The sequence below is a fragment of the Mesorhizobium sp. WSM4828 genome (assembly GCF_055811175.1).
In genome coordinates this window covers 57672-115342 of the sequence record NZ_JBVVQK010000010.1, presented here as the reverse complement: position 1 = coordinate 115342, position 57671 = coordinate 57672, and the positions used below count along the sequence as shown (strand labels likewise).

Here is a 57671-nt window from a genome sequence, read left to right as displayed (position 1 = left end):
GGCTATCACGGCTCCGGCATCATGACCGGATCGCTGACCGGCCTCGACCTGTTCCACAATGCCTTCGACCTGCCGCGTGCGCCGGTGCTGCACACCGAGGCACCCTACTATTTCCGCCGAGCCGACCGCTCGCTGAGCGAGGGGCAATTTTCGCAATACTGTGCCGACAAGCTCGAGGAGATGATCCTGGCCGAAGGGCCGGAAACCGTCGCCGCCTTCATCGGCGAGCCGATCCTCGGCACCGGCGGCATCGTGCCGCCGCCAGCCGGCTACTGGGAAAAGATCCAGGCGGTGCTGAAGAAGTACGGCGTGCTGCTGGTCGCCGACGAGGTCGTCACCGGCTTCGGCCGATTGGGTACCATGTTCGGCTCCGACCATTACGACATCAAGCCCGACCTGATCACGATCGCCAAGGGCCTGACCTCGGCCTATGCGCCGCTCTCCGGCGTCATCGTCTCCGACAAGGTGTGGCAGGTGCTCGTCCAAGGCTCCGACAAGCTCGGCTCGCTCGGCCATGGCTGGACCTATTCGGCGCATCCGATCTGCGTTGCCGCCGGCGTCGCCAATTTGGAACTGATCGACGAGATGGACCTGGTCAGGAACGCCGGCGAGACCGGCGCCTATTTCCGCGCCGAGCTGACGAAAGCCGTCGGTGGCCACAAAAACGTCGGCGAGGTCCGCGGCGACGGCATGCTCGCGGCAATCGAGTTCGTCGCCGACCGGGACGACCGTGTCTTCTTCGACGCCTCGCAAAAGATCGGACCGCAGGTCGCGACCGCCCTTGCGGCAAGCGGCGTCATCGGCCGCGCCATGCCGCAGGGCGACATTCTCGGTTTTGCGCCGCCGCTCTGCCTGACGCGGCAAGAGGCCGACGTCGTTGTCTCCAAGACGGCCGATGCGGTGAAGAGCGTGTTTGCCAATATCTGAAGAACCGACATGAATGCCATGACGAAGACCATCCCCGCCACCATGGCCGCCGTGCAATTGATCGGGCACGGTGGGCCGGAAAAGCTCGTCTACCGCACCGACGTCAAAGTACCCTCGCCCGCCCCTGGTGAGGTGCTGGTCAAGGTCAGCGCTTGCGGTATGAACAACACCGATGTCTGGGTGCGCCAGGGCGCCTACGGCACTGAGGAGGATGCAGCCGCCGTGTCGACATGGCGGCGGCAAGGCAACACACTGACCTTCCCGCGTATCCAGGGCACCGACACGGTCGGCAACATCGTCGCCGTTGGCGACGGCGTGTCGCCGGCCCGCATCGGCGAACGGGTGATGGTCGATTTCTCCATCTACAATCGTGACGACGATTCATTGGCCGACATCGACTATATGGGCCACGGCCGCGACGGCGGCTATGCCGAATACCAGGCCGTGCCGGCCGAGAATGCCCATGTCGTCAGCACCGACCTGACCGACGTCGAACTTGCCACATTCTGCTGCGCCTATCTCACCGGCGAGCAGATGCTGGAACGCGCCGCATTGAAAGCCGGCGAGCGTGTGCTGGTCACCGGCGCCTCGGGCGGCGTCGGCTCAGGCATCGTGCAGCTGGCGCGGGCACGCGGCGCCATTCCCTATGCCATTGCCGGCAAGGGCAAGGAACAGGCGGTGCGGGATATCGGCGCCGAGGCGGTGATCACCCGTGGCGTTGCCGATCTGCCGGCCGCCGTCAGCGCTGCGACCGAGGGCCAGCCGATCGACGTGGTGGCCGATCTGGTCGGCGGCGCGATCTTCAACGACCTCCTGCGCATCTTGAGGCCGGAAGGCCGCTACACCACGGCTGGTGCAATTGCCGGCCCGGTCGTGCAGCTGGATCTGCGCACCATGTACCTGAAACAGCTGCAACTGCATGGCTCGAGCCAGGGCACGCGGGCGGACTTCCGCCGCATCGTGCGCTACATCGAGGAGAAGAAGATCCGGCCGCTGGTCGGCGGCGTCTACAAGCTGTCCGATTTCCATCGCGCCCAGGCCGATTTCGTGGCCAAGGACTTCGTCGGCAAGCTGGTCGTCGTGCCGGATGCGGTCGGCGTCGCTAAATAGCGCGATCAGCTCTGTGATCCAACCTGTTTGGCGGCGGCTTCCAGCGACCGTTCAAACGCGTCGATCACCTGGTCGACCTGCGGCTCGGTGATGATCAGCGGCGGGCAGAAAGCCAGCGCATCGCCCATATTGCGGGAAATGACGCCGTTCTGCTGCATGAACCCGTTGACGAGCCCGCCCAAGGCACCGACCGTGTTCCACGGCGCCTTGTTCGCCTTGTCGCCGACCAGTTCGACCGCCGCAATCAGGCCGATGCCGCGCACCTCGCCGACAAGCGGGTGCGAAGCGAGATCGCGCAGCCGCTTCTGCATGTGCGCACCGACGGTGCGCGCATTGCCGACGAGATCGCGCTCCTCGATCAGCTTCAGGTTCTCGAGCGCGACCGCAGCCGCGACGGGATGGCCGCCGCCGGTGAAACCGTGGCCGAAGGTGCCGATACGATTGCTTTCATCGGCGATCGGCTCGAATACCTTTTCGTTGATCAGCAGGGCTGAGATCGGCAAATAGGAGGAAGAGATCTGCTTTGACAGCACCATGATGTCGGGCCTGATACCGAAGGCCTGCGAGCCGAACATCTCACCTGTTCGGCCAAAGCCGCAGATCACCTCGTCAGCGACAAGCAGGATATCGTATCTCGACAGCACCGCCTGTATCTTCTCCCAGTAGCCGGAAGGCGGAACGATAACGCCGCCGGCGCCCATGATCGGTTCGCCGAAAAAGGCGGCGATGGTTTCCGGTCCTTCGGCGAGGATCAGTCTTTCCAGCTCGTCGGCAAGCCGTGTCGAAAAAAGCTCTTCGCTTTCACCCGGCAGCGCCTCGCGCCAATGGTGCGGCGTCGAGGTATGCAGCACATTGGCAATCGGCAGATCGAACGAAATGTGGTTGTTGGGCAGTCCGGTCAGGCTTGCCGAGGCGATGGTGACGCCGTGATAACCCTTCTTGCGGCTGATGATCTTCTTGCGCGCCGGCTGGCCGAGCGCATTCGACCGGTACCAGATCATCTTCATGGCCGTATCGTTGGCCTCTGAGCCGGAATTGGTGAAATACGCCTTGCTCATCGGCACCGGCGCCATCTGCACCAGTCTCTCGGCGAGATCGATCAGCGGCGAATGCGATTTGGAGCCGAAATCGTGATAGTAAGGCAGCTTCGACATTTGCCGTACCGCCGCATCGACCAGCCGCTTCTCCGAAAAACCGACCGCGACGCTCCAAAGCCCGGCCATCGCCTCGATATAGCGGTTGCCGGCAAGGTCCTCGACATAGATGCCGTCGCCCTTCTCGATGACGAGCGGCCCCGACTCCTGATGTTTGCGGGCATTCGTATAGCCATGCATGTGAAAGCTTATGTCGCGGGCTTCGGGAGAATTCGGTCGTGCGTCCATTGGGGGCTCCTGTGCTGCACGCGGGTCCGCATCGGAAGGTTCGCGTGCATTATGCGTTTGATGCATCTTTCCCGAACGATATAGTGTCAAGGGCTTTCGACAGGGCCAGCGGATGGATGGACACATGCAGAACTTCGGCTTGACCTGACCGTGGACCATGTCGACTGCATTGTCGCCGGCGCCGGCGTTGTGGGCTTGGCGATTGCGCGAGAGATGGCGCAGCGCGGTATCGACACGCTGGTCCTGGAAGCCGAGAGCGCTATCGGCACCGGAATAAGTTCGCGCAACTCCGAGGTCATCCATGCCGGCCTCCACTATCCGGTTGGATCGCTGAAGGCCCAGCTCTGCGTGGCGGGCCGGGAAAGACTCTATCGCTATTGCGAGGAGCGGGCGATCCCACACGCGCGCTGCGGCAAGCTCATCGTCGCGACGAATGCCGAACAGGAGCCGGTGCTCGCCTCCATCCGGGCCAATGCACGCGCTTGCGGCGCCGGCGAGCTGGTGCCGTTGCGCGAAGCCGAGGCGCGTGCGCTGGAGCCCAGCCTTAAGTGCACGGCGGCGCTGCTGTCGCCGGCCACCGGGATCATTGACAGCCACGCCCTTATGCTTGCGCTGTTGGGCGACGCAGAGGAGCACGGGGCGGCACTCAGCATCAACACCCGCGTCGCCTCCGGCCGCATCGAAGCGGGCCGCGTCGTGCTCGAGACGGTGGACGCTGCCGGCGGCGAACGCTTCGAGATCGCCGCCACGCGCTTCGTCAACGCTGCCGGGCTTGGCGCCGCAGCACTTGCCGGTTCGCTCGACGGGCTCGATCAGCAATTTGTGCCAAAGCTCCATTATGCCAAGGGCAATTATTTTTCGGTGGTCGGCCGGGCGCCCTTCTCGCGATTGGTCTATCCGGTGCCCGAACCCGGCGGGCTCGGTGTTCATCTGACGCTCGATCTCGACGGCGTCACCCGCTTCGGGCCGGACGTCGAATGGATTGATCAACTCGAATATCGCGTCGATCCAGCTCGTGGCGCGCGTTTCTACAGCGAGATCCGCAAATACTGGCCGGATCTGGCCGATGGCAGCCTGCAGCCCGCTTACAGCGGCATCCGGCCAAAACTGTCTGGTCCCGGTGAGGCCAATGCCGACTTCGTCATCCAGGACGTGGCGGTGCACGGCGTGGATAGCCTGGTCAACCTGTTCGGCATCGAAAGCCCCGGCCTGACCTCCTGCCTGGCCATTGCCGACCATGTCGCGCAGTGTCTCGCGCCGAAGTTGTAGCGTGCGGCGCCCGCGCCACGATCTGCACTGTATCAAAGCGCATTGCGTGAACTTTCAGTGGCAAGTCGCCTATGAGGCACATCGCGCACTTGCAGCCCGCTTCGCGCTCTGATTCCCTGCACTCTGGGCTGTCCTGATTCGCACTGCCCGGTTCAAAGTTTTCGCAGTGCGCCCGGGACAAGCTTCCAGCGACCACTCGGCGTATCCAGGGAGAACGGCAATGAACACCGCGGCGAGGCCGGTAATCTCGGAGATGAGGCCCAAGATCACGGTTGTCGGGGTCGGCGGCGGCGGCGGCAACGCCGTCAACAACATGATCGCCGAAGGCCTGCAGGGCGCGGAATTCATCGTCGCCAACACCGACGCCCAGGCCCTTGCCATGTCGAAGGCAACGAGGCTGATCCAGTTGGGCGCTCATATCACCGAAGGTCTGGGCGCCGGGTCCCTGCCCGAGGTCGGCCGTGCCGCGGCCGTGGAATCCATCGACGAGATCATGGATCACCTTGCTGGAACGCATATGTGCTTCGTGACCGCCGGCATGGGAGGCGGAACCGGCACCGGTGCCGCGCCTGTTATAGCGCAGGCAGCACGGGCAGCCGGAATACTGACCGTCGCCGTCGTTACCAAGCCATTTGTCTTCGAAGGCAGGCGCCGCATGTACGCTGCCGATGAGGGCATCGAGCGCCTGCGCGAAAGCGCTGATACCGTCATCGTCATCCCCAACCAGAACCTGTTCAGGATCGCCGACGCCAGAACCACGTTCGCCGACGCCTTCGCCATGGCCGATCGGGTTCTCTATGCGGGCGTCGGCTGCATTACCGATCTGATCGTCAAGGAAGGCTTGATCAATCTCGACTTCGCCGATGTAAAGTCGGTGATGCGCGACATGGGCCGCGCCATGATGGGAACCGGCGAGGCCGCCGGAGAAGGCCGCGCCAAGAAGGCGGCGGAAGCGGCAATCGCCAACCCGCTGCTCGACGAAGCTTCGATGATGGGCGCCAAGGGCGTCCTTGTCTCGATATCGGGCGGCATGGACATGACGCTGTTCGAGGTCGACGAAGCTGCTACCCGCATCCGCGAGGAGGTCGACAACGATGCCGACATCATCGTCGGCGCCATCTTCGACAAGGCACTCGCCGGAAAATTCAGGGTGTCGGTCGTGGCGACCGGCCTGCGGCGTGGCCTGGAGATTCCGCTGCTGGCGGAACCGGAAGTTCGCATGAACTGAACGCGTATCGCGTGCGGCTCGCTCAGCTGATTGCCAGCCTTTCCTCACCAGGGCCGCGCGCGGTCGATGACCTCCATGGCGCGTACAGCAAAACGGCCGGCCAGTGGTGCCACATCCGCCGCATCGGCCGCAACCGCGCTGCCGGCCAGCACGCGGTCGGCGATGCCGACGAAGATCACCGCAAAGCGGAACATGGCAAACACCAGATGGAACTGCTGCAGCGGCGCCGTCGGCACGGCGTGAGCGAAGTAATGATCGAGGAATTCGCGCTGTGTGGGAATGCCGAGTGCTGCCTGATCGAGGCCGAGGATGCCGCCATATTCGTCAGGCGAGGAATGCCAGGGCATCGAGGAGAAGCCGAGATCGGCAAGCGGATGGCCGAGCGTCGATAACTCCCAGTCGAGTATGCCGATCACCTCGGGCCGCGCAGGATGGAAGATAAGATTGCCGAGACGGAAATCGCCATGCGCGATCGAGACTCGGCCGTCATCTGGCGGAAGATGTCGCGGCAGCCATTCGGCGACGGCTTCGAGCGCGGCAATGCGTTCGCTCGGCGATTCCCGCAACTGTCTGGTCCAGCGCGCGATCTGTCGTTCAAAATAGTTCCCGGGACGGCCATAGTCGCCGAGCCCGACCTCTTCCGGCCGGACTGCGTGCAGCTTTGCCAGCGCCTCGGCCATGCCGAAATAGATGCCGCGCCGCTCGTTCGGCGCCAGTCCGGGCAACGCGCCATCGTGGAACACCCGGCCGTAGAGCCGCTGCATCAGATAGAACGGTGTGCCGAGCGGCTCGTCGCCGTCGTGAAAGAGCACCGGCCGCGGCACCGGCACGTCTGTTGCCGCTAGCGCCTCGATCACCCTGTATTCGCGATCGACGGCATGAGCGCCGCGCAGGATCGGTCCCGGGGGTTTCTTGCGCAGCACCATGCGGCGGCCGCCATAGTCGAGGAAATAGGTCGGGTTGGATTGGCCGCCGACGATCCGCTCAAGCGACATCTGGCCATCGCCAAAATGCGCTCTCAGAAAATCCTCCAGGCGTACTGGATCGAAATCCATCCTCATTGCCGGCTCAGCGGTTCCCGCCGCGACCTGTTTCGTCTTGCGTGCCGGCTTCGACATGCCAGCGCCAGAAGCCTGTACCTTCCTCGTTGAGGACACGGTTGAGCACCATCTTGTGGACCTCGTCGGCGCCGTCGACCAGGCGAGCCTGGCGGGCGTAGCGGTAGATCCATTCGAGTACAGTGTCTTTCGAATAGCCGCGGGCGCCGTTGATCTGGATCGCCACGTCGGCGGCGTCGTGCAGCACGTTGGCGACCTGGATCTTGGCCATGGAGACCTCCTTGCGGGCAAAGCCGCCGCGGTCGAGCTCCCAGGCCGCCTTCATCACCAGCAGCCGCCCGATCTCGATGCGCATGGCAAGGTCGCCGAGCATCAGCTGGATACTCTCGCGGTCGGCCAAAAGCTGCCCGAAGCCGCTACGCTCGGCGGCATAGGCGCGCGCGATCTCGATGCAGTGCTTGGCAAGGCCGAGCCAGCGCATGCAATGGGTGAGCCGCGCCGGACCGAGCCGGACCTGGGTAACCCTGAGGCCGCTGCCTTCGCCGGCAAGCACGTCCTCGACCGGGACTTCCAGGCCGTCGAACTCCAGCTCGCAATGGCCGCCATGTTCTTCCGGCCCCATGATCTCGATGCGCCGCACGATCCGCCAGCCCGGCTGGTCCTTATGGAACAGCAAGGCCGAAAGGCCGTGACGCGGATCGTCCGAAGTGCGCGCTATGAGAATGAAATGGCTCGCCTCTTGCGCGCCGGTGATGAACCATTTGCGGCCTTTGACGACATACCTGTCGCCGCGCCGTTCGGCTCTGGTCAGGATCATCGACGGGTCGGAGCCGCCCCCCGGATGCGGTTCCGTCATTGCGAAAGCCGAGCGCACCTTGCCCTCGACGATCGGCTTCAGCCATCTTTGCTTCTGCTCCGGCGTCCCCAGCCGTTCCAGCACCATCATGTTGCCGTCATCGGGGGCCGCGGAATTGAATACGACCGGACCGAAGATCGAGCGGTTCATCTCTTCATAGCAGACCGCCATATCCACCTTCGAGAGGCCGGCCCCGCCGGTCTCGGGCTTCAGCTGCAGGCACCACAGGCCGGCTGCTTTCGCCTTGCCCCGCAACGTTTCGAGCAGCGGCAGCGCAATATTGCCATGGCCGTCATAGGAAGCCTTGTCTGCCTCGAGCGGCAGGATCTCGCGCTCGACGAAGTCGGCGATCCGGCTGCGGAAGGCCTCGGTGCGGACGGAAATGTCGAAATTCATGGCGCTCACAAGGATGAGACGAGTTGCCGCCATCGACTCCGATGGTCGCGCCGGTAGTGTAACTGCCGTCGTTGGATGGGAGCAACAGCAGTGCACCGGCCGTTCCTTGCGCACGTCAAAGCGCCGGTTCGATATGGATCGATGCCGGCGCGCTGCCGATGCCGGTCGAATTCCAGGATCAAAGAGTACTCAGGTTTCGTATGGCTAACGTCCGCGACAATGCTCAGGCCAATTCGATGACAGCACAGCCATAGCCGTCCAGCGTCAACACTCCGGAGACAGGCTCTTCGCTATCGAGCAGGTTGCTGCCGGAGGGAACGCCGGTTACCGCAACGGGCGTGTCTTTGATGTTTTGCACGAACAGCAGCCGGCGTTCGTCATTCTCGCGCATCGTGACCTCGACGCCTTCCGGCAGATCCGGAACCAGAGGCTCCACATTCGCGTCCACGAAAGTGCGCGTAGCGAGCTGAGCTGTCAGCTCCGGGGTTAGATAAGTGCCGACATAGAGCACACGGCCCTTGCCGACGGCGCGGGAGGTAATTGCAGGCGTTCCTGCCGCGTAGCGGTTCGACCAAACCCCTACAATTTCGACTTCCGGTTCGACTGCGAGGTTCTCATAGAAATAACCGGCATCGAACTCGTGATTTCCGACGGTGAAACGACGGATACGGCGGCTGGATTCGGCCGGTCTGTCGGGAGGAATGACGAGCCCGCCGGAGCGCGACATGGTATTGAACAGGCCATTGGCCCCAGGTGCCGCCAGCCGCCCGAAATCCTCGACGCGAACGCCGGTCAGCTTCGACAGCGACCGGCCTGGCGGCGTCTCGCAGATGACGTGGTTGTTTTCGTCGCGGGTTCCCGTGCGCGCGCCGATGATGACGGTACCGCCATTTTCGGCAAAGAGTTGCAGCCGCTCGGTCCAGCTGTCCTTCCAGATCACCCAATGCGGCACGTAGAACACCTTGAGCTTCGACAGATCGTCTTCCGGGTGGATGAAGCCGCAGGCGATGCCGCGGTCATAGCAATACTGATGCAGCAAGGTTGCATCATCCTGCGGACTTGGCAGGCCGATGGGGAAGGTCTTGTGGGCTTCCTGATTGTCGAAGTCCGAGCCGGCGATGCCGACATCCATCCGCACATAGGTGCCCAGGATCTTGTTTTTCAGCGCCGTCAACTCGGTGGCGAACTGCCTGGCTTCGTCATAGCGGCGGCGAGCGACATCATCGTGGTCGATGATGCCCATCCAGTATATCTCCGCACCGAAATGCGCGGGGCGCCAGCGGAAGAACATGATACCATCGGCGCCACGCGCAACCGACGACATCGCCATGCGCCGCATTTCGCCCGGCTCCGGCGTCAGCGTGCAGAAGCCCGGCTGGGCGCCAAAACCCGACTGTTGTTCCGGCACTATGTAGTTGCCGGAAAATCCCCTGCAGATGTCGAGATGCAGTGCCTGGATCTTGGCGTGGTTGCCGAGGCGAAAGAACTCGTCATAGAGGAACGGATAGATGTCGTAGCCGACGAAGTCGAGATCGGTGGAGAATTGGCCGCGAAAGTCGATGTCACGCAATCCGCCGAGATTGTGGAAGATGAACCAACTGGCATTCGCTTCTCTCAGGATCTCGACCTGGTCGTGCTGGAACCGTGCTGTCGAAAAGGCGAGAAAACGGTGGTAGTCCTGGAGGTGACCGGGACCGGGAAAGGACGGTGAGAATTCCAGCGGGAAGACAATTTCGCTGAAATCGCCGTAAGCCGTCGCCCAGAAGTCGCCACCCCAGGCGAAATTCAGCCTATCTATCGTCTGGTAGGTTTCCTGGAGATAAGCCTGGAATTCCTTCAATGCCGACGGCGAATAGGATTCCGGCATGCTGGTGTTGAGTTCGTTGTCGGTCTGCCAGCCAATGACATTTGCGTTGTCGCGGTAGTGGTCCGCCATCGCCTTGGTGATCTTGCGGCTATAGTCGCGAAACACCGGGCTGCTGGTGTCGGCATACTGGCGTGAGCCGTGGCTCATCGACCGGCCATTTCCATCACGCCGCAGGATTTCCGGATGTTTTGCCGTCAGCCAGCGCGGCGGAGTGGCGGTCGGCGTGCACAAGATCGTGCTGACGCCGTGACGCGCCAGCCCCTCGATTGCGCGGTCGAACAGGCTGAAATCGAAGATGCCTTCACGCGGTTCGAAAATGTGCCAGGCGAATTCGCCGAGGCGGGCGACGTTGAAGCCGGCCTCGGCCATGCGCCGGGCGTCGTTGTCCCAGTAACTCTCGTCCACATGTTCGGGGTAGTGCGGCGCGCCGACCAGAAAGCGGTCGGTCTGGATCGTGCGCCAGACCGACAGGGCGCGGCCTTTTGAAGTCTTGTTCACGAAGGATACTCCTGCAGATCAGTCGGTGATGGTGGACTTGCGGGCACTGATCGTCCGCTCATCGACAGAGGAAAAGAGATAGACGTCACGCGGCTCGACCTTAAAGCCGATGGTCGCATCGGCAGCGACGGCACTCGCATGGCCGATCTGGACGGTGACGTTGCCGCTGCCGCTTTCGGAACTGACGCATTGCAGCGGGCCGGCGTCGGCATAGAGGATGGTCTCGCGGCCGAGATGCTCGACCAGCCGTACCCGTCCGGCAAAACTCGCCGTCTCTTCCGCGGCCAAGCTGATGCTCTCCGGCCGGATCCCCATCGTCAGCCTGTCCCCGACCTGTACCGATGCAGCTTCCGTCAATTCGACAGTCAAGGGAGAAAGACCGGCGGCCGACAGCGTGGCGACGCCGCCGGAGACAGCGGCGACCGCCACTTCGAAAAAATTCATCCGGGGTGCGCCGAGGAAGCCGGCGACGAAGAGATTGGCCGGGTTGCGATAGAGTTCGAGCGGAGCGCCCACCTGCTCGACCGAGCCGCGATTGAGCACGACGATACGGCTCGCCATTGTCATCGCCTCGGTCTGGTCGTGCGTGACATAGACCATGGTGGCGCCGAGCCTGGCGTGCAGATCGGAAAGCTCGACGCGCATCTGCGTGCGCAGCGCTGCGTCAAGGTTGGATAGCGGTTCGTCGAACAGGAACACGTCGGGCGAGCGGGTTATCGCACGGCCGATGGCCACACGCTGACGCTGGCCGCCGGAAAGCTGTTTCGGCCGCTTGTCGAGCTGGTCGGTAATGCGAAGGATCTTGGCGGCTCGCAGCACGGCGGCGTCGATCTCGGCCTTGGGGCGATGCGCCATGCGCAGGCCGAAACCCATGTTCTCGGCGACCGTCATATGCGGGTAAAGCGCATAGGACTGGAAGACCATGGCAATGCCGCGCTCACCCGGCTCGGTGGTGGTGACATCACGGCCGTTGATGAGAATCTTACCGGTCGAGACGGTTTCAAGCCCGGCGACGATCTTCAACAGCGTTGACTTGCCACAGCCGGACGGCCCGACGGTGACAATGAACTCGCCCTGTTCGACGCTGAGATCGATGCCGCGCAGCGCGTGGTAGCTGCCATAATTCTTTTGTATCTGCCGGAGTTCAAGACTGGTCATGGAGCCCTGCTTGCGAAATCAGTTTCGGATCGGGTGGGCGACGCCTTGAAGCCATGGTCGCTCATCCCTTGACCGCTCCCATGGTGAGGCCGGTGATGAAGTGCTTCTGCATTAGGAAGAACATGGCAACCGGCGGCATAGCCACGACGATTGTGCCAGCCGAGATCAGGTTCCAGGCCGAGACCCATTCGCCGCGCAGATTGGCGAGGCCGGCGGTGACCGGTTTGACGGTATCGCTGATGGTAAGCACGACCGCCCAGAAATAATCGTTCCAGATAAAGGTGAAGAGCAGGATGGCAAGCGCCGCGAGAGCCGGCCGCACCAATGGGACCACGATATGTACCAATGTCTGGAACGGCGTCGCGCCCTCGGCCCTGGCTGCCTGAAACAGTTCTCCCGGCAAGGCGGCGATAAAGTTGCGCATGAACAGTGTCGCAAACCCGGTCTGGAAGGCGATGTGGAAGATGATCAGGGCCGCCATCGTGTCGTAGAGGTTGAGCCGCACCATGAGATCGCGCACCGGGATCATCATGATCTGGTGCGGCAGGAAGTTTCCGCCGACGAACAGGGCGAAGACGAGCATGTTGCCGCGAAACCGGTAACGGGCGAGCACGAACCCGGCGAGAGTGCTCAAGATGAGAACGCCGATCACCGAGGGGATGGTGATGGTCAGGCTGTTGAGGAAGTAGCGGGCCATCGGCGTCTGGGTGAAGACCGCTATGTAGTTGTCGACCAGGCCGAATTGCGTCGGCCAGCCCCACAGATTGCCGCCCATGACATCCTGCGTGGAGCGGAACGAGGTGAGAATGATGGCAAAGAGCGGTGCCAGCCAGACAATCAGGATTCCGGTCACCAGCACGACATAGAGGCGACGCCGCCAAATAGCAGTTTCGGGAAACGGGCGAGGAAACATCAGCCGCCCCTTTCATCGGCGCGGATCATCCGCGTCAGGTACCAGGCGATGAAGACCGCCATGATCACGAACAGCACCGAAGCAATGGCCGCGCCATAGCCGAAGCGGTAGGAAAAGATGGACTGCTCGAACATCTGATAGGCAAGCACCTCGGACGAACCGAAGGGGCCGCCGCTGGTCATCACCGAGACCATGTCGAAGGAACGCAGGGCGCCGACGACGGTGACGGCGATGGCGATAAAGGTGACCTGCGTCAGCTGCGGCAACACGATGTGGCGCAGCATGTTCCAGCCCCTGGCGCCGTCGACCCGCCCGGCGCCGATCAGGTCCTCGCTGAGATTGTTGAGGCCGGCGAGATAGAGCACCATGCAGAAGGCGATCTGCGGCCACAACGCTGCGATCACGACGGCGAAGGTGACGAAGTTTTCATCCGACAGCACTGCCGGGGCGGTCGCGCCGAAGGTGCGGAAGATCAGCGCGAGAAGCCCGAATTCCGGCGTATAGACCCAGGTGAAGACAACGCCGACGGCAACAGAAGCCAGCACCAGCGGAATGAAGAACAGCGATTTGAGCAGGCGCATACCTCGGATTTTCTGGTTGACGAGCAGCGCGATGGCGAGGCCGAGCGGCGGCGCCAGCATGAACATCACCAACCAGATCAGATTGTTCTTCAGCGAAACATAGAACTGCGGGTCGGCGAACAGTTCGCGGTAGTTGCCGAGGCCGATCCAGACCATCGGGCTGAAGCCGTCCCATTCGTGCAGGCTGATCCATAGGCTCTCGACCGCAGATGCCAGAATGACGACGGAAAACAGCACAGCGGCGGGCAGGATCAGAAGTGTCGGTGTCAGCCACCAGCAATGGCGGCGCCAAAGCTTCGTCATTTTGGGAGACCCCATTCACCGGAACGCATTGGGGAGCGGGCAAGATCCCCGCTCCCCTCCGCTGGGAGACGCTAGATCTTGAAGATCCGGCGACGAGTTCCCTCGAGACGCTGGAGAATGGCATCCCGGCGCTCCGGCTTGGCCATGAATTCCTGGAAGCCGACCAGGCCGGCCTGGGCCATGTCGGGATCGGTATCGCGGTCGTAATATTGCGACGTGCCGGCCACCGTCTTCAGGCTTTCCACAGCTGCGTTGACCAGCGGGTCCTTGCTGGCTGGAAGGTCGTTGCGCGGCGGAACGTTGCCGCCAGGTTCCAGATAGGGGCCGAAATTTTCCGGCTGGTAGAAGAAGGCGAGGAACTCGCGGGCACCCGCCTTGTTCTTGGCGTTGGCCGGGATGTGGACCGAATTGACCGAGAATTCTTCGTAGCGGTCGAGGGCGCCCTCAATCTTCGGGAAAGGGGCGAATGTCAGCTGCTCGAGATCCTGCTCAGGGAAAGTAGCTTTCACGAAGGCGCCGAGGTTCATCATGCCGGCCTTCTTCTGGGCGAGGAAGGCGCCGGCCTCCTGCCAGCCGAACGACGTCTGATCCGGCGTGAAGAAACCCTGCTTGATCAGTTCCTCCCAGTGGTCGAAAACAGCCTTCAGCGCCGGGTCGGTGTAAGCCATCTTGCCGTTCATCAAGGCAAAGTGCTTGTCGAGACCGTTGATCCGCAGGTTCATCTGGTCGAACCATCCGGCCGCCGGCCAGAGTTCCTTGGTGCCGATGCTGACGGGAATAAGGCCGGCAGCCTTGGACTTCTCGCCGTAAGCCAGGAATTCGTCCCAGGTCGCCGGCACCGTCAGTCCGTGCTCGGCAAAGACGTCCTTGCGATAGAACATGCCCCACATCGTGCCGCCGGTCGGCAGGCCATACTGCTTGCCGTCGACGGTGACGGCACCGGTCGTGGCACCCAGCACGTCCTTGTACTTTTCCTTCTCGAACAGATCCGAAATGTCGTCGAACAGGCCGCGGGTGACGAAGGCGCGCATGCGGTTTCCGGAGAACCAGAAGCAGACATCCGGCGCGCCGGCTACAAGGTAGTTGCGGATCGCGGTCTTGTGGGCCTCGTGATCCATATTGTTGATCACAACCTTGGTGCCGGACTGCTTCTCGAAGTCGGCGGCGATGCGCCGCAAAATCCGCAGGGCATCGGCATTGTTTTCGTCTGAAATGATGGTGACTTCGCTCGACTGGCTGAGTGCCGGCATCGGGAAGCCCGCGAGCGCTGCGGCGGAAATGCCGCCCGCTCCCTTCAGGAAATTGCGCCGCGTCGACGGCTTTTCAATCCACTTGAACGTCATTGTTACTCCTCCCTGTTGTCAATTCTCTACTGGCACTCCGGCCGGCGCGGTTGTTCTTCTCAACGGCGCGGCTCACCTCCCGGGCGAGAGAATATGCTTGCCCGTCCCTTCAGAGCGCGGTGACATTGCTAACCGGATTAATTTCGCTGACCCCCGGTTCGGGTGTTGAACAGTCGGGCAAACTTATGCATATGTCTTCTCGAGAGGCAATAATTAATTTACAAAATTAAGAAAGCGGATCCGTGAAGCTCAAGGGTGACCCGAGCACGACTCGGGCGATGAACCGCAGACTGATCCTCAATCTCTTGCGGCAGGAGGGTCCGCGCAGCCGGGCCGACATAGCGTCCGTTACCGGCCTTAGTCCGGCAGCGGTCACCTTCGTTGTGGCCGACCTCATCGAGGAGGGCCTGCTGATCGAAGGCAAGACAGTCGTGGGCTCGGCTGGGCGCCGCCCTATCCCGGTGGATATCAACTATGCCAACGGCCTTGCCATAGGTTTCAAGCTGATGGTCGGATCGGTCGAGTGCGTGGTCACCGACCTTGCGACCAATCCGTTGGGCTCTCTGCGCGTCAAGCTCTCGGACAGCGATCCCGACCATATCATAGCGACCTTGGCCAAGGCGGTACCGGAGCTGATTTCCATTGTCGATCGGCCCGCTGCCAAGCTTGCCGGGATCGGCGTTTCAATGCCTGGCGTCATCGACAACCAGAAGGCTGTGTGTATCCGCAGCAATCGCTACAACTGGGACAACGTTCCCCTTGGCCCGATGCTGGCCGAACTGGTAGACGTCCCCGTGTGGCTTGAGGACGACACCAATGCCTATGCCATTGCCCAGCAACTCTTCGGCCTGGGACGCCAGCACCGCAATATGGCTGTGCTGGCGATCGGCGTCGGAATCGGCTGTGCGCTCGTCTTCGAAGGCAAACTCTATCGCGGCGCGAACGGTGCCGCCGGCAAGTTCGGCCACAGCTCTTATGAGGAGAACGGCCGCCTTTGCGAGTGCGGAAAACGCGGCTGCCTGATGGCCTATTACGCCGAGCCGGCGATCCTGCGCACCTGGCGCGAAGCCACCGGGCACGACGAAGCGGACAGCAAAGTGAGCCTTATGGCAGCCTTGGCAGACCGCGAACCGCGAGCCGTCGCCATTCTCGAAGAAGCCGGACATGGCATCGGCTGGCATCTCGCCAATCTTGTCAACATCACCGACCCGGAGGTCATTGTCGTCGGCGGTGAAGCCGTGTCGTTTGGTGATGCGCTGTTTGGCCCAATGCGGCTGACGCTTGGGAAAAATACCTTTCGCGCGGCACCACCAATGCTGCTGGACTGGGAGGACAATTCCTGGGCAAGGGGAGCGGCTGCTCTCGTAACGCAGAAGCTCTTTGATTTCGAAACATCTGCCGGCAACGCCGCTCCGCTTTCAAAGCCGGCCCTATGGTCGGCATAGGGCGAGTGAAATAGACAGCCCTGCGCCTCAGGCCGCCCGAACGCTGCGCGCTCCACGCGCCCAGGCCGGCAGCCAATCGCCATGCGCAACCAGCAAATCATCGACCAGAGACCATATCTGGTCGAGGTCGAGCTCGGCCGCCGTGTGCGGGTCCATCATCGCCGCGTGATAGATGTGCTCGCGGTTCTCGGTCATCAGCGCCTGGACCGTCAGCTCCTGGACGTTGATATTGGTGCGGATCAGCGCGGTGAGCTGCACCGGCAGGTCGCCGATGAACGTGGGTTGAATGCCGGAGGCGTCGACGAGGCATGGTACCTCGGCCGCGCAATTATATGGCAATGACGTGATGCAGCCATTGTTGCGGACGTTGCCGTAGATCACCGACGGCTCGCCGGTCCAGACCGAGTTCATGATCGAGGACGCATATTCCTTCGACTGCTCCACTTCGATCTTGTCAGCCGAGCGATAGGCTTCCGCTTGCCCCTTCCAGCGTTCGATCTGCTCGATGCAGCGCTTCGGGTATTCGTCGAGCGGGATACCAAATTTCTCGATCAGATCTTCGCGCCCGTCCTTGATGAAATAGGGTGTGTATTCCGCGAAATGTTCGGAGCTCTCGGTGACGAAGTAACCTAGGCGCTTCAGCATCTCGTAGCGCACTCTGTTCGGGCAGCGCGGGTTCCACCCCGGCTTCGGCGCCCGCCCTTCGCTGTAGGCGCGCAGCAGATCCGGATAGAGGTTGCGGTAGGAGTCGTCCGGCTGGCGATGCTCGAACTTCAGGTAGAAGGCCATGTGGTTGATGCCGGCCGAGCGGTAGCGAATCTCCTCGTAGGGAATGTCGAGATCATGCGCCAGTTCCATCGCCGTGCCCTGCACCGAATGGCAGAGGCCGACCTGCTTGATGTCGGGATATTTCTCCGCGATCGCCCAGGTGTTGATCGCCATCGGGTTGACATATTGCAGCATGATCGCCTGCGGGCAGACCGCGCGCATGTCCTCGCAGATCTTCCAGAGATGCGGCACGGTTCTCAAGCCTCGCATGATGCCGCCGACACCGAGCGTATCGGCTATGGTCTGCCGCAGCCCGTATTTCTTCGGAACTTCGAAATCGGTCACCGTGCAGGGCTCGTAGCCGCCGATCTGGAAGGCGACGACGACGAAATCGGCGCCCGCCAGCGCCTTGCGCTGGTCCGAATAGGTTTCGGCTTTGGCCTTTACGCCAAGCGTCGAGATCAGCTTGCCGACGACGATTGCGCTTTCCTCGAGCCGTTGCGGATTAATGTCCATCAGCGCGATCATCGCGCCGGATAAAGCCGGACGCTGCAATATGTCGCCGACGATGTTCCTCATGAACACCGTCGAGCCAGCTCCGATGAAAGCGACCTTGGGATTTCTTGCCACAACAACCTCCGGCATAAGCAATCAGGCTACCTCGAAAGCGGCTTTGACCAGCCGTTCGGTGTAAGCGGTTTTGGGATGGGACAGGACTTCGTCGACCGGCCCCTCTTCGACGATCTTGCCGTGCTGCATGACGATGACGCGGTGGCACAGCGCCCGCACGACCTTGAGGTCGTGCGAGATGAAGATGTAGCTCAGGCCCCGTTCGCGCTGCAGCTTGCGCAGCAATTCGATGATCTGCGCCTGGACCGAGAGATCCAGCGCCGATGTCGGCTCGTCGAGCACGATGAATTCCGGTTCGAGCGCGACGGCGCGGGCAATCGCAATACGCTGGCGCTGGCCGCCGGAAAACTCGTGCGGGAAGCGCGACAGGATATCGCCGGGCATGCCGGCGCTGATCAGCGCCTCGCGCACCCGCTCGATCCGATCGTTCCTGGTGGCGCCGATGCGGTTGACGACCAGCCCTTCCTCGATGATCTGGCCGATCGTCATGCGCGGGTTGAGCGACGAGAACGGATCCTGGAAGACGACCTGCATGCGCGACCGCAACGGCCGCATTTGCGCGCGCGAACAGCCATGGATCGGCTGGCCATCGAAATAGATCTCGCCGCTGTCTGTGGTGTTGAGCCTGAGCAACGCCTCGCCGAAGGTGGTCTTGCCCGATCCGGATTCGCCGACGAGACCCAGCGTCTCGTGCCGCCGAAGGGTCAGGCTGAGGCTGTCGACGGCGACGAGTTCGCGCAGGTCCGGCCTCATGAACGTGCCGTGCCGCAGCATGAAGGAGACGCGCACATCCTTGGCTTCAAGAATGACGTCGGCGCCTTCCGGCAACGAATTTGCCTGGCCGCGCGGCTCGGAGGCAAGCAGATGACAGGTGTAGGGATGCTGCGGATCGGCGAACAGCTTCTCCGTCACATTGTGCTCGCGCATCTCGCCATGCTGCATGACGTAGACATAGTCGGAGAACTGCCGCACCACAGTCAGGTCGTGCGTGATCAGGATCACCGCCATGCGCAGTTTCTTCTGCAGGTTGCGGATGAGATTGAGGATCTGTGCCTGAACCGTGACGTCGAGCGCCGTCGTCGGCTCGTCGGCGATCAGCACATCGGGATCGTTGGCCAGCGCCATGGCGATCATCACACGCTGGCGTTGGCCGCCGGAAAGCTGGTGCGGATACTGTTTCAGCCGCGCCTGGGGTTCAGGAATCTGCACCTGCTGCAGCAGCTCGAGCGCCCTTGCTTCGGCCTGCCTGCGGCTCATCTTGCGATGCACCCGGATCGCCTCGACGATCTGGCTGCCGATCGTGTAGATCGGATTCAGCGAACTCATCGGTTCCTGGAAGATCATCGAGATGCGGTCGCCGCGCAGTTTGCGCCGCGCGCGCTCGGAAAATTTCAGGATGTTCGCCCCGTTGTATTCGACAGTCGATTTCGGCGACACGACTGCGCGCTTCGACAACAGTCCCATGACGGTGCGCGCCGTCACCGACTTGCCCGATCCGGATTCGCCGACGATGGCGATCGTCTCGCCGCGATAGAGCTGGAAGGAGATGTCCTTGACCGCTTCCACCATGCCGTGCTCGACCTTGAAATCGACGGCGATGTTGCGGGCATCGATGACCGGGTCTTCCGAACGGCCGTCATGGTCGAGCCGGACAGGCGGTGCGAAGGATTTGACGAGCGCGTGTTGCATCATGTCACGTCAATACGGATCGACCGCATCGCGCAGTCCATCGCCAAGCGCGTTGAACGCAAAGACGGTGACAAGCACGAAGCCGACCGGCGAGAGGATCCAGGGATAGGTGCCGATGACCGAATAGGTCGCCGTGTCCTGCAGCATCAGCCCCCAGGAGATCAGCGGCGGCTTCACCGCAAAACCGAGAAAACCGAGGAAGGATTCCAGCAGGACCACACTGGGGATCGCCAACGTGACGGCAACGATCACGTGGCTCATCACGTTTGGAAAAATATGCTGCATGATGATGCGGCCATCCGTGGCGCCGACCGCCATCGCCGCACGAACGTAATCGATCCGCGCCAGCGCCAAGGTCTTGCCGCGCACCTCGCGCGACATCTGCGCCCAGCCGAGTGCCGACATGACAACGATCACGAAGGCCAGAAAGACATTCGTCGGCGCCGTCACCGGAACCAGCGACGTCAGCGCCAGATAAAGCGGCAATTGTGGAAATGCGAGCACCAGTTCGACGAAGCGCTGGACCCAGACATCGAATGTGCCGCCGAAATAGCCCGACACCATGCCGACCGTCGTGCCGATCACGGTGACGATGAAGACCACGGTCAATGCGATCATCAACGAGATGCGCGAACCATAGATCGCACGCGCCAGCACATCGCGGCCGAATTTGTCGGTGCCAAGGAAGTGCACCGGCTGGCCGTCGGTCGAGCCGAAGAAGTGCCGGTTCGCGGGAAGCAGCCCGAGCAGTCTGTACTCCGCTCCCTTGACGAAGAAGCCGAGCAGCCGCGGATGGTCGTAGTCCGGCCCGACGACGGGTTGGAAGGTAACCGGGTCGAGGTCTTCCGAATCCGCCAGGGCATAGACGCGTGGCTGGAAGACGAAGTTGCCGTCCTTGTCATGGAAGCTCATCATCTGCGGCGGGGCAAAGCCGACATCGGTCACCTTGGGATCCATCGGTGCGAAGAAGTCGGCAAACACCGCCAGCAGCACCAGAAACGCGACCAGGATGAGCCCGGCCATACCGGTCCAGGACCGTTTCAGGCGGCGCCAGACGAGTGCGATGTAGCTCTCATTGCCGCGCGGCTTGATCTTGGCCGATTCCTCGGCAAGTGGCGGCAGCGAGGGCTCGAACGCAAGCATCTCAGGACCCTGCATATTGGCGCACACGTGGGTCGAGCATGACGAGCAGCATGTCGGCGATGATGTTGCCGACGATCAGCGTTGCCGACAGCACCATCATGAAGGTCGCCGTGACATAGACGTCGCCGACCGCCATCGAGCCAACGATCGCCGGGCCGACGGTCGGCAGGGCAAAGATGATCGCAGTCTCGATCTCGCCGGTCAGCATATAGGGCAGCACCACACCCTGATACATGACCAGCGGATGCAGCGCATTGGGCACCGCATGACGCATCACGACCGCACCGCCGCTGAGGCCCTTGGCGCGAGCGGTTTCGACATATTGCGCGTTCAGGGTGTCGAGCAGATTGCCACGCATCACCCGCATGTTGTAGGCGAGCCCGCCGAAGGTGGCGATGGCGACAACCGGCCAGACATGCCGGACGAGATCGACGAACTTCGCCCAGGACCACGGAGCCCCGCCAAATTGCGGCGAAAAGAAGCTGCCGATCTCGGAGACGTTGAACTGGAAGACCAGCAGATAAACGATGATCAGCGCCATCAGGAAGCGCGGTACCGTCATTCCGAGGAAGGAAATCGCCGACAGCGTACTGTCGATCCAGCTGTACTGCCGGGTCGCCGCCCAGATGCCGAAACCGATGCCCAGCACCGAAGCCAACAGGTGGCAGACAAGCGCAAGCAGCAGCGTGCGCGGCAGCCGCTCGCCCACCACGTCGGCGACGGGCTTGTTGTAGTATAGGCTGTAGCCGAAGTCGCCGCGGGTGACGATGCCGGCGATCCAGTTCAGGTATTGGAGCGGAACCGGCTTATCGAGGCCATGCTCCACGCTATAAGCCTTCGCCTGGGCATCGGCCTCGGCAAAGGAGGCTCCACCCTGGTTGATGAGCTGCAAGCGGATGTAGTCGGCATAGTTGCCCGGCGGTGCCTGGATGATCGCGAAGGTAACCACGCTCAAAATGGCGAGAACCGGTATCGCGGATGCTATGCGCATAAGCAGAAATCGCAGCATCGGCCGTTTCCCTCCTCGCTCGGTTTCAGTTATCCCCTCGCCGCTGGCTTTGTCCCGGCCGCGCCAGCAGCGCGGCCGGGAATTTTCAAGTCAGGGGAGGAAACTCAGTTCGTCGGACCCTTGTCCCCGGGCTTTCCGGGAAGCTGTTCGGGGAACAGTTCATATTTCTGCTGCTTGTCGACAGCGACCCAGACCCTTTCGCGAATGATCGAATCTTCGGCCCAGTTGAACATGAAGATCGGCGTTCCCTGCGGGATATTGGAGAAGCGGTTGTTGATGATCAGCGCGCCGGGATATTCGGTCAGCCCGACGGTATAGACGTGTTGCGTCGAGATCTTCTGGAACTGCTTCATCAGGCTGGCGCGCTCGTCGTTGTCCTGCGCCGAGACGAACTTGTTGACGATGTCGACGAGGTCCTTCTCGAACGGCATCAGATCGACCTGGCCGTTTTCCGGAGCGCGATGGTTCCAGCTTGTGCGTGGGCCGATCGGCGCCAGTTGCTCGGTGTTCTGTACGACCGAGGTGAGCTCCTCATCATTGCGCCTGACCATCCAATCGAAACGGCCGGAATACATGGACGCGTCGCGCTGGACGCCGTTCAACCCGTTCAGGACAACGCGAAGACCTAGCCTCTCCATCTGGCCGACGACGCCCTCCGCGAGGCTCTTGTCGGTGGTGTAGTCGTTGTTGACGAGCATCACGATCTCGACATTCTTGCCGCCGGCGGTGCCGGCAGGAAAATTGACGAAGCCGTCACCGTCGGTGTCCTTCAGGCCTGCCTTGGCGAGTTCCGCCTTGGCGCCTTCGAGATCGAAAGGATAGTAGACAGTCGACTTCCGGTCGTAGAAGCTCGTACCCGAGGAGAAGCCGCCCGGATAGATGGCGGTGAACGGACCCTTGACCAGCGAGTCGCCGAGCGCCTTGCGGTCGAGCGCCATGGTAACGCCCTTGCGGAAATCCTCGTTGCGGTTCAGCTCGCGAACCGCCTGCCCACGCTCGTCGGGATTGCCCCAGCCGTTGGCGGAGAAGTTCATCCGCAGATTATAGCCGATCAGCCGTGGACCGAAGGCAAGTCGAGCCGGCGCGTCCTTTTGCGCCGCCCGCTTCAGCGAGGCGACGAAATTCTCTGGCTGCTCCAGATTGGAGATGTCGGCCGCCCCCGACACCGCCTGAACGTCGCGGTCGGCCCAGGTTGATAATTTGTAGTGCAGCTCGTTGAGATACGGCAGCTGGTTGCCCTTCTCGTCGACCTTCCAATAGTACGGATTACGGCGCATGACGATGATGTCGTCGGGGCGGTATGCCACCGGCACCCAGGCACCCATCACGGGCATGTTCATATATTCCGGCGGGAACGCGTTCTTGAACTGCTCGTAGGTGTTCTTCGAATATTTCGGATGCTGCGGCTTGAGGATATGCGACGGTCCGGGGCAGAACTTGCCGTAAGCCATGGCGTAGAGGTGTTGCTTCGGAAAGGCGTCCTTGAAGGTCCACTCGACGGTGTAGTCGTCGATCTTCTTCAGCATCGTGCCAACGCCGAAGGTCTCCTGCGTCGCGCCGTTCAGCGGCGACACATTAGGGTCGATCACCTCGTCGTCCCAGTAGAACATCACATCGTCGGCGTTGAACGGAACGCCGTCCGACCATTTCGCACCCTCGACCAGATGCATCGTCAGCGTGTGGCCGTCCTTCGACCAGTCCCAGCTCTTGGCGAGGTTAGGCAGCGGCTCCGTGTCCTTGGCCTCGACCTGGAAAAGCGGTGCGGTGCGCGTCAGGCATTCGGAAAGGCCGATGTCGATGCCGCCCCAGCCTTGCGTCTGGCCCGCGCCGTAGTTCCAGCCCTCCGGCCGGCCGCCGATGACATGGCGCATCGTATCGCCGTAGACGCCGACGCCGTCCGGCATGTTGCCGGTCTTGAAGACCAGCGGCTCCTTCGGCAGCCGGTCCTTGACCGGCGGCAGCTTGCCTGCCTTGACGTATTTGTCGGTGACCCAATCGGGTTCGTGGTAGTCTGGAAGTGCCTTGAACTCCAGGATCGAGTCGCGCGCGACGTATTTGATCTTTCCCTCGGCGGGAAATTGCGCGGGCACCGGCGGCACGGTCGGCTCGGATGCATACGCGTTCAGCGCCGAGGCCGAGACGCTAAGCGCCAGCCCGGCGAGAATGCCAATGTTTCGAAAATTCCTCATCGTCTCTCCTCCCTGTTGTTCAGGAGCGCGTTGACGCTGCTCCATCTCTCCTCGAACAATGTACAGACGGGTGCGGAAAATCCTCCCGAAAGCTCGCCGCGATCCGTCCTGGCGAAATTCAGACGGCCTGCTTGAGAGCCGTTTTTTCCGCACGTAGTTCCTCGATCGAACGGACGTCGCGCCGCGCCGCGCCCGCCCATTCGCGGGTCTTGACCCTGGATTTCGAAAGCCGTTCCTTCGCGGCCGGCACCGCATCGGCATATTGAGGCAGCCAGCGGGCCTGGGCGACGACCATTTCGTCCACCATTTGCCAAACCTCTTCCGGCGTCGAAACCGCGCCGACCAGCGGGTCGTGCAGGACCGCGAGCTTAAGCAGGTCGATATCGCCGGAGATTGCCGCATGAACCGACATGCGCTGGACGTTGATCGAGGAAATGCAAGTGGCAGCGCAGGCCTCCGGCAGCGTAATGCCGGCCGCCATGTTGATACCGAAGCGATCGACGAAGCCGGGCGACTCGATGATCGCGTCCTGCGGCAGGTTGGTGATGATGCCGTTGTTCTTGACGTTGAAATGGCCGCGATAAACGCGGTTCGTCTCAAGCGCTTCGAGAATGTGGCTGGCATGCTCGTTGGAGCGCTTGGCGGGGTCTATCGGCCTGGCGGCGGACTCCAGAAATTGCGGGAACTCGGTTTCGAACCAGTTGCGTGTTTCGGTCGAATAACGAAGGTAGCCGCCGGTCTCGCCGTGGATCCAGTCGGACATATCGATCCAGCGGGTGATTTCGTCCGGCCGCTTGCGATACCAGGGCAGGTATTCGGAAAGGTGGCCGTTGCTTTCAGTCGAATAGACGCCGAAGCGCTTCAGGACGTCGATGCGCAGCTTTTCCTGCTGCGAATAGACCGGATGCGCCTCGAAGGCGGCAACAAGCTCGTCCTTGCCGATCTTGCGGCCGTTGAGACGCAGGTCGATGAACCAGGTCTGGTGATTGATGCCGGAGCAGACGTAGTCGAGCTCGGTGCGCGACTTGGCGCCGAGCACTTCGGCGATCTGGTCGGCGCCATGCTGGACGCCGTGGCAGAGGCCGACGGTATCGACCCTGCCATATTCGATCGCCGCCCAGGTGTTCATGGCCATCGGATTGGCGTAGTTCAGGAATTTCGCCCCAGGCTCGGCGACTTCGAGGATATCCTTGCAGAAATCGAGGATCACCGGAATGTTGCGCTGGCCATAGAGGATGCCGCCGGCGCAGATCGTGTCGCCGACGCACTGGTCGATGCCATACTTCAACGGAATGCGGATGTCGTCCGCATAGGCTTCGAGACCGCCGACGCGAACGCAGCTGATGATGTAGCGGGCACCCTCGAGGGCAGGACGGCGGTCGGTCGTTGCCGTAACCTTGGTCGGCAGCCTGTTGAATTCGACGACCCTGTCGAGGATCGACTTGATCATCTGGAGGTTGCGCTCGCTGAGATCGGTCAATGCGAACTCGACATCCCTGAATTCAGGAACGCACAAAATGTCGGTGAAGAGCTTCTTGGTGAACCCGACGCTTCCCGCACCGATGATAGCGATCTTGAAACTCATCAGTCCTCACCTCGACCTGATCGAACGCTAGGGCAAAGGCGGCGAAAAGAAGCCTGGCCCGCCTGCCACGCTATGCAGGCTGGAATCCGGCACTTCCTCCCATCCGCTCTTTGACCGCGGTTTCTTTTGCTTTTCTCTAGGGATTATGCGCCTTATTCGGCACGCGACCAGAGAAGGATTATGCTTTTAGGGGTAATTTTGTGCTGCGGAACTTGATCGACATCGGGCCGGCGGGCAGGACGGTATCGCTGCCGCGCGGGCGCCAGCGCTTACACACCATGCCGACAAGCACCGGCTATGAAGTGCGCGAGAACGAGGTCTACGACTGGGATGGGCGCAAGCGCGGCCAGACGCCGTTTACCGTGCTCCAGCATACGATCAGCGGCGCCGGCCGATTGCGCTACGAGAACCGGAACTACCGCATGCAAAAGGGCGACACCTTGCTGGTTCTCGTGCCGCACAACCACCGTTACTGGCTGGCCAAGGACGAGCGCTGGGAGTTCTTCTGGATATCGATGAACGGCGAGGAGGCACTGCGCATCCACAAGTCGATCCTTGCCGCCGTCGGTCCGGTGCTGCGGCTGCAGCCCTCGACGATCGATCATCTGGCTGATTGCAGTGTGCGCCTGATCACGGGCGCGGTCTCGCCGGGAGCCGCCTCGGCCGTCGCCTATGAAGCAGCCATGGCGCTCTACGATGATGTCTTCGGCTCGCATGCCGTGACCGACGACGAGAGCGCCATGCAGCCGGTCATCGATCACATCAAGGCCAATCTCGACAGGCCGCTCCGCGTCGCAGATCTCGCCGAGATCAGCGGCCTGAGCCGCGCGCATTTCTCGCGCTGCTTCGCCGAGAGCGAGGGACTTCCGCCCGCCGAATTCGTGCTGCAGCAGCGACTGCAGCGCGCGGCGAAGTTGCTGACGAAGGCCGATTTCCTGCCGGTCAAGGAAGTCGCCATCATGTGCGGCTTCGAGGATGCCAATTATTTTTCGAAGGTCTTCCGCCGCCTCTACGGCATCAACCCGACGCAGTTCCGCACCAACGGAATGTATGCCAGCCTGGGAACCGCCCGATAGCCCGATAGATTGGCGCCGCGCTTGGCATCGGGTGCGGGAACGCTTTTGCTTCTCCTCGGTTTAGGACAAGAGAGCCTGCTCGCCGCTGCCGCACCCCGCTCTGGCGGAGATCAGGCCACAGATGTCAGGGGAGTGGTCGATGAGCAATCCCGATCCGAACAACCCGAATCCACTGCCGGACAATCCCAATCCGGAGCCGGCCCGGCCGCCTGCCCCGCCGGAGACTCCGCCGGGAGAACCTCCAGGCATACCCCCGCCCTCGCCGGATCCAATTCCGACGCCGGACCAGGAGCCGATCGGAGTTCCTCCTGGCACGCCTTCCGAAATTCCTTCGAAACCAACTTTTCCCGGGCCGACCGCCTGAAGGGCGGTCGGAGTGGAGGATGGCAAGGGTGATTTCGGCGAAGCGCTCGAAACGGGTCTTGCCATGGAACGTTTTGCGCTGGCGCTCATTCACCCTTCCATCATGGAAACCGGCGGCGGGCCCTGCAACCAAAGGAGGTTAAAATGAAAGTCGGCAACTGCATGACAAAGGACGTCGAGATCGCCAGTCCGCAGCAAACCCTGCGCGATGCGGCAGAAATGATGGGTCGCCTCGACGCCGGCGCAATGCCGGTGGGCGAGAACGATCGGCTTGTCGGCATGGTAACCGATCGCGACATCGCAATCCGCGGCGTCGCCCAAGGCAAGACACCTGACGCCAAGGTACGGGAAGTGATGAGCACCGAGGTCAGGTATTGCTTCGAAGACGAAGACGCAGAGGACGTTCTGCGCAACATGGCTGACCTGAAAGTGCGCCGGTTGCCGGTGCTAAACCGCGACAAGCGCCTGGTCGGCATCGTTTCGCTGGGCGACCTCGCCACCAACAGCGAGACGGTGACAGCCGGTGAAGCGCTAAGCGGCATCTCGCAACCCGGCGGCGAGCATTCGCAAACGATACACTGACGGCGCACCGTCGGCCGGCCTTTGCCACGACCGAACCGCCGGCTGGATAGACGTCGGCCTGCCGGCGAAACTGTTCAGAGGCGAACTGGACTGCAAACCCGACGAGGAGCAAGCCATGATTACTATGAAGGCCGTCCGTATCCACGATTTTGGCGGACCGGAGGTTCTTTCGCTGGACGCGGTTCCGCTGCCCCAGCCGCATGACGACGAGGTCACGCTCAAGGTCTACGCGGCAAGCGTCAATCCCGTCGACTACAAGGTTCGCGAGGGCTCTTCGGGCGCGGATCTGCCCGTCACGCTCGGCCGCGACGTATCCGGCGTGGTGGAACTGTGCGGCACGCGGGCCCATACGCTGAAGAAGGGCGATCCGCTATATGCCATGCTCGGCAACGACCGCGGCGGCAACGCCGAATACGTCGTCGTCAAGGCAACGGAGGCGGCGGCGAAGCCGCAACGCTTAAGCCACGCCGAAGCCGCCGCCGTGCCGCTTGCGGGCCTCACCGCGTGGCAAGGCCTGTTCGATCACGGCGGCCTCAAATCCGGGCAGCGGGTCCTCATCCATGGTGGCGCCGGCGGCGTCGGTCATCTGGCGGTGCAGTTTGCAAAGGCCGCGGGCGCCTTCGTCGCGACGACCGTTTCCGCGCAGGATTTCAATTTCGTCCGCGCGCTTGGCGCCGACCAGGCGGTCGATTACAAGAACCAGCGCTTCGAGGAAGTTGTCGAGGACGTCGACCTCGTCTTCGACCTGGTAGGGGGTGAAACACAGGACCGCTCGTGGGACGTGCTCAAGCCTGGCGGGACGCTCGTCTCAACGCTTTCCGAACCATCGGCGGAGAAGGCCCGCCTGCATCGGGCTCGCGGCGTTTCCTATTTGACCAAGCCGAACGCGGCGCAGCTTGCCGAGATCAGCCGCCTCATCGACGCCGGGAAGGTCAGGCCGTTCGTGCAGGCAATCTATCCTCTCGAGGACGTCGCCAAGGCCGAGGAACGGCTCGAAAAGCAGCACACGCGCGGCAAGATCGTGCTTCAGGTAGCCGCCTAGCGGACGCAGGCCGTTTTCTGCTGTCCAGAAGCCCGGCGGCCGAGAGTTTGACACAGGACGGCGCGCCGGGCCTGGCCGGCTTAGACTGGTGCCGGCTGAAGCAGCATGCGCCGGGTTTGCCGGGATGCGCAAATCAAACAAATCAAGGAGATGCAACGGAGTGTGAGGCACGTCGCGACGACATCGTCGCGCGGGCCGCTGTCAGTTACGGCGAAGCGAAGGGCACAGCGTTTACCGACAGGGGGGCTAGGTTTGTACCGGCCGCAAGCCGCAAAAAAACCGCTTCAAACCGTCGGACACCGGCGATAGGTTCGAACCATGCCTCAGTCCGCCAATCCGACCTCCATTGCCCGTCACGATCAGATGTTTCCAGCGCTGGCTGAGGCGGACCTGGACCGCATGGGCCGTTTCGGCGAAGCCGTGTCCTACGCTGCAGGCGAACAGATCGTCAAAGCCGGCGAGCCGGCGCCCGGTCTGATCGTGGTCCTGTCCGGCAAGGTGGATATCATCCAGGGCGGCAGCTTCGGCCGGCGCGAAACGATCGTCACGCACGGTGCGGGCAATTTCGTCGGCGAGTTGGCGCAGCTTTCAGCCAGGCCCTCACTGGTGGATGTGGAGGCGGTCGAGCCGGTCGAGGCGCTCGTCATCCCATCACAAAGGCTGCGAGAGCTGATGGTGCAGGAAGCAAACCTCGGCGAGCGCATCATGCGGGCGCTGATCCTGCGCCGCGTCGGCCTGCTCGAGAGCGGCACAGCCGGACCGATCATTGTCGGACCGGTCGACAGCGGCGACGTATTGCGGCTGCAAGGTTTTCTGGCCCGAAGCGGTCAGCCGCACCGGGTTCTCGATTCGGCTACCGATCCCTGCGCCAGGACCCTGATCGAACGCTTCCACGTCGATATCCACCATTTGCCGATCGTGCTCTGTCCGAACGGCAAGCTGCTGCTCAATCCCGGAGAAAACGAGCTTGCCCGCTGCATCGGCCTGCTGAGGCCGATCGACTCCGGCAAGCTGTACGACGTGGCCATTGTCGGCGCCGGACCGGCTGGCCTCGCGGCGGCCGTCTATGCGGCTTCCGAAGGGCTGTCGACGATCGTGCTCGATTGCCGTGCCTTTGGCGGACAGGCGGGCGCCTCCTCGCGTATCGAGAACTATCTCGGCTTCCCGACCGGCATTTCGGGAATGGCGCTGATGGCGCGCGCTTACAACCAGGCGCAGAAATTCGGCGTCGAGATGGTGATCCCAGACGAGGCGAAGCTGCTGGGCAGCGCAACCGACACGTCCGGTGCCCACTACACGCTCGCCGTCGGCGGCGGGGAGACCGTGCGGGCACGGTCGGTGGTGATAGCCAGCGGAGCGCGCTATCGCCGTCTTGACATGGCAAACCTGGCGCAATTCGAGGGAACCTCCGTGCATTACTGGGCTTCACCGATCGAAGCGCGGCTTTGCACCGGGCAAGAGGTAGCCCTGGTCGGCGCCGGTAATTCGGCTGGCCAGGCTGCCGTCTATCTGGCGGCGCATGTGAAGAAGGTATGGCTGCTGGCGCGCGGCAGCAGCCTGGATGCGGGCATGTCGCGCTATCTCGTAGAGCGCGTCAGGGCACAGCCGAACATCGAAGTGCTGGCTGAGACGCAGATCACGGCGCTGGAAGGCGACGACGGCAATCTTGGCAAAGTGCGCTGGCGCAACCGCGACACCGAGACTTTGCGTCCGATCCGCCACCTCTTCCTGTTCATTGGCGCCGACCCGAACACCGACTGGCTGGCGCAATGCGGTTTGGCCTTGGACGCGAAGGGCTTCGTTCGCACCGGGCCGGATATTGGCCAGGAACGTGGTGCGCTGGAGACGAACCGCGGCGGCGTATTCGCCATCGGCGACGTGCGCTCCGGCTCGATCAAGCGCGTCGCCGCTGCTGTCGGCGAAGGCGCCCAGGTGGTTGCGGCGCTGCATCAATATCTCGCGCGAAACGGTAGTCTCGCCGTGGCGCCGCAACTGATCAGGAGCGTATGATGGCAGACGAATGCAGGCACGCCGGGGATATTCGCGACGTGACGCCGAGCGCGCTCGGTTGCGAGGAATGCCTGAAGAGCGGTTCGCAATGGGTGCATCTGCGGCTCTGCCGCACATGCGGCCATGTCGGCTGCTGCGACGACTCGCCCAACCGTCATGCCACCAAGCATTTTCGGGCAACCGGCCATCCTGTCATCGAAGGCTACGATCCGCCGGAAGGTTGGGGATGGTGCTACATCGACGAAATCTTCCTCGACCTTGGCGACCGCACCACGCCGCAAAACGGTCCGATACCGCGCTTCATTTGAGCTTTTTTGCCAGCGGGCCGCTACTCCAAGGCTGCTTCGGCTTGAGTGGGCGTACCACGTCCCTCTGGTGCTGCCGATGAACGCTCGCGCATATGCCTGACGGTCTGAAGGACACGATCGGCAAGAGATGCAAGTGCACCCTGTGCCGTGCGCGTCCCGATGACGGATTCCAGCGTAACCGCCTGCGTCGAGAATTTGTGTTTGAACGACTCTGCGCCACAGAGGAAATCGACAGTGCTCAAGCCGTGATCGATTGACCACTTCACGTAATCCATCAACAGGATCACACCCGGCGACGCTCGGCCGAAATCCGGGTCGAACGTCGTCACGAAGGCCATCATCACGTCGTGCTGGACGAAGTTGATCGACACCGCGACCATTACGCCATTGCATTCGAGGACGAAGATATGCAGCACGCCGGCGCGCGCCAACGCGCCGACGAGCGCGGCGAGTACCGGCACGCCCTCTTCGAAGAGGTCTGACTCACGCATGCGCTCGGTCAGCCATTTCCGCTTCAAGGCCGCGAGGCGTTCCAGTACCGGTTGCAGCGGCTCGTCGGGCGCAAGCAGGCGAAATCTCACCTCTCCGGCTTCTTCCAGCGCTTTGATGCCGCGCCGATAGTTCTGGCGCGTCTTTTTCGACTGGTCCGCCAACCATGCCGCTCCGCTTTCCCATTGTCCGGCAACGCGATAGCTGACTTCCGTTCGGTGAAAGTGACGGAGCCTGATGCCGGCGGAAGCTCCCGGCGTGAAAATTTTGCGGGCCGCCGCATCCGGCGAGAGACGACTGATCAAGGCCAGATCGAAGCCACCTGCATCGCAGAGTTGGGTCCACAGCTCCTGCAGCGCCGACAACGAGCATTCCGGAGCGACGAGAATATCCCCATAGTCGGTATAGCTGCCGGCCGCCCATTCGAGAAACCGCAGCCCCCTGCGCCTGCCGATCGCCAGCGGAACGACAGCAACGAGTCTCTCGCCCTTCCAGACCAGGCCGATCCGCAACGCGCGCTGGTCACGGCGTTGTACGGTACTCCACCATGCCGAAATCCAGGCATGGCTTTGAAAGATCAGCCCGTCGGTACGATGCCAAAGCTCCATCCAAGCGGCTTCGACCGCAGCCAGGCGATCCGCCGAACGGACGATTTCCAGGCGCTCCGCGCCTAGGACGTCGATGGAAACAGCGGTGTTCATGAAGGAGAACTGTCCTGTGGCTGCGCGACCACATTGGGCCGTCTGTGAAACAGTCGCATGACATGCCTTGCCATCTTCTTGAGCGGCAGGATGTAGAGCCCAAAGAGCGACTGGTAATCGCGCACGTCGCGGTCGACTAGGCCAAATTTCAGGTCTTCATCCGGCTCCGGGACAAACTGCGTTCCGAACAGGCGATCCCAGAACGAAAAAAGCAGGCCGAAATTCTTATCGTAGTGACGTGGGTCGATGCTGTGATGCACCTGGTGCCAGTGCGGACACAGGATGATGTTGTTCAACGGGCCGAACGAGATCTTGAGATGCGTATGGCGAACAAAATCCATCATCAGGATGTTGCGGATGACATAGACGTTGATGCCGAAGATAGCGACCTCTACCGGATCGAGTGCAATCAGGCTCCAGATGCCGAAGCAGATGCCCGGGATGACGCCATCCCACATACGGTTCATCAGATCGTCTAGCGGATGAACCCGGTCCTTGGTGATCCCCACCATCACTTCGGCCGAATGATGTACCTTGTGCAATTCCCACAGGAACGGGAAGCGGTGCTGGGCGACGTGGTAGAGGTAGTATGAAATATCATAGGCGACCAGCATGGTTGCGGTGAAGATGACGATCGTCACCGGTCCCGCCGGGCCGCCGAGAAGCGGCGCGTGGATGTTAAGGAGCCAGCCAATTGCCTCGCGTGTGCCATAGCCCACCGCGACGACGAAGGTGACGCCGGCAGGAATGAGCAGGAAAGGCATCATCGCTCGTTTCGTGATCCAGAACAGGGCGTCGGCTCGCGCCGACGGGTGCAGGATGACTTCCTGTGGGAAGGCGAAGTCGAAAAAGTCCCTGAGGGACTTATGTTCGGCAGTTCGCCAGTAGGCGATCACCGCGCTGCCCAGAGCGGTTAGGAGAAGCAGGCCGAGCGTGGTCAGATTGACGTTCGAAAGCTTTTCCACAATCGCTCGGACAAATTCGGAAAACATCGTTGCAGCGGCTCCTGGTCGTAAGAAGGCAGTCTGGGGTCGTAAGAAGGCGATCTGGCGAATAGCAAAGCACAAAATTCCCGCCAAACTCGCAACGCCGCCTGCAACCAGTGGCTGTTGCGGACGCAGCGGGCAAAGCAGGCTGGATGGTGCGAGACTAACAGATCAACGGTAACGAAACCGCTAAATGTCCAAACGTAATTAATGTCGAATACGGCTGGAACTCGCCCGGCAACTCTACGTTGGCGGCGGTTTTTGCCGTTGCGGCGGGTGAATTGGGGCAAGATGGATATCGATCCCGGCTTCGCCCACTTCACCGTGCCAGGCGAGGCGTTCGGCTTGCTGCCTGGTGCCAAAACGCAGCGAAACCCAACCGCCTTGGCCCGGCATGTCACCGCCGGCGCCGATATCGAGCGCAGCATCAGGAAAGCGGATGGCCAACAGTGCCTCGTCGCCGCGCAATACCGTGACCGTCTTTTCGTGCCGGTCGGCATGGAGGCCGGCGGCCAGTTGGAAGACGATCTCGGACTGGCGCCTGCCGCCAAGCAGTTGGTCGGTGATGAGGATGCCATCGGCCCGGCGCGCCAAAGTGCGCTGATGCACGACGCCGAAGCGGCTTCGATAGCCGTCATGCCGGGCGCTCAGCCTCCAGTGCATCCCCGGCTTGCTCTCCGCCAGCGCTGCGACTGCCTTGTGCGACCAGTTGAAATTTCCAGCGATGGTGCTCTGGCTCTTGCCCTCGATGTTCAGCGTGTTGTGCGCCGGTGTGGAGCGGAACCAGTCGCGCCATGCGCCTCCCGAACCGTAGAGCCAGGTGCCGGGATCGACCAGCACCGGCTCACCGTCGATGCACAGGGTGAGCGACAGCGCGTCGGCATGGCCGTGCGCCGCTATCGAGAGATAGCCGAGCGGTCCATGATCGAACGTCAGTTCGACATTGCGGCCATTCATTGCTCCGCGCCAGACGGAGAGCCCGCCTTGCGTGAATGTCTGCAAGCCATGCACCGCGGGCGTCGGGCCCGACGGCGCACCAAAGAAAAGCGAACGAAAATCGTCGGGCTCCGGCGCGTTGCCCGGCGTCCCCAGTAAGCCGTGGATGGCGGCCGCGACGGATCGGACATAGTTCGGCTCGTCGCCCAGCTTCAGCACATGGCCCTCATCGTCGTCGCCGAAGCGGGCGGCTTTCTGTGGCAGCCAGCCGACGAAATTGGCGAAGGCGCCCAGACGCGCTTCGACGGCCGAGGGAAACGGCGTTCCTGCCTGGCGTGCCGCTGCGGCGCACAGCAAGATGAGTTCGGCGCTGAAAGCTGCATAGGTCGGCGTTTGCTCGGCACCGGCGCCGTCGGCAAGAATCTGCTTCTGCGTCTCATTCAAGAGGGCGCCGCGGGCGATTTCGGATCCGGCCCCGAGCGCCAGGCCGACCAGATATTCGCCAGCCAACTCTGCGACGAGATGATTGTTGGCGGAGGAATATCGCGACGGAAACCGCGGCAGCCAATAGGCGCTTGCCGCGAGTATCTCACCGGCTTTCCGCAGCGTCGCCGGGTCAAGCCGGTCACCGACAAGGTCAAGGGTGACGATCAGGCTGATGGCTCGCAGCGCTACTTCGATGCCGGAAGCCCAGCCAATGCCTCGGAACGGCGGATTGGCGGAATGCCAGCTGCCGATTGCCGCCTCGATGGCACTCCGGGATCGATTGTCCTCGCTGAGGAGCAGATGTGCAGCCAGTACTGGCAATTGCTGCAGCCGGTTGATCTCCCAGACATATTTTATATCGCCAAGGTCGCCGCCATCGCGAAAATCAATATCGAAAGTATGAGCCTCGGGGCCAGGCCAAAGCCTGCCGGTCATCGGATCAAGACGCCAAAGCTCAGCAGGAAACAAAAGATCGGGCTCACGCTTTGGCCATGTCCGCCCGAGTGCCGAAAACCGGCCGTGAAGCATCTCTTGCGCGGCCGCCGCTATGGCTTGCCGTTGAGCGTCGGTCGCTGCCAGCGCAGCATGGCGAAATCCGGGCAGCACCGGGTGCAACTGCGGCGATGGATAGCGCTCCCACCCATCATCGCGGCGGCGCGACGCGATCCTTCGACGTTGCTCGCCCAGCCGGTGCAGCACCTCGGCCGGTCCCATGCTGCGCAATCGGTTGATGTACCAGCCGATTCTCATGCACGCCCCGTCAACGTTTCGGTCCTTGTATACCATGCCGTCGAAAAGCTGCGGGCCGGCAATCTTCTTTCCCGTTCGTTGCGGTTAATATCTCCCGCGAGCATGCGGAGGGAGCGATGCAAAAAGCGGTGTATGTTGTTGCCTGGGTGCTCGCCTTGCTTGTCGCTGCCGACGCAGCGCCCATCCCTCTCAAGCGCGGCGTTGGCGTGCATCAGTGGCTCAACTGGTCGCCGGTGGACAAAGATGGAACCTACGTTTGGCCGCCCTATCGCAGCGAAAAGGAGTGGCTTGCGGAAAGCAGGCCGCTCACCGACTGGCCGGCCGGGGAGGTGTTTGCCCACATCCGATCGATGGGCTTCGACTTCGTCCGGCTGAGCGTCGATCCCGGCCCGCTGCTTGCCAGCGGGGACGCCAAGCGGCAGCAGGCGCTGGACATACTTGCCGCCGCCGTCGAGCGGATCACGTCGACCGGCCTCAAGGTGGTTTTCGACCTGCATGGCGTCACTCAGGTTCCCGACTACAGCATGGAGATGATCTATGGCGGCGCCGACAGCGAGGGTGTCGCCCGCTATCGTCAAATGGTTGTGGCGGTCGCCGCCATGCTGGTCAAGATAGGCACCGACAAAGTCGCCCTCGAACCTTACAACGAGCCCGCATACTACCCTTGCGATGCGAGCGGCAGCGATGACTGGCAGCGGATCATGGCAGGGACCGTCCACGACATTCGAGCGGTCAGCAGCGAACTTACCATCGTTGCAACCGGCGCCTGCGGCGGCAGCATTGCCGGATTGGTCAACCTCAGCCCCAGCTTTGATGACCCAAACCTCTATTACAGCTTCCATATGTATGAGCCGCACAGCTTCACCCACCAGCGGCCCGATGACACAATCAGCTTTGCTTCGGGACTTCCCTGGCCGGCCGACAGCAGTACACCCGAAGTGGTGACCGAAACCCTTAGAGCGCGGATGGAAGCTGCCGGCTTGAGCCGGGTCGAGCAGATGATGAACATGGCCACCGCGCGCCAAGCAATCGCGAAATATTTCGAGCAGAACTGGGGCCAGAGCCAACTGGAGGCGAGCTTTCGCCAGGCTGTCGACTGGGCTGAAGGCCATGGCATTCCCAGCCGGCGGCTTTTCATGGGCGAATTCGGCGCTATCCTCATGTCCGCGGACGGCCGCATGGGCGCCTTTGAGGCCGACCGTTCTCGCTATCTCAAGGCAGTGCGCCGAGAGGCCGAACGCTTCGCGATCCCATGGTCTGTCTGGGAGTTCTCCAATCCCTATGGGATGAGCCTCATCCCGCCCGATGGTCCCCCGGTTCCCGACCCCGAGATGCTGCAGGTATTGGGCCTGCCATAGGTGCCGTCACTCGCCCTCACCAGCGAACAACCGGTCGCAACCCCTGACCGCCAGGCTCGATCGAGGAACGGCCTGGGGCAGCTTTCTCCCGGTCGGGTTGTATTGGCACGAAGTGTTTAACACATTTGTTGTACTGAAGTGAGGAATGCGCGCCTAGGGGGAACAATGTGTGGAATTGCCGGATGGATCGGTCGAAGGGCTAAAAATCCACAAGAGCGGGCCGCCAGAATGTCAAACGCATTGCGGCATCGCGGGCCCGATGCCGAAGGCACCGAGATACTGGACCTGAATACCGGCGAGCAACAATTGGCATTGGTCCATCGCCGCCTGGCGATCATTGACTTGGCGCCTGAGTCGAACCAGCCGATGCAGATTGAGGACGGTCGTCTCAAAATAACTTTCAACGGCGAGATATATAACTACATCGAGCTGCGCCAGGAACTGATCGGCCTTGGCCATCATTTTCGAACGCGCTCCGATACCGAGGTGCTGCTCCGAGCCTACGATCAGTGGCACTTGTCCATGTTCGACCGGCTGAGCGGCATGTTCGCCTTTGCACTCTGGGATGCTCAGAGGCAGGAATTGATCCTCGCCCGGGATCCCTTCGGGGAAAAGCCGCTTTACCTCATGCAAAGCGAAAAATTGCTGCTGTTTGCCTCGGAGATCAACGCATTGTTGTCGTCGCAGCAAGATGCGCAGCAACTCGATCTGGATGCTGTGCACGAGTATCTGAACTGGCGTTATGTGCCGGGACCACGCACGCTTTTTAAACAGATCCGCAAGCTCAATCCCGGAAGCTATGCCGTCTGGTCGCAAGGGGTAGTCAAGGAAACGCGCTATTATACGCCTCCGGACCAGGCGGCCCTGACCGAGCGGATCGACGAAAAAACCGCCAAGCGGCGATTTCTGGAACTGCTCGACCATTCCGTCGAGATCAGGATGCGCAGCGATGCACCTTTTGGTGCCTTTCTCTCAGGAGGGCTCGACTCCTCGGCTATCGTCGCGCTGATGGCCAGGCACAGCGCCACACCTATTCGCACGTTTTCCGTCGGGTTCGACGACGCAGCCTATAGCGAACTTGCATTCGCCCGGCGCGTTGCCGATCATTTCAAGACCGATCATTGCGAACTTGTCATCCAGCCAGGCGATCTGATGGATCACCTGCCGGCGATGGTTCGCCAACGCGGCGCACCTGTTTCGCAAAGCAGCGATATTCCAATTTACCTGATGTCGGAGCGCGCCTCCCAGGACGTCAAGATGGTGCTCAGCGGAGAAGGAGCCGACGAGATTCTCGGCGGCTATCCCAAGCATCGCGCGGAATCACTGGCCGGGATCTACCAGTCGCTTGTTCCAGCCTCGCTGCACGATAATGTCCTTTCCCCTTTGGTACGCGCCATGCCGGGCGCGTCGGCCAAGGTCGATACGTTTGCCCGCACCGCGGGCGAAAGGGACTTTGCCGCCCGGATGGTCTCCTGGTTTGGAGCCGTTTCGGCGCAGCAGGGCGCTTGCCTGATCGGTGCGTCCGCAAATCGCCGTTATGAGCGCAACGACTTTCCGTTCTCGTCAAGCGCCACGGCTTCCCATCTTCGCCGCGTGCTGTTTTTCGATCAGACATCGTGGCTGCCTGACAATCTCCTGGAACGAGGCGATCACATGATGATGGCCGGTTCGATCGAAGGGAGAATGCCGTTCCTCGATCGCGACCTAGTTTCGTTCGTCAGCAAATTGCCCGATCGCTACAGGCTGGGTTGGTTGCACAGCAAGCAGATCCTGCGCGACAGCATGGCCAATATCCTCCCGGAGGAAATTCTCAGCCGCCGCAAGGTCGGGTTCAAGGTACCGGTCGCCGAATGGTTTCGCGGATCGATGAGGAACTACGTGCATGACCATCTTTGCTCGCCTCACTCCGTCATTCGCAGCTATCTGAGTCCGAAACAGCTTGATCAAATCGTCTCGGAACACACCACGCGTGCTGCCGACCACGAAAAGCTGATATGGGCGCTGTTGAATTTGGAGATATTCCACCGCGAATTCAGGCTCGAAGCGCCGCCGCGATCGTCGGCCTCAGCGCTTGACCGGTTGACGGCTTGACGCCGCCGACCGCCAGACATCGCAGATTGCGCCGACAAACGGGGCGAGCTCAAGCCGTTCCCGATGCACGGCCATGGCACCGGCACCAAGCCTTGCCCTCAGTGCCGGGTTCTCCGCGAGGCGGCTCAGCGCCTCGGTCAACGCAGTAACATCGCCTGGCGGCACCAGCAGCCCGGATTGCCCGTCGGTGATTATGTCTTCGACCGCGCCAACCGGGGTCGCCACCACCGCCAAACCGGCTGCCATGCCTTCGATCACCGACATCGGCAGATTTTCGGCGAAGGAGGGAAGAACCAGAATATCGGCCGACGAGATCAGCGATGCGACATCGTCAGGTCCCACCCAACCCGGAAAGGCGATCCTGTCTGCAATCCCCAGCGCGGCTGACTTTGCCCGTGCCGCCTCGACTTCGCCATCGCCGGCAATCGTGGCGCGCCAATTCTTGACAGAGCTCATGCTGTGCAGTGCCTCCAGCAATTGCGGTACGCCTTTGCGGTCGCCGATGCGGCCCAGGAACAGGATATGCACATGGTCGCCGCCGCCGACATGCGCCAGCGACGGGACTTCGGTCGCATTGGGCACGATCACGATATTGCCGGCTGCGCCCGGCGCCCGGCTGGCGACGAAATCGCGCCAAAGCCTGCCCAAAACGATCACCCGATCGGCATGCTCGAACAGGGCTTTGATACGGCGGCTTATGAAACCGCGGTCGGCTTTCCAGAATGTCTGATACTGCGCCCCGTGCAGATGCAGGACATAAGGTATCGACAGCAGCCGTGCGCAGGAGGCGATCACCATCTTGCGGTAGGTGCTGCCGGAAACTGAGATGTTGATATGAATGACATCGGCGCGTCCAGCCAGACGTGCTTTAAGCATCCGTAAGCAAAAGCCGAGCATATAGAAGATCGAAAGTCCGACATGCCCCGGGCCACGGCTGGCAAGGAAGCACACATCGATGTCGGCGATTTCTTGCCGTTCGAACTCCTGCTTCAACGCCCCCATGATGCGGTCGATGCCGCCTTGCCCCGAAACGCCCGACGGCGTCGCGACCAGGACATGTATTTTTCGATCGGATATGAGGCGCTGCAACATGATGGTACTCTAAATAACACAGACCGGGTAACTGCAAAGCAAACGTTCCCGATAAGGTTTACGGTAAATCTTTTAGTTCAAACTGAATCTGTTCACCCTTCGCCGTCGTCGCGCTGGATTTTCCGCCAGTCGGCGGCTAGTCGAAGGTGAGTTTTCCAGGGACACGCCCTTGCTGCTCCGTTCCACGCTCATTTATGCTCCGGCGATCCTGCTGACGCGAATTTCGGCGCTGCTCCTGCTGGTCGTCGTGACGCGTTTGATCGACCAGACCGAGTACGGCCTGCTCACCCTGGTGGTGACCGTCGGTGAAATGACCGACATTGCCGTCACCAACTGGCTGCGCATCGCCTTGCTCAGGCTGGGCGGCAAGGGCGAAGTCAGCCGCGGCAGCCTGATGCTAGCCGGGCAGGTGTTGCTTGCCACGACGGCACTGGCGCTGGTCATATCGGTAGGCGCGTCTGCGGTGATCGTGCCTGAACGCTGGGTCGAGTTCGCGATCGCGGTCTGCGGCTATCTGGTCGCCGGGTCCATCAGCCGCTTCGCCTTGACCGTGCTGCAGATGCAGCAGCGCCATTCGGTCTATTCGATGCTAGAAGCCCTGCGTGCCCTGCTGCAACTCGCATTGCCGATCGGCGCCATCCTTGTCTTTCAGGATAGCTTTCTGACGGTATCGCTCGGCTCGAGCCTCGGCGCCTTGATTGCCGGCATCGTGGCGGGCACCATGGCATCGCGACGGCTCGTTACCGGTCCGCCGCGCTTCACCCACAGGGACTTCTTTGCGCTCGGTGTGCCGCTGATCATCATGGCGCTGGTAGGCTTCGGGCTCAACAGCGCGGAGCGTCTGTTCCTCAAGATCTATTACGACGCCAGCGCTGTGGCGATCTTCGCCGCAGCCTATGCGCTGGCCCGCCAGCCGATCGACATGGTCGCCAACGCCATCAACATGGGCGCCTTTCCCGAGGTGGTCAGCCGGTTCGACGAGGATGGGCCCGCGGCGTCGGGCCGGCTGCTGTCGCAACTGATGGCGCTGATGATGCGGCTTTGCCTGCCGATTGCAGCGATGCTGGTCGCGCTCAGCAGCGATATCACCGAGCTCATGCTGCCTTCGCAATATCACGGCCGCTTCGGCCTGCTGTTTCCGATCATTGCCTTCAGCGTGCTGTGCGCCAACCTCACCAGCTTCGTCTACGGCGTCGTGGTGCACGCGCACAAGCGGCCGTGGCTGCTGATCATCGCCAATCTCTTCGGCTCGGTGGCAACAATCGCATTATCCCTGCTGTTGATCCCCCCGATGGCGGAGATCGGCGCCGCTTTGGCGCTTGCGGGCGGCTCGGTGGTGGGCTCCATAACCTGCATCATCATCAGCGAGCGGCTTACGCCGGTGCCGGTGCCGTGGCGCGACATCGGTGTTTCGGTGATCATCTCGCTCAGCACGGGGGTGGCCGCCAAGCTTGCCAGCATGGTGGCCGGCGACGTGCCGGCAATCTTCTCTCTTATCGCCGGCGGCACTGCCGGCGCTGCGGTTTTCTTCGGGCTGACCTCGTTGTTCCACCCCGTGGCAGCGACGCAATTCGTCGCGCAGCTGCGGGCGCGGCTACGGATCGCGTAAAGCGAAGTCCAGGGCCAACGCCTGTTTTGTGGGGGAATGCGAAACTATAAACCGGCGTTTCGGCGCCAGCGACGCTCCCAGAACTCCCGGCACAGCAGTCCCGCATAGGCAGTGTTCGTGTCGTAGTAGCGGCGCCACAAGCGTCGCGGCTCCTGGACGACGCGGAACAGCCACTCCAGTCCGGCCGCTTGTATCAGCTTCGGCGCACGGGCAACCTTGCCGCCATAGACGTCGAAACTGCCGCCCACGCCCATCACGAAGCTTGAGGCGAGTTCATCGCGGTAGCGTTTGAGAAAGCGTTCCTTGCGCGGTGTCGGCATGGCCACCAGCAGGCAGTCGGCATCCGAGGCGTTGATCGCCGCGACGATTCCGGCCTCGTCCTCCGGCTTGAAATAGCCGTTGCGCATTCCCGCTATGCAGAGGCTCGGATGGTCCCTGGCAAGTCTCGATACAACCGCGTCGAGAACGTGCTGTTCGGCCCCCAGCAGATACGGCCTGAATCCACGCTTCGCGCAGAGGCTCAGCAGATTGATCATGATGTCGACGCCCGCCACCCGCTCGGGCAGCGCGACGCCGCACAGACGTGCACCCCAAAGCACGCCAATGCCGTCGACATTGACCACGTCCGCCCCGGCCACGTCCTCGCGCAATTCGGCATTCTGGCGCATGGTCACCAGCTTGGCGACGTTCACGACCACATGATGCAGCGGCCGTCGCAGCGTCATCGCCTCGTCGGCGATAGCCAGCGTCTCTGCCATAGTCAGCGCATGGATAGGTGCGCCAAGGAACTCCCGGCGCCGTGACGCCAATAGGGTATGCTGCGCCCATGCCGGGGCGTGCGCGTTCATGCAGCCTGCTCCCTTGCAAGCGTCACTTGTGCGACCTCTGGTTTCTTGCCTTCGATGCGGGCGTCGGGCTTGCGTGCCTTGCGCCACGTCCACAGACCCCGCGTATCGACGAGCTTCTTGTCCTTGAGCGCTTCGGGGTCGACCAGATTGAATTGCCGATGATCGACCAGGAGGACGACGATATCGGACCTGTCGATGGCCGAAAGTGCGTCGGTGAACACGATGCCCCTGCCCTCGAGCTCATGCGGCAGCGAATTTGTGTTGGGTTCAGCCGCAATGATCTTCACATTGGGGATATCGGACAGAAGCTTCACCACCTCGACGGCCGGGCTCTCGCGCAAGTCGTCGATGTTGGCTTTGAAGCTGAGGCCAAGACAGGCGATCGTCTGTTTGCGGGAGGGGTCGAGCAAGGCCTCGATATCCCTGACCACCGACATGGGCCGCTCGGAATTGATCCGGCGTGCCGAAGCCATCAGCCGCGTGCTGTTGGGTGCGGCGTCGATAATAAAATATGGATCGACCGCAATGCAGTGACCGCCAACGCCCGGGCTCGGCTGGAGGATGTTCACGCGAGGGTGTCGATTGGCGAGATCGATCACTTCCCATACATTGAGCGACAGGTCCTGACACACGGCGGCAAGCTCGTTGGCAAAGGCGATGTTGACGTCGCGGAACGCGTTCTCCGTCAGTTTCACCAGCTCGGCACTTTCGGCCGTTGTCATGAACAGGTCGCCGGTGACGAAGGTCGAATAGAGTGCCGCGGTCCGTTCGGACGATTTGCGGGACAATCCGCCGATCGAGCGATCGTTGTTGATCAGCTCGGTCAGCACCTTTCCCGGCAGCACGCGCTCGGGCGAATAGGCGACCAGCACATCGGCGTCTTCGCCATGCTGGACAGGAAATTTGAGATCAGGCCGCAGCTCGGCAAGCAGCCCGGTCATGATACGCGTAGTTCCCACCGGCGATGTCGATTCCAACACCACAAGGTCTCCCCGCTTCAGCACCGGGGCGATGCTTCGTGCCGCCGCGAGCACGTAGGTCACGTCCGGCTTATGGTCGTGGGTCATCGGGGTCGGCACGGCGATGATATAGGCGTCCGCCGGCTGTGGCGTGCTGTAGGCCATGAGCTTGCCGTTCGCCACGACCTTCTGGATCAGGCCGTCGAGGTCCGGCTCGACGATGTGGATTTCACCGCGGTTGACCTTCTCGACCACCGCTCCGTTGACATCGACGCCAATGACATTGAGCCCGCGGCTGGCGAAAATGGCGCAGGTCGGCAGGCCGATATAGCCCATGCCGATTACGGAAACGGTCTTGATTTCAGCCATGATGCAGCAGTTCCTCAACAATCCGGTTACTGGCCCGGCCATCGCCATATGGGTTGTGTCGTTCCGCCATGCCGCGATAGGCAGCCTGATCGTCGAGCAGGCGATTGGCGTTGAACAGGATTTTCTCGACATCGGTGCCGACAAGACGGGCGGTGCCGGCCACGACCCCCTCGGGTCGCTCGGTATTTTCGCGCATCACCAGCACCGGCTTGCCGAGCGACGGCGCTTCTTCCTGCACGCCGCCGCTATCGGTAAGCACCAGATAGCTCTGCTTCTGCAGGTACAGGAAGGGCAGATAGTCCTGCGGCTCGACCAGATGGATGTTCGGCACGCCTTCCAGCTCTGCGTTGACCACCGAGCGCACATTGGGGTTTGGATGGACAGGGTAGACGATCTGCACGTCTCCGCGCGCCGCCAATCCCTTCAACGCCGTACAGATGCGCTGGATACCGCCGTCGAAATTCTCGCGGCGATGGCCGGTGACGAGGATCATTTTCTTGGAAGGATCGAGGAACGGGAAGCGGGCAGCGAGCTTCGCGTTCATCAGCCTGTCGGCATCGATCGCGCTTGAAAAGTGCAACAGCGTGTCGATCACCGTGTTACCGGTCACGAAGATGGTGCTTTCGGCCTTTCCTTCGGCGATGAGGTTGTCGCGAGCCTGAACGGTCGGCGCAAAATGCCAGGTGGCGATGTCGCCGGCAATCTTGCGGTTCAGTTCTTCAGGAAACGGCGAGTTGATGTTGTGGCTGCGCAATCCTGCTTCGACATGAGCGACCGGGATACGCTTGTAGAAGGCAGCCAGAGCCGCGGCCATTGCCGTGGTGGTGTCGCCCTGTACCATGACGATATCGGGCTTCGCCTTGTCCAGCACCTCGGCCATGCCCAGGAGCACGCGCGAGGTCACATCGAACAGCGACTGGCCGGGTTGCATGATGTTGAGATCGTGATGCACAGGCAGGCCGGTCAGCTCGACAACCTGGTCGACCATTTCACGATGCTGGGCGGTGATGCATATTTCGGTGATGAAGCCTGGATGAGCAAGGGCCGCACGCGCCACTGGAAAGCATTTGAGTGCCTCCGGCCTCGTGCCGAACACGATCAGCAGTTTCTGCCTGGACGGCAGTTTTGGACGTGAAAGGACGTTCATTGCTGATCCTGGTCGCCTGCAGCCTTCGGGACATGCCGACTATTGCCCGCAAGAGCCATAATAGCGCCGGGAAGCGCCTTCGTGATCTCAATTCTTAATATATGATTAATAACCAAGGCCGCGTTCTCCCGGCTTAACTCTTGTGAAAGGTTGGGCTGACAAGTGTTCTATGGCAGTAGTCTTGAAAAAGAATATATTGGATTGGCTAATATTTTAATCATCGGCCACGCCGACGCATCCCGGCGCTGGGAAAATGAGCTTCTGGCGCGGTTGAGTGTGGCTGGACATGCGGTTTCGAGTTGCCGCGCGCCGGCGCCTGAACCCAATGCGCGCATGATGGATAATGTGCTGGCGCTCGAGGGCCGGCGCTTCGGCCCCTCATTGGCGAGCCGTTCCGAGCCGTTGCCGTCCGGCGACACCGGCCCAGTCGATCTTATAGTCGATCTCACCGCTACCGCCGCACGACGGGGCACGCCTGTCCTGACGCTCGAATTTTGCGGCCACAGCAGCCTTGCCGCGGGCATGACCGAGATGCTGGCGAGCGGGCGTTTGCCAGAACTCACCGCGCGCCTCGACGGCGTTGCCGTCGCCAGGGCGCGGCCGATGATCAGCGATCGGCTCTGGCTGTCCCGAACCAGCAACGACCTGCTCGCCGGCGCCATCTCCCTGATTGCCCAATGTGTCGCCCGATTCTCCACGGGCAAACTTGCGCCGATTGCCGAGAGCCCGGCGCCGCCCCTGCAGAAAGGCGGATTTATCAGGTACTATCTGCCCTTTTTCGGCAGGGGGTTGGTCGACCGCGCCGTGCAAAAACTGCGACGTGGCCGGCGCCCCTTCTATTGGCAGGTTGCTTACCGGCTGATCGATGGTCCAGGCGTCGCCGAAACCGGACAGCTGGATGGCAAGCCCTTCACCGTGCTTGCCGATGACGGACAGCGATTCTACGCCGATCCGTTCGTTCTCGAACGCGATGGCCGCCACTATCTTTTTGTCGAGGAGTTTCCTTACGCCACCGGCCGCGGGGTGATTTCTGTCGCGGAACTTGGCACCGACGGCACTTTCGGCGTCCCGAAAATGGTGCTGGAGGAAGCGCATCACCTGTCATATCCGCAGGTGTTCGCTCACTCCGGTGAGATATTCATGATCCCTGAAAGCGCTACGGCGCGCGAACTGGTGCTCTACCGTGCCGTGCAGTTTCCGGATCGCTGGGTACGCGATACGGTGCTGATCGCGGACAGGGACTTCAACGACGCCACGCTGCTCGAATCCGACGGCCGCTTCTGGCTGTTGGGGACTGAGCGGTTCGGTCACGGTAGCGCGTCCGACACAATGGCCGTCTATTCCGCCCCGGCATTGCGTGGGCCGTGGGCTGCGCACGCGCTCAATCCGGTCGCCGTCGATCACTCGGCCACTCGGCCTGGCGGCGCCTTTATCCGCCGGGAGGGCTCGCTGCTGCCGGTGCAAAACGGCTCGAGAGCCTATGGTGGCGGCCTCGGCTTGATGCGGCTGGATCGGCTTGACGATTTCGACGTCCGTTTCGAACTGCCCCGCCCAATCGACCCCGGGCCGGCATGGGCTCGGTCCGGCATTCACACGCTCAACCGCGCGGGCCGTGTCGAGGTCGTGGACAGCGCCGGCTGAGCGGATCCGAGGCCCGTGCTTAACGGATCTCAGTCGGCTTCAATGCAGCGACCGAAGACTGGTCCCTGTAGGCAAGCAGCAACACCACGATGATCGTCATGTCCGGCGTTTTTGACGAAAGCGCGTTGTTCGACAGCGCGGCAAGCAAGAACGTTATGGTGCCGATCCATGCGGGCAGCGGCGCCCCGCGCAGCAGCCGGAAGACAAACCAGAATATCAGCGCTGTAAACAGCAGGGCTATGGGCAGGCCGAAGAGCAAGATAATTACCACAGGCGCGCTTTCGATGTAGGGCAGATGCAGCTTCTGCCTGACGATCGCCAGCAGGTCGTCAACGTTCATGCCGAACAGGATGTCGTTCCAGCTGACCAGTCCGAATACCTGGTAAATGGTCACCCGGGCCATGAAGTTTTCGTCGAAGATGGTGTTGCTGAACCGATTCAGCAGACCGCCCGCAAACAGTACAGCTACGAGCACCGCGCCACCGGCGACGGTGAACATCAGTACGAAAAATTTGGCCTGCCGCTCGTATTTGAGCGATAGGCCTGGCCAGGGCACGAACAGTAGCAGAATGAGAATTTCCGCCGTGGCGAGCATCAGCGCAGCGCGAGCGCCTGACGCAGCGCAACCGATGAACAACAGGAAGATCGCCATCACCCGCATCCAGATGCGCCAGTGCGTCAGCGGCACGAATCCAATGCTTGTGGCGCAGAGCGCGCCCAGTGCCAGCGGATGGGACGACAGGCCAGTTGGCCTGAATTGCAGTTCGTTCAAGCCATAGGGCAACAACCGATGTTGAGTCACCGCCTCGATGGTGCCGATGACAGCGCTCAGGACCGCCATTCCAAGCACGACGTCTCCCAACGCCCGCCGCACCTCTGCATTCAATGCCAGCATCAACAGGCCTGTGGCGCCGGCCACCAGATAGGTATCGATGATGAAGCCGGAGGAGCCCGCACGGCCGGTAACGAACAGATAAGGCACCAGCGCGAACATCAGCACCGAATAGCGGATCAACGCCTTGAATATTCCAATTTCATCGCCGTGCAGCAGAAACGGTCGGCTGAAAAGAACGATAGGAAGCAGCAGGATGATCGCATAGGTGCCGAAATGCAGCTTTTCGTAGAACGAGCCTCCCTGGGCCGTATAGTCGACGACCATGTTCATCACCTGCGGCGACACCGTAAAGCGAAGCAGGAGCGCGAACGCCGCGCACAGGAAAAACAGCAGCGACAGCGCGTTCTGACGGCGCGCTCGACTGGACAACACTCGTTCCGAAGCGGCAGCGGGATAGCTCATGGCCCATCCAAATGGCGATATTCGAACGGCATTCTGGGCAACGAAATCCCTTCAACGTCCGCCGGACGGACGGGGTGTATGAACAGTAAAATGGGCCAACTTGGAAAATAAGATGTTAACGATGTTTCTGTAGAGCAGGCCAAGCGTAATGATTTAACAAGGGTTGTCACCATGTCTGCCGGTTCCGGCACACCCCCTATCTCCGCGACGGCTTCCAACAACAGTGCATTCGAGCGTATCGCCAATGCACGGCGCAGGGCATTGCTGCAACAGCATGGCCCAGTCGCGGCGCTAAGCTCCGCGCCGGTGACGCCGCAACCTCCAGAGCCTGTCGCGACTGTGACCCTGGACAAGATCGGCGATTTCCTCGAGCTCGATTTTCGACGCCTGTTCGTCTGGCTGCGGGCCGGCCTCGCCCTGGCCTTCATGCTGGCGGTAATCGGGGGCATTGTCGGTGGCGCGTATGCATTGCTGAGCAAGCAGCGTTACACCGTCACGACCGAGGTTCTCATCAACCCATCCAATTTGCAGGTTGTGGAAAACGACCTCTACTCGCAACCGGGCCAGGTCGACAGCCAACTGCTCAGCACGCGCAGCAAGCAGCGCATCCTGACCTCGGGCAACGTGCTTTCCCGTGTGGTGGACGAACTGAATCTGACTCACGATCCGGAGTTTTTCGATCCGGACCGGAGCACATCCTCATCTGGCGCTGTGGCGAAGCCCGACCCGAGGCTTATCGCCTTGAAGAACCTGGCGGACCGGGTAGACGCGATCGCGGACCCGACATCGTTTGTCACAACCCTCTCGGTATCTGCGGAAACCACCGCCAAGGCGATCCTGATCTCGCAGGCCATAGTCAAAAACTTCCAGGAAGAACTGGCCAAGGCCGAAGCTGCCGGCGCCAGCCGTGCCGCGGCTGCCCTTGACAGCCGGCTTGGCCAACTCAAGAGCGACGTGCAGACTGCCGAAGAGAAGGTCGAGAGCTACAGGCGCAGCCACAACCTGTCGTCCAGCAATGGCCAGCTCGTCAGTTCGCAGACGCTGACGCAGCTCAACGGCGAAATCGTCGATGCGCAATCGCGCGTAATCGCCGCACAGGCAAGCTACGACGCCCTGGTTGCCTCCGGTATCAATGGGGCCAATCCCGACCCCACGGTTTCGGAAGCGCTCGCGGCGCTACGCGACAAGTCAAACGGCCTGCGGCAGCAGATCGACTCACAGTCGATGACCTTCGGCCCGCGTCACCCGACGATTGTCAGGCTCAGGACAGAACTCGAGACCGTCAACTCGCAACTCCGGGCCGAGTTCTCTCGCACCGTCGGCACGGCAAAGGCCAGCCTGGACAAGGCCAGGGCCTCGTTGGCTTCTCTCAACGCCAGGATGAACGATCTGAAGAGCAACGTTTTCACCGACAGCGAGTCCGAAGTCGCCCTACGTGAGCTTGAACGCGATGCCGCCTCCAAGAGAGCGGTCTATGAGAGCTTCCTGTCCCGTGCGCGCCAAATCAGCGAGCGCGAGCAGATCGACACCACAAACGTACAGGTGATTTCGACCGCGGTGCCGCCACCAGGGCGCTCATGGCCACCGCGCCCTGCCTTGGTGGCAGGCGCAGGAGCGTTCGCAGGCTTTGCCCTGGGCATGCTGCTGGCCATCGGCATGGGCATCATCCGCGACATGCGCCGGCCGCCGAACCAATCAGGCCTTGCCGCCAGCCGAGCCTGAAGCAAGGCATGGCGAAGCGCATCGTTTTCCACATCGCCAGCCTGAGGGGCGGCGGCGCCGAACGTGTTTTCGTCCTTATGGCAAATGAACTGGCGTCGCGTGGCCACGAGGTCACGCTTTTTACCTGGAACTCGGAAGGCCCTAACGCCGCGCTGCGTTCCGCTGCCGTGCACCTGGTCGACTTCGGCCTTCTCTTGCGCGGCGAGGGTTACGCCAAGTCGGCGACGCTGAAAGGCATCGTGCGGAGCGCAAATTTGTTCCACCGCCTTGATCCCGATGCGGTCTATAGTGCCCCGGAATTCGCCAATTTGGTGATGGCGCTGTCACTCATGTTGGCCAGAAGCCGGGCAAAATTCTTTCCAAGCTTCCACGCCGCCACCTCCCTGCCTGCCAGCGGCCTCGGCGCGAGGCTGGCGATCTGGCTTTCCGCGCTGGTTGCAGCGCGTGCAACCAAAGCCATCGCCGTTTCGGCGGGTGTCGGCCGTGACATCATCGCCCGCGGCTTCCCCGAATCCAAGGTCGTCGTCATCAACAACCCGCTGCCGCCGGCTGAAGCACCGCAGGGGAATTCCTATGCCTGGCAGGCAGCGTTGGCGGCGATGGGCGATGGCCCGGTCATCGCCACCGCCGGACGCCTGGTGCCGGTCAAGGACCACCGGACTTTGCTGCGGGCCTTCGCTGCCCTGCGCGTCGGCCGCCCTGCCCGGCTTGTCATCTTCGGCGAAGGTCCGCTGGCTGCCGAATTGCACGCCTATGCCGAGCAGATCGGCATCGGCGGGGACGTACTCTTTGCCGGCTACGTCAACGATCCCGCAACCTGTTATGCCGCAGCCGATCTGTTCGTCCTTACATCCACCAGCGAAGGCTTTGGCAATGTCTTGGTCGAGGCGATGGCCGCAGGTGTCCCCATAATCTCCACCGATGCTCCGCATGGCCCGCGCGAAATACTCGGTGACGGCCGTTTCGGCACCTTGGTGCCGGTCGGTGACGGCGCAGCCCTGGCGGAGGCGATGGCCGAGATGCTGGACCATCCCACCCCTGCTGCCGTGCTGAAAAAAAGGGCGGTGGATTTCACAGTCGATAAGATCGGCGATCGGTACGAAGCGTTGCTCTGATTGTCGCGCACTGCCAGCACATCGGCGTTGGATGCGATCGACGTGGTCGGGTTTTGATCGCCGTAATCTCTTCACGGGCTGGAGCGCGACGAATTCATCGTGAGGCGTTCCCTCGTTCCTTGAGTTGTTGGGCGAAGAAATCCTTGACCGAATCGAGAACCGCGTCCCGTTCGTGAGATACGCCTGGCAGCAAATCGAAGCGCACGCGCGCACCCGCCTCCTCGAACGATCGACACAATGCCATGAGGCGTTCCGGCCGTGTTAGCCCCGCATCGTTGGCGCCCGGCATCCAATGGGTGCTGCCTTGGACATGAGTGATTTCCCAAGTCTCCAGGTCAGCGTCGCCGACGATCATCTGGACAGGCACTTTTGCCAGCGCTACGGCATCGAAGGTGATGCCGAACTTCTCCGGCAGATCGCGAATGCCCACCCACCAGTCATGCGTCGGATCGAGCAAGGTCACCGAGCCTGGCGCGCCGATTGAGGCCGCCCAGAGCCTGTCGGGATGCAGGATAGCAAAACGATGCGTGAAATGCCCGCCGCCGGAAAATCCGAACATGGCAAAACGGCTCCAATCCTGACTGTATTTGGCGCTGACCTCCTCAATCATCGCGAGCAGCACCTGATCGTAGCGTATGTTGCCCTCGAGCATATATTTGTACCCGCTGCGGGCATCATCGCCGAGAACGCCGATGGGAAACAGCGGACACAAAACGGCGCAGCCGTTCCAGCGTCCGAACTCGGAAAACGCGTCGCGGAATCCAAGAAAAGAGGTGCGGCCGGTGCCATGGATGGCGGCCATCAGATCGACTTTGGCGCCTTCCCCAACCGCGGGAGGCACATACAGGCAATAGTGAAAGCGCGGGTCTGATTTGGAAGCAAAGATGGCGGTCGCGCCAAGGTCATAGGTAGCGCGACCGCGATCCGCGACAGGCCCCCTGGCAACGCTTGTCAAATCGATAACTCCTTAATAGGCGCGGCATTCCGGCAACAATATACCGGTCGGCCGACCTCGTGAACTGGAGACGCCTCCAGGCAGCCGCGAGGAGGACCTCGTCGTGCATCGGAAGCAGGGCGCCCGGCGGGACGATCGGAGGCAAAAAGAATGCCTCCGCCAACGCCTCGGGAAGCCGCCATTAACTTTTCGTTAACCATGCCGGGCTAGCCTTAACCAATCAGTAAGGACTCGCCTCTGTGACCTGCGTCGCTCCCATCCAAAACAAGTCCATACGCTTTCGAGCGCGCTCGTTTGTAGCCTTCACCCTCACCCCTGAGGCCCCGCTAGGGGAATGGCTGCAAAGCCTCGATCACTGGACCGAAAACTCTCCCGGCTTCTTTGCCGGCCGTCCGGTCGTGCTCGATCTGAGTATGCTCAAGCCCGAAGTGGGCGAGATGCGGGATCTGGTCTTACAGCTCGCGGAGCGCGGGATTCGCATTTACGCGATCGAGGCCGATGGCAATGTTGCTCTCGATGCCGATCTGCCGCCGCTCCTCGTTGGCGCCAAGGAGGCCACCGCTGATGCGCTTTACGTGCAGCCTGACCCGAAGGCCGCCGCTGAGGCCAAGACGGAAGAGCCGCAGGCGCCGAACTCATTGATGATCAAGGCACCGATCCGCTCCGGCCAGTCGATCTTTCACCCAGATGGCGATGTGGTCATTGTCGGCTCCGTCAGTTCCGGATCCGAGATCATCGCCGGAGGATCGATCCATGTCTACGGCACGCTGCGTGGACGTGCGTTCGCCGGCGCTACGGGAAATTCCGCGGCTCGTATCTTTTGCCGGAAAAACGAAGCCGAACTTCTGGCGGTGGACGGCTGGTACCGCACCGCCGAGGAAATGGACGCCTCCTCGCGAGGAAGGCCGGTACAGGCCTTTCTCGAGGACGGCGCACTTTGCGTCGCACCGCTCAACTAACAACATTGGAGGCACAAATATGGGCAAGGTAGTGGTTGTCACATCCGGCAAGGGGGGTGTCGGCAAGACGACCTCGACGGCCGCTCTCGGCGCCGCGGTCGCGAAAACCGGCAAGCGGGTGGCCCTCGTCGACTTCGATGTCGGCCTGCGCAACCTCGATCTGATCATGGGTGCCGAGCGGCGCGTTGTTTTCGATATCGTCAACGTCATTCAGGGAACCGCCAAGCTTTCGCAGGCGCTGATCCGTGACAAGCGGCTCGAAACGCTGTTCCTGCTGCCGGCCTCGCAAACGCGCGACAAGGATGCCCTCACCGAGGACGGTGTCGCCGATGTCATCGACAAGCTGCGCTCGGTTTTCGACTACGTCTTCTGCGATAGCCCAGCCGGCATAGAGCGGGGCGCGCAACTTGCCATGCGCTTTGCCGACGAGGCGGTAATCGTTACCAACCCGGAAGTGAGCTCGGTCCGCGATTCCGATCGCATCATCGGCCTGCTCGACTCCAGGACGATGAAAGCCGAGCAAGGTGAATTGATTGCCAAACACGTCCTCGTCACGCGCTATGATGCAGCGCGCGCGGCCCGCGGCGAGATGCTCAGCATCGATGACGTGCTCGAGATCCTGTCCACGCCTCTGCTGGGAATAATTCCCGAGAGCCAGGACGTGCTGCGCGCATCCAATGTGGGCGCGCCGGTTACGCTCAGCGAAAACACCAACCCCGCCGCACGCGCCTATATCGACGCGGCAAGAAGACTTGAGGGCGAGGACCTGCCGGTCATTCTGCCTTTCGAGCGGAGGGGCCTTCTCGACCGGCTGTTGGGAAGGAGGGCAGCATGAACCTGCTCGATATCTTCAAGCGCCGCGGCAGCGCGCCGGTGGCGCGCGAACGCTTGCAACTGCTGTTGGCTTACGAGCGTCGAAGCCGCAACCAGCCCGATCTCGTCTCCGTGTTGCGCGAGGAGATCATGGCGGTGATCGCCCGGCATGTTCAGGTCGATCAGGATTTCCTGCAGGTGAGCATGGATCACGGCGAGACGACATCGAGATTGGAGATCGACATCCAGATCCCCAACAAGGTCGCAATGCCCATGGCCGCGGCGTTCTAATGGAACCCTCCAGGCAGGGCTTGCGTCGGCTGCTGCCGAGGTTGCGGTGCCGTGGTTGGCGTGTTTGACCCGGTTGCCACCGGCAAGTCTCGCAATTCGAGGACAATAATCACTGCCTCACCAAAACCCCGCGGCCGTTTCCAGCCGCGGGGCGCCTTGGGAGGGCCTTTCGAAACCCGTGATCAGATGTTGGCGAGCAATTCGTTGACGCGGCTTTCCATGTCGGCAAGGGCGGTGTCGACGTCCTTCTGGCCACTGATTGCTGCACTCATCTCTTCGCCGATGATGTCCTGGATCGCAAACTGACGCTGTACGGCGGACGGCAGCGGCTTGCCGAGGTCGGCGACCGCAGAGATCGTGTTGCGATGCGGCAGGGCCTCGAAGGCCTCCGAGGTGATGACGGCCTTATAGGCCGGCAAGTGGCCGGTGCGCGACCATTCGAAGTCGTTGTCGGCGAAGAACTTCAGGAATTTGCCGATGGCCGCGATCTGTTCAGGCGTGCGGTCTTTCTGCGAAACGGCCCAGGTGTGGCCGTCGGCATATTGCGCGTGGGTGCCGCCAAACAGCTGCGGATACGGATAGACCGCATAGCCGCCCTTGTTGAGCGCCGTACCCTTGGTCTCGGACTGAGCGTTGTAATCGCCGACCACCCAGGTGCCGTTGAGGTGGACGCCACCCTCGCCGGCAAGGAAGGCGTTGATCGAGCCGCCATAGTCGAGATCCTTGGTGGTGTAACCCTTCTCGAAGATCGCCTTGTACATCTCGACGACCTTCTTGGCTTCCGGCGTATTCAACTTCACATGTTTCGGATCGGCGAAGAAATCGGAATCCTGCTGGAAAAGATAGGTGTAGAGGTTGCGTGTGTAGAGTGCAGTCTCATTGGCCAGGTTTTGGACGAAATAAGGCTTGCCCGTCTTCTGCTTGAACTGTTCGGCCTGGGCGAGCAGTTCCTCGGGCGACTTTGGAAAGATCGGCGTGCCGTCGGCATTGACCAGGCCGGCTTGTTTGAAAAGATCCATGTTGATGTGATAGAGCATCGTCCAGCTGTCGATCGGCAGGCCGTAGATCTTGCCGTCTTTGGTGGCGCCATTGCGCGCCGCGTCGGTGAAGGCGTCGGGTGTCACGCCGACCGACTTCAAGAGATCGTCGAGCGGCATCAACAGGCCCTTCGACTGATAATCCGACAGTACGGATTCATGGATCGTGACGATGTCCGGAGCGTCGCCTGAAGCGAACTGCGCGGTCAGCTGATCATAGCCGGGCCATTCCACGGTGGTGACGTTGACGTGGACATCGGGATTGTCGGCGTTGAACTTGTTGATCAGCGAGGTGATGATGCCGCATTCGCCAACGGCCTTGGTGGGATCGGTGTTGGTGCCGAAATCGGCATCGCAGGCGCCGAAAAAGCGCTGCACGCTCAGTTCCGTGGCGGCGAAGCTTGGAGCTGCGAGCATCATTGCGCCCGCAGAAACTGCGGCAAACAGTATTTTCTTCAGTTTCATATCAGTTCCTCCTACTGAGTTTCCGCCGCTCCACCCTGGATTGGCTTTCGTGCTTCAATCGCTACGCATTCCCCCCGGCCGTCAGGCAGTCTTCGTTATCTCACCGCAGCACCGGAGACCGCCGTGACGATGTATTTCTGGAAGAACAGGTAGACGATCAGGATCGGTGCACCGGCGAACACCGCCTGCGCCATCAGGAAGCCGATGCCTTCGGACTGGGCGAAGTTGGTCTGGGTCGAGGCCATGCCCACCGTCAGCGTGAACATGTCCTTCCTCGTCGCCGAAATCAGCGGCCAGAAGTACTCGTTCCAGGCGCCGAGAAAGGTGAAGATGCCGAGCGTCGCCTGCGCAGGCAGCGTGAGCGGCAGAAGCACCTTCCAGAAAATCCTGAGCCGGCTGGCGTTATCGAGCATGGCGGCTTCGTCCAGCTCCTTCGGGATGGCCTTGAAATACTGGGTCATCAAGAAGACGCCGAACGGAGCCGAAAGGCCCGGCAGGATGAGCCCTTGATAGGTGTTGTGGAATTTCAGCATGCTGAAGATCTGGTGACGGGCGACGAGCACGGCCTGCTCCGGGACCGCCAGGCCGAACAGCACAATCACGAACAGCACGTCTCGGCCGGGGAAATTCAGCCGTGCAAAGCCGTAGCCGGCGAGCGACGACAGGATCAACGTGCCGAGCGTCAATCCGCCCGAGACGATGATGCTGTTGCGCACCCAGATGAACACCGACGAGGTGCCGACGGTATTGATGTAGTTCTTCAGCGTATAAGGCGCGTGAAACACCGAATTCGGATCGGCCATCAGCTCGGCATTGTCCTTGAGCGACAGGCCGATGACCCACAGAACCGGCGCGATCATGACGATCGAAAGCAGGATGACGAGGGCTAATAGCACGTGGTCGCCAAATGCCCGTCCCTTGATGGAAGTGGCTGGAGCGCTCATGCCTGGTCTCCCCTGCTGCGTGTCACCAGGTACTGGGCCATGGCCGCGATCAGGATGAGGATGAACAGGATTTCCGATGCAGCGGCACCCAGGCCGAGATCCCAGCGACGGAATGCGGTATCGTAGATGTAGAGCACGATCGGCTTGGTCAGGTTGTTCGGACCGCCGCGCGTCATCAGCCAGGCCTGGCCGAACAGCTGGAATTGCAGCACGATCTGAATGATGATCACCAGGATGAAGGTCCGCTTGATCGACGGCAGCGTGATCGAGCGTAGCGTCTGCCAGCGATTGGCATTGTCCAGCGCTGCCGCCTCGTAAATGTCCTGCGGAATCTGCTGGAGCGCCGAGAGAAAGAGCATCATCGGCAGGCCGATGCACCACCAGATGGTGGCAATGGCGATGCCGATCATCGCCAGGCTGGGATCGGAAATGAAGGCCGGTGCGGTCGCGCCGAACCATCCGTAGATCGTCGACAACAGGCCGACATTTGGAATGAAGACGATGCGCCAGATCAGCGTGACGATGGTGACCGACAGCACCGACGAGGAAAAGAACAGCGTCCGCAAAACCGCGGCAGTGCGCGTGCGGCGGTTGAGGCAAAGCGCCAGGAAAAGGCCGATCAGCGCCAGCGTCGGTACCGTCAGAAGCACGAAATAGAAGGTGTTCCAGATCGATTGCAGGAAAACCTTGTCGTGATACAGCCTGGCGTAATTGCCGAGACCGACAAAATTTCCGGACGAGAACGTGTCGGCCTTGTGGAAACTCAGCCACATCCCCCAGAGCAGCGGGAAGAGCAGCAGCGTGGTGAAGAAGAACAAGAATGGCGCAACGAAAATGAAGTTTCGCCATTGCGGCGCATAGATGTCGGCAGTAGGAGCTCCGACGCCGACAGCCAGCGTCGCGGTCGGGGACATCGCCAGCCGGTCAGCCATCTCAGGCCTCCCTCGCATGCCAGGCGCGGCCGGTCTCGTTGAACAGATGCGATTTCTGGCCGTCAAAGGCGAGCCCGATTCTGTCGCCGACGGCGACGCGGCTGTTGCCGGCATCCGAGCCGACGATCTGCTGGCCATCACCCAGCCGCGCGTAGATCAGCGTGCGTTCGCCGAGCCGCTCGAGCACATCGACGACGCCGTCGGCATTGCCCTGCCCGGCGGCAACGATGCGCACGTCTTCAGAACGGATGCCGAAAGTGTACTTGCCGTCGGTCAATTGGCTGGAGGCAATCTCGGTCTGCACCGAGATGCCGTCCGCAAACCTGGCTGTGGCGTTCTCGCCGGATCTGTCAAGCGTCGCATCGACGAAGTTCATCGCCGGTGCGCCGACGAAACCCGCGACGAATTTGGTCGCCGGGCGCTCGTATATCTCCATCGGGGTACCGATCTGGTCGATCTTGCGATTGTTCATGACGACAATGCGGTCGGCGAGCGTCATTGCCTCGACCTGGTCGTGGGTGACGAAGATCATCGTCGATTGCAGCCGCTGGTGAAGCTGAGCAAGCTCGATGCGGGTTCGGGTGCGCAACGCCGCATCGAGATTGGAGAGCGGCTCGTCGAACAGAAAGGCCTTCGGCTCCTTGACGATCGCACGGCCGATGGCGACGCGCTGGCGCTGACCGCCGGAGAGCTGGCCCGGCTTGCGATCGAGCAGATGCGGCATTTCGAGGATGCGAGCGGCTTCGTTGATGCGCGCCTCGATGACCTTGCCTGGTACGCCGATATTCGCAAGGCCGAAGGCCATGTTGTCGCGCACCGTCATATGCGGATAAAGCGCATAGGACTGGAACACCATCGCAATGCCGCGCTTGCCCGGCGGCAAATGATCGATGCGCTCGTTGTTGATGGCAATCTCGCCGCTATCGACAGCTTCGAGCCCGGCGATCATCC

Annotated in this window: 47 protein-coding genes (2 of these 47 cut by a window edge); 20 read left to right on the top strand and 27 right to left on the bottom strand. The window is 61.7% G+C overall.

From position 1 onward, the window contains the following. Positions 1-927: the 3' portion of an aminotransferase gene (locus tag AC0L2X_RS14080; RefSeq protein WP_473558011.1), read on the top strand. 453 nt of this gene lie to the left of the window's left edge; 927 of the gene's 1380 nt are visible here — the last part of the coding sequence; the start codon falls outside the window, past its left edge; it ends in the stop codon at positions 925-927. A gap of 9 nt (positions 928-936) precedes the next feature. Further along, a complete protein-coding gene (locus AC0L2X_RS14075) occupies positions 937-2037 on the top strand; it encodes an alcohol dehydrogenase family protein (RefSeq protein ID WP_473599940.1) in 1101 nt (366 codons plus the stop codon). 5 nt (positions 2038-2042) lie between these two features. Here the strand turns inward: AC0L2X_RS14075 and AC0L2X_RS14070 are convergent, their stop codons facing one another. Beyond that, a complete protein-coding gene (locus tag AC0L2X_RS14070) occupies positions 2043-3419 on the bottom strand; it encodes an aspartate aminotransferase family protein (RefSeq protein ID WP_473558006.1) in 1377 nt (458 codons plus the stop codon). 150 nt (positions 3420-3569) lie between these two features. Between AC0L2X_RS14070 and AC0L2X_RS14065 the strand changes: the two genes are divergently transcribed. Then, entirely contained in the window at positions 3570-4688 is a 1119-nt protein-coding gene (locus tag AC0L2X_RS14065) for an NAD(P)/FAD-dependent oxidoreductase (protein ID WP_473558004.1), read from the top strand. A gap of 220 nt (positions 4689-4908) precedes the next feature. Next, entirely contained in the window at positions 4909-5916 is a 1008-nt protein-coding gene (gene ftsZ, locus AC0L2X_RS14060; protein ID WP_352489868.1) for a cell division protein FtsZ, read from the top strand. Between the two features lie 44 nt (positions 5917-5960). Here ftsZ and AC0L2X_RS14055 read toward each other — a convergent pair whose 3' ends face one another. The 7 genes from AC0L2X_RS14055 to AC0L2X_RS14025 form a co-directional block, all read right to left on the bottom strand. Next, on the bottom strand, positions 5961-6977 hold the full coding sequence (locus tag AC0L2X_RS14055) for a phosphotransferase family protein (RefSeq protein WP_473558001.1): 1017 nt from the start codon (positions 6975-6977) through the stop codon (positions 5961-5963). 7 nt (positions 6978-6984) lie between these two features. Further along, positions 6985-8226 (bottom strand): acyl-CoA dehydrogenase family protein, encoded by a 1242-nt coding sequence (locus AC0L2X_RS14050; protein ID WP_473558160.1) that lies wholly within the window; start codon positions 8224-8226, stop codon positions 6985-6987. A gap of 223 nt (positions 8227-8449) precedes the next feature. Further along, a complete protein-coding gene (locus AC0L2X_RS14045; RefSeq protein ID WP_352489866.1) occupies positions 8450-10591 on the bottom strand; it encodes a beta-galactosidase in 2142 nt (713 codons plus the stop codon). 18 nt (positions 10592-10609) lie between these two features. Continuing rightward, on the bottom strand, positions 10610-11749 hold the full coding sequence (locus AC0L2X_RS14040; RefSeq protein WP_473557998.1) for an ABC transporter ATP-binding protein: 1140 nt from the start codon (positions 11747-11749) through the stop codon (positions 10610-10612). A 61-nt stretch (positions 11750-11810) separates the two neighbouring features. After that, complete coding sequence (locus tag AC0L2X_RS14035; protein WP_473557995.1) at positions 11811-12662, bottom strand: carbohydrate ABC transporter permease; 852 nt, start codon at positions 12660-12662, stop codon at positions 11811-11813. Then, a complete protein-coding gene (locus AC0L2X_RS14030; RefSeq protein ID WP_473557993.1) occupies positions 12662-13546 on the bottom strand; it encodes a carbohydrate ABC transporter permease in 885 nt (294 codons plus the stop codon). The genes AC0L2X_RS14035 and AC0L2X_RS14030 overlap by 1 nt, the downstream gene beginning before the upstream one ends. Before the next feature lie 71 nt (positions 13547-13617). After that, a complete protein-coding gene (locus AC0L2X_RS14025; RefSeq protein ID WP_473557990.1) occupies positions 13618-14889 on the bottom strand; it encodes an ABC transporter substrate-binding protein in 1272 nt (423 codons plus the stop codon). Between the two features lie 242 nt (positions 14890-15131). Between AC0L2X_RS14025 and AC0L2X_RS14020 the strand changes: the two genes are divergently transcribed. After that, positions 15132-16334, top strand: a complete 1203-nt coding sequence (locus AC0L2X_RS14020; protein WP_473557988.1) for an ROK family protein — start codon at positions 15132-15134, stop codon at positions 16332-16334. A gap of 27 nt (positions 16335-16361) precedes the next feature. Here the strand turns inward: AC0L2X_RS14020 and melA (AC0L2X_RS14015) are convergent, their stop codons facing one another. The 6 genes from melA (AC0L2X_RS14015) to melA (AC0L2X_RS13990) form a co-directional block, all read right to left on the bottom strand. Then, positions 16362-17732, bottom strand: coding sequence for an alpha-galactosidase (gene melA / locus AC0L2X_RS14015; protein WP_473557986.1), 1371 nt, complete (start codon positions 17730-17732; stop codon positions 16362-16364). Between the two features lie 21 nt (positions 17733-17753). Further along, positions 17754-19421: an ABC transporter ATP-binding protein gene (locus AC0L2X_RS14010; RefSeq protein WP_473558158.1), complete on the bottom strand. Its 1668-nt coding sequence runs from the start codon at positions 19419-19421 to the stop codon at positions 17754-17756. Positions 19422-19430: 9 nt separating this feature from the next. Next, the gene (locus AC0L2X_RS14005) at positions 19431-20564 is read right to left on the bottom strand and encodes an ABC transporter permease (protein WP_292653801.1); all 1134 of its coding nucleotides are present in this window, start codon (positions 20562-20564) and stop codon (positions 19431-19433) included. Position 20565: 1 nt separating this feature from the next. Beyond that, positions 20566-21573 carry an ABC transporter permease gene (locus tag AC0L2X_RS14000; protein ID WP_473557983.1) on the bottom strand — a complete coding sequence of 336 codons (1008 nt, stop codon included), beginning with the start codon at positions 21571-21573 and terminating at the stop codon, positions 20566-20568. A gap of 104 nt (positions 21574-21677) precedes the next feature. Next, positions 21678-23762 (bottom strand): ABC transporter substrate-binding protein, encoded by a 2085-nt coding sequence (locus AC0L2X_RS13995; RefSeq protein ID WP_473557981.1) that lies wholly within the window; start codon positions 23760-23762, stop codon positions 21678-21680. A gap of 118 nt (positions 23763-23880) precedes the next feature. After that, a complete protein-coding gene (gene melA / locus AC0L2X_RS13990; protein WP_473557979.1) occupies positions 23881-25347 on the bottom strand; it encodes an alpha-galactosidase in 1467 nt (488 codons plus the stop codon). A 278-nt stretch (positions 25348-25625) separates the two neighbouring features. On the opposite strand from melA (AC0L2X_RS13990), the gene AC0L2X_RS13985 reads away from it, so the two are divergent. From AC0L2X_RS13985 to AC0L2X_RS13960, 6 genes are all read left to right on the top strand, one after another. Further along, complete coding sequence (locus AC0L2X_RS13985) at positions 25626-26423, top strand: AraC family ligand binding domain-containing protein (protein ID WP_473558155.1); 798 nt, start codon at positions 25626-25628, stop codon at positions 26421-26423. Positions 26424-26799: 376 nt separating this feature from the next. Beyond that, positions 26800-26934 carry a hypothetical protein gene (locus AC0L2X_RS13980; protein ID WP_352455359.1) on the top strand — a complete coding sequence of 45 codons (135 nt, stop codon included), beginning with the start codon at positions 26800-26802 and terminating at the stop codon, positions 26932-26934. Beyond that, positions 26931-27368 (top strand): CBS domain-containing protein, encoded by a 438-nt coding sequence (locus AC0L2X_RS13975; protein WP_473557975.1) that lies wholly within the window; start codon positions 26931-26933, stop codon positions 27366-27368. Before AC0L2X_RS13980 ends, AC0L2X_RS13975 begins: the two co-directional genes overlap by 4 nt. A gap of 115 nt (positions 27369-27483) precedes the next feature. Beyond that, positions 27484-28410: an NADP-dependent oxidoreductase gene (locus AC0L2X_RS13970; RefSeq protein WP_352565388.1), complete on the top strand. Its 927-nt coding sequence runs from the start codon at positions 27484-27486 to the stop codon at positions 28408-28410. Between the two features lie 318 nt (positions 28411-28728). After that, positions 28729-30420, top strand: coding sequence for an FAD-dependent oxidoreductase (locus AC0L2X_RS13965; RefSeq protein WP_473557973.1), 1692 nt, complete (start codon positions 28729-28731; stop codon positions 30418-30420). Further along, on the top strand, positions 30417-30728 hold the full coding sequence (locus AC0L2X_RS13960; protein WP_036238601.1) for a UBP-type zinc finger domain-containing protein: 312 nt from the start codon (positions 30417-30419) through the stop codon (positions 30726-30728). The genes AC0L2X_RS13965 and AC0L2X_RS13960 overlap by 4 nt, the downstream gene beginning before the upstream one ends. A gap of 20 nt (positions 30729-30748) precedes the next feature. Here the strand turns inward: AC0L2X_RS13960 and AC0L2X_RS13955 are convergent, their stop codons facing one another. The 3 genes from AC0L2X_RS13955 to AC0L2X_RS13945 form a co-directional block, all read right to left on the bottom strand. Continuing rightward, positions 30749-31918: a GNAT family N-acetyltransferase gene (locus tag AC0L2X_RS13955; RefSeq protein ID WP_473557970.1), complete on the bottom strand. Its 1170-nt coding sequence runs from the start codon at positions 31916-31918 to the stop codon at positions 30749-30751. After that, positions 31915-32910, bottom strand: coding sequence for a sterol desaturase family protein (locus AC0L2X_RS13950; protein WP_473599939.1), 996 nt, complete (start codon positions 32908-32910; stop codon positions 31915-31917). Before AC0L2X_RS13950 ends, AC0L2X_RS13955 begins: the two co-directional genes overlap by 4 nt. A 237-nt stretch (positions 32911-33147) precedes the next feature. Then, positions 33148-35076 carry a heparinase II/III family protein gene (locus tag AC0L2X_RS13945; protein WP_473557966.1) on the bottom strand — a complete coding sequence of 643 codons (1929 nt, stop codon included), beginning with the start codon at positions 35074-35076 and terminating at the stop codon, positions 33148-33150. Positions 35077-35192: 116 nt separating this feature from the next. On the opposite strand from AC0L2X_RS13945, the gene AC0L2X_RS13940 reads away from it, so the two are divergent. Beyond that, positions 35193-36434, top strand: coding sequence for a glycoside hydrolase family 5 protein (locus tag AC0L2X_RS13940; protein ID WP_473557962.1), 1242 nt, complete (start codon positions 35193-35195; stop codon positions 36432-36434). Positions 36435-36599: 165 nt separating this feature from the next. Further along, complete coding sequence (asnB, locus tag AC0L2X_RS13935) at positions 36600-38525, top strand: asparagine synthase (glutamine-hydrolyzing) (protein ID WP_473599938.1); 1926 nt, start codon at positions 36600-36602, stop codon at positions 38523-38525. On the opposite strand, the gene AC0L2X_RS13930 is transcribed toward asnB, so the two are convergent. Next, positions 38499-39617 (bottom strand): glycosyltransferase family 4 protein, encoded by a 1119-nt coding sequence (locus AC0L2X_RS13930; protein ID WP_473557957.1) that lies wholly within the window; start codon positions 39615-39617, stop codon positions 38499-38501. The two genes, asnB and AC0L2X_RS13930, sit on opposite strands and share 27 nt — an antisense overlap. 169 nt (positions 39618-39786) lie before the next feature. Here AC0L2X_RS13930 and AC0L2X_RS13925 point away from each other — a divergent pair, with 169 nt between their 5' ends. Beyond that, a complete protein-coding gene (locus tag AC0L2X_RS13925; RefSeq protein WP_473557955.1) occupies positions 39787-41226 on the top strand; it encodes a lipopolysaccharide biosynthesis protein in 1440 nt (479 codons plus the stop codon). A gap of 44 nt (positions 41227-41270) precedes the next feature. Here the strand turns inward: AC0L2X_RS13925 and AC0L2X_RS13920 are convergent, their stop codons facing one another. From AC0L2X_RS13920 to wecB, 3 genes are read right to left on the bottom strand one after another with little or no spacing between them, the layout of a single operon-like run. Further along, on the bottom strand, positions 41271-42074 hold the full coding sequence (locus AC0L2X_RS13920; protein ID WP_473557953.1) for a WecB/TagA/CpsF family glycosyltransferase: 804 nt from the start codon (positions 42072-42074) through the stop codon (positions 41271-41273). Continuing rightward, entirely contained in the window at positions 42071-43402 is a 1332-nt protein-coding gene (gene wecC / locus AC0L2X_RS13915) for a UDP-N-acetyl-D-mannosamine dehydrogenase (protein WP_352489841.1), read from the bottom strand. The genes AC0L2X_RS13920 and wecC overlap by 4 nt, the downstream gene beginning before the upstream one ends. Further along, positions 43395-44549, bottom strand: coding sequence for a non-hydrolyzing UDP-N-acetylglucosamine 2-epimerase (gene wecB, locus AC0L2X_RS13910; RefSeq protein ID WP_352489840.1), 1155 nt, complete (start codon positions 44547-44549; stop codon positions 43395-43397). The genes wecC and wecB overlap by 8 nt, the downstream gene beginning before the upstream one ends. Before the next feature lie 201 nt (positions 44550-44750). On the opposite strand from wecB, the gene AC0L2X_RS13905 reads away from it, so the two are divergent. Further along, positions 44751-46190, top strand: a complete 1440-nt coding sequence (locus AC0L2X_RS13905; protein WP_473557947.1) for a glucosamine inositolphosphorylceramide transferase family protein — start codon at positions 44751-44753, stop codon at positions 46188-46190. A 19-nt stretch (positions 46191-46209) separates the two neighbouring features. Here the strand turns inward: AC0L2X_RS13905 and AC0L2X_RS13900 are convergent, their stop codons facing one another. Then, complete coding sequence (locus AC0L2X_RS13900; protein WP_352489838.1) at positions 46210-47487, bottom strand: VpsF family polysaccharide biosynthesis protein; 1278 nt, start codon at positions 47485-47487, stop codon at positions 46210-46212. A 171-nt stretch (positions 47488-47658) separates the two neighbouring features. Between AC0L2X_RS13900 and AC0L2X_RS13895 the strand changes: the two genes are divergently transcribed. Both AC0L2X_RS13895 and AC0L2X_RS13890 read left to right on the top strand, forming a co-directional pair. Beyond that, complete coding sequence (locus AC0L2X_RS13895) at positions 47659-49209, top strand: GumC family protein (RefSeq protein WP_473557944.1); 1551 nt, start codon at positions 47659-47661, stop codon at positions 49207-49209. A gap of 8 nt (positions 49210-49217) precedes the next feature. After that, positions 49218-50324, top strand: a complete 1107-nt coding sequence (locus tag AC0L2X_RS13890; protein WP_473557942.1) for a glycosyltransferase — start codon at positions 49218-49220, stop codon at positions 50322-50324. Positions 50325-50418: 94 nt separating this feature from the next. Here AC0L2X_RS13890 and AC0L2X_RS13885 read toward each other — a convergent pair whose 3' ends face one another. Then, a complete protein-coding gene (locus AC0L2X_RS13885) occupies positions 50419-51279 on the bottom strand; it encodes an alpha/beta hydrolase (protein WP_473557940.1) in 861 nt (286 codons plus the stop codon). Between the two features lie 239 nt (positions 51280-51518). Between AC0L2X_RS13885 and minC the strand changes: the two genes are divergently transcribed. Genes minC through minE form a run of 3 tightly spaced genes read left to right on the top strand, consistent with a single transcriptional unit; the run spans position 51519 to position 53342 of the window. Beyond that, entirely contained in the window at positions 51519-52238 is a 720-nt protein-coding gene (gene minC / locus AC0L2X_RS13880) for a septum site-determining protein MinC (protein WP_473557938.1), read from the top strand. A gap of 19 nt (positions 52239-52257) precedes the next feature. Continuing rightward, positions 52258-53073, top strand: a complete 816-nt coding sequence (gene minD / locus AC0L2X_RS13875; RefSeq protein WP_473557935.1) for a septum site-determining protein MinD — start codon at positions 52258-52260, stop codon at positions 53071-53073. After that, entirely contained in the window at positions 53070-53342 is a 273-nt protein-coding gene (gene minE, locus AC0L2X_RS13870; protein WP_023677151.1) for a cell division topological specificity factor MinE, read from the top strand. Before minD ends, minE begins: the two co-directional genes overlap by 4 nt. Positions 53343-53524: 182 nt before the next feature. Here minE and AC0L2X_RS13865 read toward each other — a convergent pair whose 3' ends face one another. The 4 genes from AC0L2X_RS13865 to AC0L2X_RS13850 form a co-directional block, all read right to left on the bottom strand. Then, positions 53525-54844: an ABC transporter substrate-binding protein gene (locus tag AC0L2X_RS13865; RefSeq protein WP_473557933.1), complete on the bottom strand. Its 1320-nt coding sequence runs from the start codon at positions 54842-54844 to the stop codon at positions 53525-53527. A gap of 95 nt (positions 54845-54939) precedes the next feature. Further along, positions 54940-55788, bottom strand: coding sequence for a carbohydrate ABC transporter permease (locus tag AC0L2X_RS13860; RefSeq protein WP_473557931.1), 849 nt, complete (start codon positions 55786-55788; stop codon positions 54940-54942). Beyond that, entirely contained in the window at positions 55785-56702 is a 918-nt protein-coding gene (locus AC0L2X_RS13855; RefSeq protein WP_473558153.1) for a carbohydrate ABC transporter permease, read from the bottom strand. Before AC0L2X_RS13855 ends, AC0L2X_RS13860 begins: the two co-directional genes overlap by 4 nt. Before the next feature lie 19 nt (positions 56703-56721). Then, a protein-coding gene (locus AC0L2X_RS13850) for an ABC transporter ATP-binding protein (protein WP_473557928.1) crosses the window boundary here: on the bottom strand, positions 56722-57671 show its 3' portion. 142 nt of this gene lie beyond the right edge of the window; the window shows 950 of its 1092 coding nt (coding positions 143-1092); the start codon falls outside the window, past its right edge; the stop codon is at positions 56722-56724.

Coding starts and splice junctions, on each gene's coding strand:
- AC0L2X_RS14075 (WP_473599940.1), top strand. CDS start 937: ATGAATGCCATGACGAAGACCATCCCCGCCACCATGGCCGCCGTGCAA.
- AC0L2X_RS14070 (WP_473558006.1), bottom strand. CDS start 3,419: ATGGACGCACGACCGAATTCTCCCGAAGCCCGCGACATAAGCTTTCAC.
- ftsZ (WP_352489868.1), top strand. CDS start 4,909: ATGAACACCGCGGCGAGGCCGGTAATCTCGGAGATGAGGCCCAAGATC.
- AC0L2X_RS14055 (WP_473558001.1), bottom strand. CDS start 6,977: ATGAGGATGGATTTCGATCCAGTACGCCTGGAGGATTTTCTGAGAGCG.
- AC0L2X_RS14050 (WP_473558160.1), bottom strand. CDS start 8,226: ATGAATTTCGACATTTCCGTCCGCACCGAGGCCTTCCGCAGCCGGATC.
- AC0L2X_RS14040 (WP_473557998.1), bottom strand. CDS start 11,749: ATGACCAGTCTTGAACTCCGGCAGATACAAAAGAATTATGGCAGCTAC.
- AC0L2X_RS14035 (WP_473557995.1), bottom strand. CDS start 12,662: ATGTTTCCTCGCCCGTTTCCCGAAACTGCTATTTGGCGGCGTCGCCTC.
- AC0L2X_RS14030 (WP_473557993.1), bottom strand. CDS start 13,546: ATGACGAAGCTTTGGCGCCGCCATTGCTGGTGGCTGACACCGACACTT.
- AC0L2X_RS14025 (WP_473557990.1), bottom strand. CDS start 14,889: ATGACGTTCAAGTGGATTGAAAAGCCGTCGACGCGGCGCAATTTCCTG.
- AC0L2X_RS14010 (WP_473558158.1), bottom strand. CDS start 19,421: ATGCAACACGCGCTCGTCAAATCCTTCGCACCGCCTGTCCGGCTCGAC.
- AC0L2X_RS14005 (WP_292653801.1), bottom strand. CDS start 20,564: ATGCTTGCGTTCGAGCCCTCGCTGCCGCCACTTGCCGAGGAATCGGCC.
- AC0L2X_RS14000 (WP_473557983.1), bottom strand. CDS start 21,573: ATGCTGCGATTTCTGCTTATGCGCATAGCATCCGCGATACCGGTTCTC.
- AC0L2X_RS13995 (WP_473557981.1), bottom strand. CDS start 23,762: ATGAGGAATTTTCGAAACATTGGCATTCTCGCCGGGCTGGCGCTTAGC.
- melA (WP_473557979.1), bottom strand. CDS start 25,347: ATGAGTTTCAAGATCGCTATCATCGGTGCGGGAAGCGTCGGGTTCACC.
- AC0L2X_RS13985 (WP_473558155.1), top strand. CDS start 25,626: ATGCCGACAAGCACCGGCTATGAAGTGCGCGAGAACGAGGTCTACGAC.
- AC0L2X_RS13975 (WP_473557975.1), top strand. CDS start 26,931: ATGAAAGTCGGCAACTGCATGACAAAGGACGTCGAGATCGCCAGTCCG.
- AC0L2X_RS13970 (WP_352565388.1), top strand. CDS start 27,484: ATGATTACTATGAAGGCCGTCCGTATCCACGATTTTGGCGGACCGGAG.
- AC0L2X_RS13965 (WP_473557973.1), top strand. CDS start 28,729: ATGCCTCAGTCCGCCAATCCGACCTCCATTGCCCGTCACGATCAGATG.
- AC0L2X_RS13960 (WP_036238601.1), top strand. CDS start 30,417: ATGATGGCAGACGAATGCAGGCACGCCGGGGATATTCGCGACGTGACG.
- AC0L2X_RS13955 (WP_473557970.1), bottom strand. CDS start 31,918: ATGAACACCGCTGTTTCCATCGACGTCCTAGGCGCGGAGCGCCTGGAA.
- AC0L2X_RS13950 (WP_473599939.1), bottom strand. CDS start 32,910: ATGTTTTCCGAATTTGTCCGAGCGATTGTGGAAAAGCTTTCGAACGTC.
- AC0L2X_RS13945 (WP_473557966.1), bottom strand. CDS start 35,076: ATGAGAATCGGCTGGTACATCAACCGATTGCGCAGCATGGGACCGGCC.
- AC0L2X_RS13940 (WP_473557962.1), top strand. CDS start 35,193: ATGCAAAAAGCGGTGTATGTTGTTGCCTGGGTGCTCGCCTTGCTTGTC.
- asnB (WP_473599938.1), top strand. CDS start 36,600: ATGTGTGGAATTGCCGGATGGATCGGTCGAAGGGCTAAAAATCCACAA.
- AC0L2X_RS13930 (WP_473557957.1), bottom strand. CDS start 39,617: ATGTTGCAGCGCCTCATATCCGATCGAAAAATACATGTCCTGGTCGCG.
- AC0L2X_RS13920 (WP_473557953.1), bottom strand. CDS start 42,074: ATGAACGCGCACGCCCCGGCATGGGCGCAGCATACCCTATTGGCGTCA.
- wecC (WP_352489841.1), bottom strand. CDS start 43,402: ATGGCTGAAATCAAGACCGTTTCCGTAATCGGCATGGGCTATATCGGC.
- wecB (WP_352489840.1), bottom strand. CDS start 44,549: ATGAACGTCCTTTCACGTCCAAAACTGCCGTCCAGGCAGAAACTGCTG.
- AC0L2X_RS13900 (WP_352489838.1), bottom strand. CDS start 47,487: ATGAGCTATCCCGCTGCCGCTTCGGAACGAGTGTTGTCCAGTCGAGCG.
- AC0L2X_RS13895 (WP_473557944.1), top strand. CDS start 47,659: ATGTCTGCCGGTTCCGGCACACCCCCTATCTCCGCGACGGCTTCCAAC.
- AC0L2X_RS13890 (WP_473557942.1), top strand. CDS start 49,218: ATGGCGAAGCGCATCGTTTTCCACATCGCCAGCCTGAGGGGCGGCGGC.
- minD (WP_473557935.1), top strand. CDS start 52,258: ATGGGCAAGGTAGTGGTTGTCACATCCGGCAAGGGGGGTGTCGGCAAG.
- minE (WP_023677151.1), top strand. CDS start 53,070: ATGAACCTGCTCGATATCTTCAAGCGCCGCGGCAGCGCGCCGGTGGCG.
- AC0L2X_RS13865 (WP_473557933.1), bottom strand. CDS start 54,844: ATGAAACTGAAGAAAATACTGTTTGCCGCAGTTTCTGCGGGCGCAATG.
- AC0L2X_RS13860 (WP_473557931.1), bottom strand. CDS start 55,788: ATGAGCGCTCCAGCCACTTCCATCAAGGGACGGGCATTTGGCGACCAC.
- AC0L2X_RS13855 (WP_473558153.1), bottom strand. CDS start 56,702: ATGTCCCCGACCGCGACGCTGGCTGTCGGCGTCGGAGCTCCTACTGCC.